Origin of the sequence: Marinilabilia salmonicolor JCM 21150 (assembly GCF_000259075.1) — a bacterium.
Lineage (GTDB): Bacteria > Bacteroidota > Bacteroidia > Bacteroidales > Marinilabiliaceae > Marinilabilia > Marinilabilia salmonicolor.
In genome coordinates this window covers 57,672-113,392 of record NZ_AJKI01000041.1, presented here as the reverse complement: position 1 = coordinate 113,392, position 55,721 = coordinate 57,672, and the positions used below count along the sequence as shown (strand labels likewise).

Sequence of the window (55,721 nt, the reverse complement as noted above, 5' to 3'; positions counted from 1 at the left end):
GACCCCTTGGTCTCTCTTGCAAAGCGGGTGCAAAGATAACGCATTGTTTCCCGCTTTTCCAAATAAAAAGAGCAATAAAAATCAAATAAAAAGATAACATTCAGTTAATCAGAATGTAAATTTTATCAATCCTTATTTTCTTCAGTGTTCTCTTCAGTGTTCTCCTCATCCTCACCTTTCTTATAGGCTTCAATGGCATCGGCCGAAATCACCTCTTTTTCTTTAAGCAGATTATACCAGGCAAACACTTTTTTGATGTCAGAAACATAAACTCTTTCATCATCATAATCAGGTAATGCTTCCCCAAAAGCATCCTTAAGCTCCTTTGAGGAGGCTTTCTTGGGATTTACATCCAGATTCTTCTCAAAAACATTCACAAACACATCAGCAAGTTTTGTGTCTCCATCGATTGTAAAGATAGAAATATCCTCAAGTGAGCTGATTTTGGAGGATGCATATGCGGGTGTTCTTTTCCCGTCGATAAGCGACTCCACAATAATGCTGTTTTTAGCATTCGTAATCATTTTGAAAAGCCCGGGCTTCCCTGAAATTGCAAGAATTCCTTTCAACATGTTCCTTCAGATTTAAATTAAGGCTGCAAAAATAATACAAACATTAATATGACAAAGCAGTGGATGTATCAATTCATCCCTCTCTCCTTTTTTATTTTGTTATAAGCTTCGTTAACCCTGGCAAATTTTTCATTGGCTGATTTCTGAAACTCCGGCCCCAAATGGCTTACCTTATCCGGATGAAAACGAACTGCCATTTTCCGGTAAGCCTTTTTTACCTCCTCATTTGTTGCAGAAGATGAGATTTCCAGAACTTTATAAGCTGCCTCAACATTATCATAAAACATATTAAGGACAGCCTGATAATCGGTGGAAGAAACTCCAAGCAATCCGGAAATTCTTTGAATCATCTGAACTTCAACTGCATTGAGTTGACCGTCAGCCTTTGCCAATCCAAACAAAAGATGCAGTAGTTGCACACGACTATCATATCCTACATTTACACGAACCTGGTGACACACCTCTGTTAAAGGAATATCTTTCTTCATAAGATCACGCAATACATTGAGTGCATCTTTGGTTTTATCCTCACCAAGCATGTTTCGCAAATATATCTTCACGAAATCCAGTTCGGAGCGCAACACTTTGCCATCGGCTTTCATAACTGCGGCCATCAGCACAAGAAGTGAAACCACAAATCCGTCACGGGCACTTCCACCACTCATCCCACGAGGACGCTGCCCCTCTGAGGTAGCAGCCTCGGCCTGACCTCCCAGAAACATTCCAATCAAAGCTCCAATGGGGCCAAAAACCCACCATCCTAATCCAAAACCTATTAAAGAACCTAAAAATCCCATTATTTAATCAATTCATTATGTATATTTAAAATCTGAGGGGTCACCAGATGAACATCGTCTGCTTTCACCTCAAAGTCACAATAGCGTCTTAACTGCTCCTCATTCCATTGGTTGTTAATTCGCTCTTCCACTTTTGCTCTGGAATTACCGTCACGTTCCATCACACGGTTAATTCTTCTTTTTTCAGGAGCAGTAACCAGAATCACTTTATCCATAAACCTGTACCCCCCACTCTCAATTAACACGGCAGCCTCTTCAATAACATACGAAGCAGACTGTTTATTGCACCATTCCTGAAAATCATGATGCACAACCGGATGAACAAGATCATTAACCTGTTGGAGAAGTTTCTGGTCGTTAAAGATTTTTTCGGCCACCAATCCCCTGTTCAACTGGCCGTTCCGGGTATAAACATCCACTCCAAACAATCGCTGGTAACCGGAACGCAGTTGTTCATTCTCAACAATCAGTAATTTGGCACGATCATCCGCATAATAAACCGGCACTCCGAAAGACTCAAATATCCGGCATACAGTGGTTTTGCCACTGCCTATTCCACCAGTAACACCAACCTTTATCAAACCTTATCGTTTTTTTTCCAACAAATATTCTACAAAGATGGGAGAAAAATTATACGATTCCACCTCATCAGGCACTCTTTCCATTCTGACTTTTAAACGATCCGGACGTTCTTCTTCAAAAACTTTTTCCAGATCCACTACTGCCCGAAACATATTCCTGTCAATTTTTTCATACTTACTGATTCCAACACGGTAAGAGATTTGAATTTCAGAAGGGAAGGTTTTTATTCTTAAACTGTCCGGAAGACCATTTATCCGTAATGGCACACTAACATTAAGTTCGGTAAAAGGCTCCACGGGAATCATGGCATTCACCCTTTTCACAGGAGATTTAATCTGAGGAGGAAGTTCAATATTTACCATGGTAGTAACCGTATCAGAGAGATTCTCAAAAAACAGAGGCCTTGTAGTTACCTGCTTCAAAGTATCGATCATTCTTTTAGGACCAAAAATCTCAACCGAGTCGGGATTTAAAACCACAGGTCCGCTTTGAAGAAATTGTTTTTCGAAGGTGAGTTGTGATTCAATAAACACAGGAACCTTGGCATTACCTCTTTCCATTAGAGGAACGAACAAGGTATCGGGTTCAATCTCCATCAACTCCATCCCTTGCGACAGTTGACCAACAATACGATTATGCCCCTCTTTCGTAATGGTATAAACTCCATGCTCATTACCGGAGGAAAACGATTTCATTTCGGAGACATCAAACGTAAGCGGAAGAAATGTATTGCTCAGTTGATACCGGAGAATCACAAATCCACCGGCCCGAACTTTGAGAAAAATCTTCTTTTTCAGGTCATCAGGAAGCATCTTATCCTCGGGAATATTCTCAAACTTTACCGGATAAACCAATGTGGCGGTATAATCTTTACGAAGCGCATTAAGGAACCAGAATCCGGTAGAAATAATAAGAAAAATAAGAAACACAATTACGTTTCGATCCTGACGAACCTTGTCAAACCAATCCCAAAGGTTGCCCCTGAGATTTTGCAGATAATCAAGAAAACCGCTCCAAGACATACAGATAATTTTTTATTAGTAAGCCTTTACTAGATATTGAGATAATTAACGAAAAACAACCTACAAAAAAAAATCCCCCGGCTCCGTTTTGTTTTTGTGAATCAACCCTAATAAAAAAGGCCAATGATTTACAAAAATAATCATTGACCTTCTTAAACCTGCTTAATTCACAAATAATTTATTCCGATGCACAACTATCTGCGAAATACAACCGTCCTCAACAAAATAGATTTGAAAATAATTTTTTATTTCCTGCACCCATTTTATTTGCGGTTGATTGTATTTCTTGATATTTGAACATCTCATTACAATAATTCATGAATAAAGCAGGCTAAAACAATAATTTAAAAAAATCAGCCTGCAGCTGTTATTTTTTTGCAGCATCGGACATATCCATGATAATGCCGGCTTTATCGACTTTAATATTCACATCGTTGGCAATTTCAATTACCACATGACTTTCTTTAACTTCAGTCACTTTTCCGTAAATTCCACCGGTAGTTACAACTTTGTCCCCTTTCTTGAGGCTTTCACGATATTTTCTCAATTCTTTTTGTCTTTTAACCTGAGGGCGAATCATGAAAAAATAAAACACCACAATAATTAAAAGAAAAGGCAATAGTTGCATCAACATGCCACCCTGGCTGCCTTCTCCTGCTGCTTGTAAAAACAAACTCATCATAATATCAATAAATTTTGGTTCTATACTATTTCTGAACTGTCAAACCTTATCAGCAAAAACAGTTCCGAAAAATAATTTTGCAATATAATTAATTTTTACCGACTTCAGCAAAAATAGATAACCGGACGGGCGTTTTATGGCCCCGAAAGAAAACCCGAGCCTCCTGAAACTGACTTCCTCTTTTGCCACGACTGTCAAAAATGACCTCCACAAAACCTGTTTCACCCGATTTCAGGGGTTTTTCGGAATATTCGGCCACTGTACATCCGCAACCGGTAACCACTCTTTCTATCATTAATAATCCTTCACCGGTGTTCTTGTACCCAAACCTGGCCCCCACCTCTTCGCCATAATCAAGCACTCCGAAGTTATGCTCCAATGTCTCAAACTCCGGATTACCTCCAAATATTTCTGCTTCTGCTTCACCACCGCCTTCTGCATCATTTTGTTTTTGTCTGCCGTTACAGGCCGATAACATCAGCAAAAAGGTAAGCATTGGAAGAAAGAGTTTACTCTTCAGTTTTGCTACCATTATCTCCAAGTTTAATCAGGTTTTCTTCTGATCTCAGATGAGTGATGATTTTATCAAGGATACCATTAATGAAGTTACCACTCTTAGGTGTGGAATAGTGCTTCGCTAATTCAATATATTCGTTAAGTGTAACCTTAACCGGGATTTCGGGAAACTCCATAACCTCTGCAATAGCTATTTGCATCAAGACAATATCAAGATAAGCGACCCGATCAAGCTCCCAGTTACGGGAAAACTTTTTAATTAAGGCCTGATAATCAACATTGTTCACAATTGCTTTCCGCAAAAGTGTTTTCACAAAAGCCCTGTCCTCATCGTCTTTAAATTCCCGTTGAAGAGGCTGATTATCGCCTTTCTCCTCTTCAAACTCCTTGAGTGTCTTCACCACGATACTCACTACAAACTCAGCTTCGTCGTTCCAAAAGATACTCTGTTCTTCAAATAAAGAATAAAGTGGGAGATACTGACCAATTACTTTTTCGAAAAGTTTGGATATGAACTTCCGATCAGTTTCATAATCATCGGAGTCACTTTCCATGTACTGTTTGTATTGTTCGGATTCCACAATGATTTTAAACACATCCTTGATGTATTGCTCATTGTTATTCCATGAAAGACCTGTTGCATCAATATAGTTGAGCAACTGTTTATTTTCTCTCAGCTGAAGAATCACCCGGTTGTTGATAAACTTTTTATTAGGATGAAGGTCTTCGTAAGCAGGTCTCTTCTTGTTCAGTCCGTTTTCGATGCGTTTTTCGGCAAAGTCGCGAACATCCAGAATCAACAATAAGAGTAAATGGTAAAGTTCATGAGATTTTGAAATACTGTGAAACAATTCTTTTTCGGTCTGTTGGATGGTGCTTTCACCTCCCCTGAAATGACCATAAACTGTTTGCATCACTTTCACTCGGAGCAGTCTTCTACTAAGCATTCGTTAAAGAACTTTTGTTACTTCTGATAATTTTTCAACCACAAAAGTAGGTCTTTTTTTATTTTGCACAAGGACGGAATAGTTTATTTAGCAAAAATGCACCCACAATCACCACAAAATACTGATTGTCAAAATTTTAATAAACCTCAAAATATCTTAAAATACCAACAACAAATAAAGAAAATAAGATAAGACGGACCAATCAAGAAAAAGTTTGAAAACTCCTTTTATATTCACGATTGTCTGGAGAAACTACTATTATAAAAAGAGATTGCTTCGTGTTTTTGCCAATGACGAGGTTTTACATGATTACGAATAGCCAACTATTTTCAAATCAAATTTGTGGAGAACGCTTGTATTTGGCTGACAGTTGAGTATATAAACAGACAATTTATAAATCAATCAGGGTACATTGTAATATTCGCTCACAGCTGTTTTAAAAACCTCTTATTAAGATTACAATTATCTCGAACCATCAACTAAATATGACAAAGATTCATTGCTAAAGCAGAATAAAAAACCTCAGGTATCGGGTCACATCAGGAGGAAACAACAAACTTGTAGTTAAAGAGTTTAAATTTTAGAATAATTTTGTAAACAATCTTTGGTTATTTTAAAAAATTATTGCCATTTTTGACCGGGAGAAACACAATGTTTTCTTACTCAAAAAAATTTATTTTAAGATGGAAGGATTTGACAAAAAAGATGACTTTGACAAAAAGAGAAATGACAGGGATGACATCTTTTCAAAAGCGGTAAGAGCCGGGAAACGCACTTATTTTTTTGATGTAAAGGCTACGCGGAAGAATGATTACTACCTGACCATTACCGAAAGCAAGAAGCGTTTTGAAGATGACGGACGTTTCCGATTCGAGAAACACAAATTGTTCCTTTACAAGGAAGACTTTGCAAAATTTGCTGATGGTCTGAAAGAGGTGATTGATTTCATCCAGGCCGAACAGGGTGTCTATACCGAAGAGGGGCCAAAAGAAGAAGAGCAGGAGACTGCAGACTCTCTTTCCGCCGCTGAATACACCAATGTTGACTTTGAAGATCTCAGTAAATAGAGTGTCATTTTATCGAACAAAAAACGAGATCCGAATAAATCAGATCTCGTTTTTTTTTATAGGTTTTCAAAATGGCTGTTCCCCGTTACTATTTCCCAGTTTTCCATTCTTTATTTTTTCCAGAATACCTCCTAATTCATTAAAGGTGAGTTTTTTCACATTGGTCAACACAAAATCTTTTCTCAGACCAGCCCCCAACAGGTTTGACTCATCAATTGCCGCCTGAACTTTTTCATTTAGCGAGACATCAATCGGAACCAATCCCCAAAAAGTTACAAACTGACCGGAAAAGGCTAAAAACTCAAGTTTTCCACCAAACTTACTAAACATATATTCGACTTCACCGGAAATGACTTTTTTCCTGGTATCTTCAAAAGGCTGACCATCTTCTGAGAAAAAAGCTCCGAAAAAGCGAAGTTGCTGGCCGCGGCCACCCAATCCGGTGGAAATAAACATTGGGGGATGGTCAAGCATAGACGCCTGAAATATCAATTTGCATTCCTGAAGGGCCAGATAAGTCCAGTCTTCCAGGCCTCTGTCGGGTGCGTCCTGATAACCCTGAAGTATTCTGATGGCATCCGGACTTCCCAAAGAAGCAATGGTTGTCAGGCGATATCTCTTGCTTTTCGCGGACGAATTCTCATCCCACAACTCATACTTTCCCGCCATTGCCTTAAGCGGTGAGAGAGTCTTCTTCACCTCCTTGGAAATGCGCATATAGGCCATCTGGGTATCAAGGCCGACCTCACGTTCCATAATCTGAATATCACCACCATTCTCCCTGATTACTTTCTGAAAATCTTCAAAAGTCCCTGAAAAGTCCATGCATCCTCCTTTTTTCTTCACTTCTTCAATAATCTTACCAAAAGTATAACTAAAAGGTTACTTAAATGTTTTACTCAATCTTTTCTGCCATCGCGTCAGAAATTCAAAAAGAAAGCTGCCATTTTGATCATTTATCCTTAGAAAAATCCCTAAAAGTTGGGATTGTCGGTGAAATGTCCTTTTGCTATTTTTGAAAACTTTAAAATAGATGAAAGATATGCGGGAAGTGGCAAGCACAATCGAAACCGATGTTACTTGTTGATGAATTACAAATACCAAATTAAAAAGAACGTTTTTACCATATATGAACTTATCAGAGTTAACGAACGGCCAGGAAGGGATAATAGTAAAGGTCAAGGGACATGGAGCCTTTCGAAAGCGCATCATAGAAATGGGTTTTGTGCGGGGGAAAAAAGTTACGGTTATCAAAAATGCCCCGTTGAAAGATCCAATTGAATACAGTATCATGGGCTACAAAGTTTCGCTTCGCAGAAGTGAAGCGACTTTGATTGAAGTGATATCCAGAAAAGAAGCAGAAGAGCTGGAAACCACCTCTTATCATGGAACCATTACCGACGATTTACTGACGCGAACCGCCACCAAAAAACGAAAAACCATCAATGTTGCCCTGGTGGGAAACCCAAACTGCGGAAAAACCACAATCTTCAACCAGGCCAGCGGTGCCAACGAACATGTGGGAAACTACAGTGGCGTTACCATTGACATCAAAAGCGGAAATTTTCACTACAAAGACTATACTTTAAGAGTCTCAGACTTACCGGGAACATATTCTCTGTCGGCTTATAGTCCGGAAGAAGTTTTCGTGCGGGAACACATCAGCCAGGAGTTGCCCGACATCATCATCAATGTGGTAGATGCATCCAATCTGGAGCGTAACCTCTATCTAACATCCCAGCTCATCGACATGGATGTCCGCACCGTCGTTGCGCTGAACATGTATGACGATTTTCAGAAAAAAGGGGATAAACTGGATTATCCCTTTCTGGGAAAGATGTTGGGTATCCCTTTTGTGCCCACAATTGGATCCAGAGGAACCGGAGTTGACGATTTGTTTAAAACAGTCGTTGAAGTTTATGAGGATAAAACAGAACAGGCACGGAGGGTAAAGATCAATTATGGGGAAAACATAGAGAAAGCGATTGGTTCCATTGAGCAGATTGCTGCAGGATACCCCGAGATATCCAGCAATGTATCCCCTCGTTTTCTGGCTATAAAACTACTGGAAAAAGACCGGGTTTTCAAGGACAAGGTGGCTGCCGGAGGTTTTTCCTCAATAATCAGTGAGGCAGAAAAACAAACAGGGAAACTGGAAAGCCTTTTTCAGGAAGATACTGAAACAGTAATTACCGATGCCCGCTACGGTTTTATTGCAGGAGCCATGAAGGAAACCTACAAAGAAAATCCGCAGCAAAGAAGGCGTAAAACAGATTTTATCGATTCCGTGCTGACCCATCGCCTCTTTGGATTCCCCTTTTTCTTCTTTTTTATCTGGCTGATGTTTCAGACAACTTTCCGTTTGGGAGAGTACCCGATGGGGTGGATAGAAGAAGGTGTAGCGATGCTTTCGCAGTGGGCCTCATCGGTACTGACACCAGGACCATTTACTGACCTCGTTGTTGACGGTATTATCGGGGGTGTGGGTGGAGTCATTGTATTTCTTCCCAACATCCTGATATTATTTTTCTTTATCTCGTTTATGGAAGACACCGGATATATGGCCCGGGCAGCTTTCATTATGGATAAAGTAATGCATAAAATAGGATTGCATGGAAAATCCTTCATCCCCCTGATAATGGGATTCGGGTGTAACGTTCCGGCCATCATGGCAACACGCACCATAGAGGATCGAAACAACAGGTTACTAACCATTTTAATCAATCCTTTTATGTCGTGCAGTGCACGTTTACCAGTTTATATTTTACTAATAGGAGCTTTCTTCCCGGAACACCCCGGAACTGTGTTGTTTCTGCTATACGGAACAGGAATCGCACTGGCTGTTATTGTAGCCAGAATTTTCAAGCGGTTTTTGTTTAAAAAATCAGACACTCCTTTCGTCATGGAGCTTCCTCCTTACCGGCTTCCAACATTGAAGAGTACCACCCGGCATATGTGGTTCAAAGGAAGCCAGTACCTAAAAAAAATGGGTGGAGTTATAATGGTAGCCTCCATCATCATCTGGTTTTTGGGATACTATCCCCGGTCGAACGAACAGACAGAAGCTATTGAAACCCAAAAGCAGGAACTGGTGCATAAATATTCTGCCCTAAAACAACATTCATCTGCTGATTTATCTGAAAAACTGGAAGCAGAAAAACAGGAAAAGCTGACAGAACTTAATCACATTCAGGAAAGAGTTCGCCATGAAAACAGTTACATCGGAAAAATTGGAAAAAGCATTGAACCGGCCATACAACCTCTGGGTTTTGACTGGAAGATGGGCGTCAGCCTGCTTAGCGGAGTGGCAGCCAAGGAAATTGTGGTAAGCACCATGGCTGTGCTTTACCAAACCGATGATGCAGAAGCAAGTGGAAACGCCCAGTTGATAGAACAAATTAAGAACGATAAATATCCCGATGGGACTCCGGTATTTACCACCCTGTCGGCCATTTCATTCCTGATATTTATTCTGATATACTTCCCCTGTGTGGCGGTAATTGCTGCCATCAAAAAAGAAGCAGGTTCTTGGAAATGGGCACTTTTCACTATTTTTTACACCACAGGACTGGCCTATTTTTTGTCACTGATAATTTATCAGGGGGGACAGTTGTTTTGAGTTCTGAGTTTTGAGTTTTGAATAGAAAGATTACAAAGAAAGGGTTATTATGATACAGGAAATTTTAACAGGATTAGCAGTTAGTGGAGCCTTTGCCTATACCATTTATTCATTCTGGAAAGCTATTTTTTCAGATAATGGAAGGGCATGTGGCGGAGGTTGTGCATCCTGTTCAGCCAAAGATTTACTGATAAAGGAGATGCATACAAAAGGTAAGAAGCCTGAATTCAAACAATTCAGGCCTCTTAGATAGTAGTTTTACGACTTTAAAATAAGCAACAAGTGATCCCAGAATTTGCGGACCGTTTCAATGTGCAATCGTTCGTCGGGAGAATGTGCTCCTTTAATTGTAGGCCCGATGGAAATCATGTCCGTATCGGGATACTTCTGAAGAAACAAGCCACATTCCAGTCCGGCATGTATGGCTTTCACCTCCGGTTTTTGGCCGAAAAGCTGTTCATAAGTATCAACAGCCACTTTTAAAACAGGTGAATTCATATCGGGCTCCCATCCGGGGTAGCCGTCGGAATGTTTCACCCGGGCCCCTGCCAGACCAAAAACACTCTCTACCATATTGGCAATATTGTCACGGGCACTTTCCACCGAACTGCGCTGACTGGTGGTAACCAGTATTTCGTTATCAATCATTTTTACAGAAGCAAGGTTGGTCGATGTCTCCACCATTCCGTCAATCTCTTTACTCCATTCCATCACCCCATGCGGGCAGGCATAAAGAGAATTCAATAATTGTTGCTGGAAGGCGGCAGAAAAAACTTTTTCGGGAAGATCGGTTGATCCCAGCCGCAACTTTACGCCCGGATCTGTATGCCTCAGCTCCTGCTCCACCTCATGGGTAAAAAGATTCAACACCACTCTGGCTTCCTCTTTACATTTAGAGGGTACCACTCCAAACGCAGATGCTTCCCGAGCAATAGCATTTCTCAGGTTCCCCCCCTCAATCCGGGCAACCTTGAAATCATAATCGCGGGCCATCATCCACAAATAACGAACTAGAATCTTATTTGCATTTCCGAGACCTTTATGAATATCATCTCCCGAATGCCCTCCTTTCAAGCCAGTCACTGAAATCTCAATGGCTGTGTGACCACCCGGTGTGTCATCAAATTCCGGGGTAAAACGGGCAAGCGTATCAATCCCCCCGGCACATCCGATAAAAAGTTCGCCTTCATCTTCCGAGTCCAGATTAATGAGAGTCCTCCCCTCAAAAAAACCTTCCTCAAGATTAAATGCACCGGTAAGACCTGTTTCCTCATCCACAGTAAAAAGACACTCAAGGGCCGGATGCGGAATATCTTTTGCTGTCAACAATGCGAGCTGTGCTGCCATCCCGATACCATCATCAGCCCCCAAAGTCGTTCCATCAGCCTTTATCCAATCTTCGGCACGCACAGGCACAATCGGATCTTTAAAGAAGTCATGTTTCTTATCGTTGTTCTTCTCTCCCACCATGTCCACATGCGACTGAAGCACAATAGCTTTTTTCTTTTCCATGCCGGGTGTGGATGGTTTGCAAATCAACACATTACCTATTTTGTCCCTTTTAGCATCCAGATTGTATTTTTTTGCAAAAGCAAGCAGCCACTCAACTATTTGCTCTTCGTGTTTCGATGGCCGTGGAATGCGGCAAATTTCACCAAAATATTCCCATACCTTTTCAGGATAGAGTCCTTCAAAAACATTGTTTGTCATCAGCAATATTTAATTTTAATAAGTTCAACATGAATTTCTAAACGTCCAAATTTAAAACAGACCATGAAAAAAAACGGTTATCCACTTCCATGGGAACTATCAGGGGTTGAAGAATTGACCTCAAAACGGTAGCGACGCAATCCCCTACTGAAAACCGGACAAAACCAATACATCATCAGCTTGCATGCTCATCCATAATAGCAATCAGTTCCCTTATCTCCTCAATTTTGACCAGCTGTCCTGTATGCTCATAGCCCAACACAAGGTTATTCAGTACCCGGCGGATGATGTCAAGATTAGAACATGGCTCGAAATAAGAATTTCTAGGTTCGAGTTTTTGTTGTTTAATAAAGTGCTCAATCTCTTTACGTCCCAGAATTGCCCCTTTATTTATTGGATTAATGTAAAAAAGGACAGATGATTCATTATCTGATTCCTGCTTCAACATGGAGTCGGGATGATCCATATAAGCCAGTATAAAATTTTTCGGCAGATTCACTCCGTAAACCGGTAGTCCAAGTCGGTTAGCGATAGAAGAATAAATAATGGACAACGAGATAGGATTCCCTTTCCGTGTGTCCAGAACATCACAGATAAATGAGTTCTGAGGCGAAAGAAAATTACTGTTGTTGCGCGAAAAACCATGCACATCAAATAAAATATGATTCAGAATACGCGCTTTTTCCAGGGCAGTAAGATGCTCATTCAGTTCAAGCCAAACATCCTTTCGAAGGTTGCTTATGACTTCATCAATCTCTTCAAATTTAAGTTCAGGATACTGATAACGCGCCACCAGCCAGGCACCCGCAAGAAGATCTTCACCGTTGAATGCCACCCATGCCCGAAAACGTTTTTTTACATCTCTGAATTGAAGAGAATGTATAATGTTCTCAATCCGGTGCTGGAATACGCCATCTGGGTGTTCTTCCCATGCCTTCTCCAACTCCGGTACAATCTCAACCTCGGCTTTCATCAATTCACTTTCCACGGAATCAAAGATTTCCTGATTGGGATCATCCAGCAAAGTAATTAACGCCTTTATCCTGTCTCTTTCCATAAATAAAACCCTTAATGCGCCAACCTGTCCAGCACATACTGGATCAGTGATTTTATAACTGGTTTATAGTCTTTACTGTATGCTCCAGCTTTCCGATTGGCAATTATTGCACAAACAGTAGCTGCATTATGCCCCATTAGTTTTGACAAACCATAAATTGCTGAACATTCCATCTCATAATTGGTAATGCGCTCGTCTTCATACCTGAAAGCAGACAATTTATCATTTATTTGAGCATCCTTCAACGGCAATCTCAAAACCCTTCCCTGAGGTCCGTAAAACCCGGGAGCAGAGATAGTCACCCCTTTATAAACGTTTGGAGCGTCCAAAAGGTTAAACAGCTTTTCGGAAGCCTCTACCACATAAGGCTTTGTCAGCCTGTCGGACCACCCGGTTTCTTCCATCAGCTTTTGTTCGAAACCAAGGTTGCAAATCCCTTCGCATCCGTCATAAAAATTAAGTAACCCATCAAAACCAATGGCTTTACGACTCAGCAACCAACTATCCACCGGTAAATCTTTTTGAAGAGAGCCGGAAGTCCCAATGCGGACAATATTAAGAGAAGTTTTTTCTTCTTTAATAGTGCGGCTTTCAAAATCAATATTCACCAACGCATCCAGTTCATTCAGTACAATATCAATATTATCCGTACCAATCCCTGTGGATAAAACCGTTACAGGCAATCCTTTATATGTCCCTGTTTGCGATACAAACTCTCTGTTAACACTATGGAAATCGGTTTTGTCAAAGAATGAAGCCACGGTTTCCACCCGTCCCGGATCTCCCACAAGAATTATATTATTTGCCAGTTCACCAGGCTTAATATGTAAATGAAAAACGGAGCCATCCGGATTTATGATTAATTCTGATTCTTCGATTCTGCTCATATATATTTCGTTTAACAAAGTACTTTTCTCTCTGTCAACAACTTAATCTGTGTCCCGATAATTCACGGTAAATAAAGTTATACAGAATTACATCAAAATAAGAAAAAATAATTGAAATATAAAACCGAAAAGTTTAATCCTCCTTTATTGACTTCGTCGATCTTCGATTCATGACTGATTGTGATGAGATGATTAAAGCCACAAAATATAAACCAACCGGAACGGCCATCGCCATTCCGGAACAAAAAGTGGTCATAACGGTTGCTACCCCGTAGGATACCCCCGCACCAAACCAGGCAATACCGGCATCAAAATCCCCCTGGTTAAAAGCATCAACGGCATCCCAAATACATATTCCGACGGTGGCAAAACCACCAATGGCACCAAAAGATCACCCCCGCCAGTACTTCTCCCGTTCGGCCTGCTGTTCAGGCGTGGTCTCCGGTGTAGGAATACGACTTTTATACAACGGTTTCGGGAATTTTTTCTTCTTGCGACGCTGAAAATCCTTTTCGCGGTATGGATCAAAATCTTTGTGCGGAGGCAAAGGACGATTTTTATCCATGTACCAGGTGATAATGGATAATTCCTGATAACAATCCATGGCTCCAAAAGGAAAAAACAAGATAGATCCTGCCTTATCGGGTCTTATCAATTGTAATTGACAGGCACCAATCATATTTGGGCCTTCTAAACCGTCCCCTGTTAATTTATGGCGTTAACAGAACACCCACTCTCTATCCTGGTCCATTAATATCGTATTCTATAACATTTTCAATTGGCGAATCCAGGGGTTGATATTCTATCATTATTAAACCATGTTTCGATATAGCTGTATAATTTCTTATCCCTGATATTGGCGGTTTTTATTAATTAAGATTTCTGATAGTTGAGTAATTTCTAATACAGCATATATTTCTCCATTCTTAACAACAAAAATATCCTCGCATAAAAATTCCAATTCTTCATTTTCTTGTAAAACAAAATAGCTGTGCATATTTAGGAAATGGGTATAGTGGTCTTTTCCAACATTTTTATCACAAACAAAAATGAGTTCTCTTCTAGGAATAGATACCAAAAGCTCATCAGCATTTAGTAGTTTATGCGCTTCGAGCATGTGTTTTTTACTCATAATTTTTTGCGAGGCGAAAAACGACATTTTACAAGACAGAACTTTATACTCTAAATTCTTATCGGTAGGATTCCAAAACTCAAAAGGCACCTCAAAATTATCGAAGTTTCGTTGTCCGATTTCAAGTAGCATATGATAATACACCTTGTCTTTATTTCTGGTTGAAATATGCAATAATTCAGACTCACCATTTTTATTAATACAATTCTTATCTAATAAAACATGAGCCATAACTACTTTGGCATAATTGCCTTCTCGTTCATGAAATAAAGAGGTAATCTCATTACCTAAATCAAATTCCTGCGTTTTGGATGAAATTAAAACCGGCAGTATGTCTTCATCTGTTAATGTCGGATTTAAGTCTTCAATAACTCTGATTTGGGGATTTTTTTTTCCTGGTCCTACATTTACCGGTTCCTTAGAACCTAAGCCAAGAATTTTTCTGATAAAATTCATTTCAATTTAGATTTAGTTTCACTATTGTACGGGAAAGATTTGTCGGATACTCAGACTCATTGTACTTTTTAAAGTTGTATGCATCCATCAAAGTTTTTTCAGTTTTATAGTCAATCCAACTCTTATTTCCTAAAAGTTTTTTACATAAATTAATGTTATGATCCCGGGTTTCTCTTGAATTATTTGCTGATCTTTGGTCACGTGTCATTATCACCTCTTTCAGTTCTGTTTTAATGAAAAAATACCGGGGATTACCGCTCATTTCATTGGGCCAGTAAACTTTTTGTTGTTCATTTAAAACCAGGCGAATATAAAAATAACCCTGCTCGTAAAATTTACTCGCTTCTATGGATCTTAAGTCGAATTCAATATTACATTTCAAAGTGCTACTATCAACCTCTAGACCATCAAAATGAATAAACTCTACCATTTTTTTCTCAGCTCCGTTTCTCTCCCCGGAGCATGAAAGCAGGCCGTATTCAACATTTTGCTGTGCACTTATTTGCAGCAGCTGACATTCAAAACTAATGGTGTTAATCCGGTGAAAGCATGTTTCTTTAAAAGCAGAATTCATGGAGAGAAATCCCGATACTTTCAGGACTTCCCAACTTCTTCGTAAATCGTCAGATTCAACCCTAACCCCAATCATTGGATAGAGGCTTTCAAATTCGAGAAGCAAGGTGTTGTAGTTGCGCCATCGCTTAAACTCTTTGTTGATAATGATGTCTTTATGTGTATGCAACAGCCGCATAATTTCACCATGCGTACTTTTTAAAAAGTTTACTTCGGCATATCGTTTTAGTTCAGCAATGCCTTTTTTATTAAAAAGGTAATTGGCATAAAATTTAACCAGGGGTGTAAATGCAAGTGAAGTAGCCCACCAGACAAAAAATATGGCTAATGCAGCCAAAATGAGCAATGGCCAGATTGCCTTTAGCACCACCAGACCGACACCTCCTGTACCGGTGCCAATAGCCGCACTTACCGTAATGGTTCCTTTTATTGTAAACACCAGGCTTGCAACCGATACTGCTGTAGCCCCCATGTAAGCATAGGCCTGCATATTATTTCTTACCAGAAAGGCCTGGCGGACATTCAAAACCGATTCAATGATGCACAATCCGTCGGCAATTACGCCCATTTTTTTCACCAAAGTCTTTGAAACAGTCCTCCCAATTAACTTTTTAGCAAGAGCATCGCGTGCTGCAAGGTATGCCATGATGCTCTGTGTGGCGGCAAAAGAGGCTGCACCTACCGATATGGCCTTCTGCATATTGCTCCGGCTGTCGTCGTCCTGAACACCACGCAACCCGGTAATTAAATTGAAGACGGATAATCCCATACCCAGCTCCTCCAATTTCATTCCTTTCAACCATTTCTGAGTTACCTTTACGGCATTATTGGCTCTTGGCCTAATACGGATATGGGGCATGGAACTGCCGGACTCTAAATGGTCGTAAACTGCACGGGTGATTTGGTTTCTACCTTTTAATTGGGTTCTTCCCCGCTCTTCCAAACTTATCTCTTCCGCATATTCCAGAATGTCACTAATTTTCGACACCTGCACATCAAAATCCAACTCACGAAAACTCACACTGTTTAAGTATTTTGTAAGGATTTTAATTTGCTTTTCGCCATCAAAATAGCCAACGTATGTATCAAGAATATTAAGCACCTGAATTGCGCCATCAGCTTTATTCAGCACCCCTTCCCCCACATTAACAGCTTTTGTCATTAATTTGGAATACTCAGAGTCTTCGGCCAGCTTATTTTCGTAAAACGAGCTTAAATCCAGCCGCTTCTCATAGTCGCTGATAATATCCACATCACGCGCTCCCGGTTCGCGTATTAGAAACTGGTCATGAGCAATAAGAATATTTTTACTCTCGCAAAGCTTATCGGCAAAACCATCCGGAACTTCTTTAAAGCTGTCGTTGTAATAATCAGATTCAATAAAAGCCATCAAACTTGTGCGCGTGTTGTTGGTATTTACACGCATGTTTTGACGTTCCTTAATATTCAATATGCGGTAAATAATTGACCAGTCAACTTTTTCCGATTGCTTCTTCAATTCTTCAATTACTCCTGCTGCTCCGCTTTGTTGTTTATTGAGTCGTGCCAATTCCAGTTCAATTGAGTTATAGGTACTGGCTGCCAGTAAATATTGTTTTTCAAAATCATCAAACGAAATATCCTCTCCGTTCTCCTGATATTTTTCTTTAGCATTAGCAACGCCTTTAATGGGGTCGTCAAGTAGCGCTTTTTGTAATACGTCAACAGCAATGCCTGTCTTAGAAGACTGGGTGATTGCCTCATGCAGTGTTTCCAATCTGGCAATGTCTTCGCAAATATCTGATGCAGCTCCCCAGCGGTCGTGCACACAAACAAAAGGGTGATTAACAGGGTCAACCGAATCAGCAAGCCTTTCCTTGTAAATATCCTCAAAGCCTACCGTATCGGTGTAGTTGGGGACATAATACTGCTGAATGTCATCGCGTGAAAACACACCTTGTTGATCTTGCCCCTGAGCCACCCAGTCTTCTACGCTAAACGACTGAAAGTTGCTAAGAATGTCCTTGTTATTCCCATTTACGATATCTTCTAAAAGGTTTTCATCCCATTGTGTTTCGCAAAAATTAAGTTGCAATTGTTTCATATCGCGGGCAACAGGTATTCCTTTGAACGATTTTTGAAAACGAGGAGCAGATTGCACGTTTTTTTCGCCATTTTTGTTAAATCTGTTCAATTTGCAATGAATTACACCATTGGCTGAAGATATTTCATATTCTTTAACCACTTTCTTTTCACTCTCGAATGTATATAACCATCCATCACGCAAAGGGAGTGCAGCAAATTCATAGCCATACCTGTCGGGCTTTAAGGGCTCTTCAACTTCCTCAGCCCAAACATCTTCTTGTTCAGGACTTTTAGTATGGCAGCTATAGGGAAGTTCCAGATTTGTTACCATGCGGGTTGTTGATTGCTTTGCTGTTCCCTGACTAACAGTCTCCTTTAGTAATTGCCTCTGAGTGGTCGATTTTTCGGAAATATGGGGTGCATTTTCCACATCTAAAACCTTGGCTTTACTATTGGATTCCGGCAACGGGAAAAACTTCTTTGCAAATCCTGTATAAATCGTTTTTCTTACCAACCCATACCTCAATGGATGAATAAATACACAATCTTCACAAAGAGCAACCTCGGGACGTTCAGTATCGTTAACAGCACGCTTTTTACTCATAACTCACAGTAAAATAATAGTTTCCAAAAAACAGTTCTTCAACATCGGTAGCGTTCTGTTCCGCTTCAGGCAGGTCTTCTTTCTTAAACTCCCACTCAGCACAAGCTTCACTATCCTTTACTTTGCCTTTAACCTCAGCGATAAAGACATCCTCTTTTTCATCTTTAAAAAACACTGAGAAGGAAAGTTCTTCACCATCGTCAATACCGGAAACCTCCGCTGTAAGCTTTAGCATGCTTTTGAACTGCGCATCGGTTGTTCCCGCTTCATCATAACACCATTTCAAATTGTAAATCCGTGGTTCTTTTTCCTGTTCCTCCATTTCCCGGGCCTGCTCCTTCAGCTTCTTTTGGTTTCTTTCGGCTTCTTTAAGGCTTGATCCGCGTCCTGTAACAGCTGCAGCAGCCCTTAAAACAGGTGAAATGTCAGGAAAGGGTATTCTTTTGACCGGTGAGATAGCCGCGGGGGCACTTACACCCGTACCGATCAAAACGGTGGGATCTCCAACCGTAACCGAGCCGCCGTGGGCTGTCATGCTCCCCACGGTAGCGGCAGGCTTTCCGCCGATCAAAACGGTTGATTCGCCCTGCACAATAGTGTCGGGGGGGCCGGCACATGTGCACGTGTCCCCCATTACTGCGGCTGGTTTTCCTCCGATTAAGACTGTTGGTACTCCCGGGCCCATGACAGGTCCACCCACATGCGGTGGCGGTGGAACTCCGGGATTTAACATGGGGCAGACATGCATGCTGCCAATTGTTGCTGCTGGTCCTGGCATGATGTCCTTTTTTAATTCAGTTTAACAATACTTCCGGAAAACTCAGCCATGGCACTTCCTGCCACCTTGATCTGGGCAGCGTTCAATTCGGCATTCGTCTCACCTTTAATTAAAGCTTTTAAACCACTCAGGGTTGCATCTGATGTTGCTTCCATTTCCAGATTTCCCTGACTGCTAACAGAAGTGTCACCATCGCTTTGGATAGCCATATCTCCTTTTGATAGGGCTTGCATATTCCCCTCTGCTGAAATACTTATATCCTTCTTGGCTCCGATGCTAATATTCTCCTCGGCTGCTATGTTTATATTTTTTGCACTCAGATTCAAGTCCTCATTTGAAGATATAAACAGCGATTTCTCCTTCGTATCGAAAGTAATCACCGAACCGCCATTGTCGCGAATGTGGATTTTCTCCTCCCCTTCGGTATCATCAAACTCGATGGTGTGGCCGCTGCGGGTGGTGATGGACTTGATGTTGTTATCGGTAGCGGCTCCACCGCCATTGTCGCGATGAAAAAGGCTGCCCGTAACGTATGGACGGTCGGGGTTGCCCTGTTCGAAAGCCACCATCACCTGGTCGTCTATTTCGGGAATGAACAACAGACCACGGTTCTTTTTTAACACATCGCTGCTGCCGGCACTTTGCCCTTGCAGGCGCATCCAGTTGGTACTCTCGCCTTCGTCCTGCCAGAAGTAACGCACCTTTACACGCCCCATGTTCAGCGGGTCGGCATTGTCGGTAACCGTAGCCGGTTCAGGAAAGGCAGTGGGGGTTTTAATATGATCATCGGGCAACATTTCGGTCCCTCCTGCCACCCCGCGGAAAGTATTGGAATAGATGCCTGCGCGATTCACCTCGTGCATTACTTCAACAATGCGGTATCGTCCCAGATCGGGGCCCACATCTTTCTGATGCGATTCGGGAAGTCGCACAGACACCAACTCTCCCAGACGAATGGCGCAGGTTTTGGCTTCTGCCTTAACATCAGAAAGTTTAGAAGCACTGCGGCTGTGATGCATTTTCATTTGCCGCATAATATCTTTCTCATCGAGAATGGCCCTGTTCATGGGCAGTTTACAAGTGGTTTTGTAGATTGATTTCGACTTTCCTTTAGCCACTTCCATATAACTGTTCACCCCTTCGATTGGCTGGGTGGGTGCATCCTCGAAATAATCATTCTCTACTGCATTGTAATCATAAATCTCGGTATTCAAATTGTTAATTCCGGCACTAATGTTTATGGATTTTATTTCCACATCGTAGGCCACGCGACTGGTCTCATCCTTTTTGGGATTTCCGGCAATCAATTTTTTTCCATCATAATAAAACCAGTCGCCACAGGAGGCTGCCAGGCGTGAAAGAAAAGCAAAGCCGGTTTCACGGTATCGTGCCACATAAGGAATCGTCGTTTCGAATTTAGGTTTATTCTCCAATTCAAAGTTAAGGCCATAGCCATCTATGGTTTCACTAATGATTCCTGCCAGTGTATTGTCAATAAAAACCGCCATGGAGGGGTCTCTGTCGAGCAAAAGAGTAGGACTTCCGCCTTTTAATACCACTTCGCCCTGATCGCCGTCCTGCCCCACCACCTCTATATCCGTTATGATACCGCGAAAATCGTTGGACTCGCCACTTTCACGGTGTTTCATCCGTATTCCGATATTTTTACCCAACTGGTCGTATATTGTTTCGGGGGTTTCTGTCCAAACGGCAGGTTTACCGGGGCGGTAATTAACCACAACGGTAAAAATATGATGTCCGCTCATGGTCTGATGAAGTTTCATTTCGGTGTAGTCACATTTTTGACCGTCCACGATTACATCCACCTGGACGTTGTTAAGTTCTGATGAATTCATTGAATTTGAGTTTAGAGTTATTGTTAAATCTGAAGAAACAAACAAAGGATTGATATTGCATTAGCAAGGGAGAATTTCAATTCTTTTCTTTTTGCAGGACATAAATTTAGGTAGGATCATATCCTTTGGTAAAAACTTTCAGTTTGCAAAACAGTTGAGGCCGGTCAATAAGTTGAGATTGCTTCACCACTTTACCAATGACGGCCCTTTGCAGGACATGAGTGTTTGTGAGGGTTGATTTTCGGCAAAGTCGAAAACAACTCCCATCAACCCTCATAAATAACTTCAAGACAGCCAATTGCGATCAACAAGAAAGAAGTGAAAACAATCTTCTTTCAAAATAATAGTCTTTCCGGACAACAGGATTTGCAAAAAGAAAATATGCAATGATGCTATTTTCCACAACTACGGAGAAGTAGAGGTACTGTAGTCCTTCTTTAAGATAAGATAAATGGAGAAAACCTCCGGATTATTGGAAATTTCTGACATAACGAAGAGTTGAGTTAGAATTTAAGGATTGCAGCCGGGGCCCTTTCCGGCTAACAGGGATGCAAATTATGAAGTTTGAATGAAAAAGTCAATAACTGTTTAAAGCAAAAGAGTGCCTGCTCAAAAAGAACAGACACTCCCGAGTCAAAACCTCCCCCGTTCGTTAACGGGCAAATAATAGCTCCCTGTATTTTGGCAGGGGCCATATAGCATTATCAACAGTCAATTCAAGCTTGTCAATATGGTATCGAATGTCATCCAGGTATGGAAATACTTTTTGTTCATACATCTCCGCCATTTCGGACATATCCTCGACCTTATTGGCAACTTTTCGTGCCTCTACCATATCATGAGTCTTGTTCTTAATGTTCTTAATGTGGAATGAAATCTTTTTAATCAGATCCAGACGGTCACCAGCAAGGTCCTGATAATCGGAGTTCTCGCCAAACACATCTTTCAGCCCCTGAACATTTTCAATCAGCGTATTCATGTACTGAACGGCCGTAGGTACAATATGATTCAGTGCAAGATCTCCCAACACACGTGATTCGATCTGAATCTTTTTTGTAAACTTTTCCATCTCCACCTCGGTACGGGCTTCAATCTCCACATCAGTAAACACTCCGTTCTCCACAAATAGTTTCTTTGATTTTGGAGACAAATAAGTTTTGATGGCTTTCGGAACACTTGAAATATTTGACAATCCGCGACGAGCCGCTTCTTCTACCCAGTCTTGGGAATAACCGTCACCGTCGAAACGGATATTTTTTGACTGCTTAATATATTCCTTAATCATCTGGAAAATAGCCTCATCTTTCTTCACTCCCTTGTCGATAAGGGCATCCACCTCTTTTTTAAACTGTTTCAACTGACAGGCCATAGCTGTGTTTAGTGAAATCATAGAAGAGGCACAATTGGCTGCAGAACCCACTGCCCGGAACTCGAAACGATTGCCGGTAAAGGCAAACGGAGAAGTACGGTTACGATCGGTGTTGTCCAGAAGAATTTCGGGAATCTTACCAATATCCAGCTTCAGTGCTGTCTTCTCATCAGGAGTCATTTTCTTATCAGGAACCCTGGTTTCCAACTCGTCAAGCATGGCCGAGATCTGACTTCCCAGAAAAATAGAAATAATTGAAGGTGGTGCCTCATTGGCTCCCAAACGATGAGCATTGCTGGCTGACATAATACTTCCAAGCAGGATATCCTGATTGTCATGAACAGCTTTCAAAACATTCACCAGGAATGTAAGAAACTGAAGGTTTCCTTTTGGGTTTTTACCAGGCGACAAAAGATTAACTCCGGTATTGGTACTCAGTGACCAGTTATTGTGTTTTCCTGAGCCGTTAACCCCCTTAAATGGCTTTTCATGAAAAAGAATTCTAAACTTATGCTGACGAGCCACCCGCTTCATCACATCCATAATCAACTGGTTGTGATCGTTGGCCAGGTTGGTTTCCTCGAAAATAGGAGCAACTTCAAATTGATTGGGAGCCACCTCGTTATGACGGGTTTTCACAGGAATACCAAGCCGGTAAGCTTCTTTCTCAAAATCTTCCATAAAGGCAATCACCCTGGTGGGAATGGATCCAAAATAATGGTCATCCAACTGCTGATCTTTGGCAGAAGAGTGCCCCATCAAAGTTCGCCCGGTAAGCATTAGATCCGGACGGGCATGATAAAGTGCCTCATCAATCAGAAAGTATTCCTGCTCCCAACCAAGATTACTATTTACCTTAGTCACATTTTTATCGAAATACTGACAAACCTCCACTGCTGCTTTATCAACCGCATGCAATGCTTTCAGCAAAGGGAATTTATAATCGAGTGCATGACCGGTGTAGGAGACAAAAATGGTAGGGATACACAATGTTGATCCGATAATAAAAGCCGGTGATGAAACATCCCAGGCTGTATAACCACGGGCCTCAAAAGTATTGCGGATACCTCCAGATGGGAAACTCGATGCATCGGGCTCCTGCTGTACCAACAAAGAGCCGGAGAAACTTTCCACCATGGTACCGAATTCACCAAATGTCAGAAAAGCATCATGTTTTTCGGCAGTTCCGTCTGTGAGTGGATGAAACCAGTGCGTATAATGGCTTGCTCCGTTTTCCATCGCCCAGGCTTTCATACCCAAAGCAATCTGATCAGCCATTTTGCGATCTATACGGCTTCCTTTTTCAATGGCCTCCATCACATGGACAAAGGCTTCGGGAGAAAGGTACTTCTTCATTTTTGGACGATCGAATACCATCTCACCATAATAATCAGACGAAGGCATCTTTGTACCCTCACTCTTTCTAGGCTCCCTGTTCAGAAGCTCCTCCAATGCAATAAATCTCAATTTTGCCATAACTAATATTTTCGAGTTAACTACTGCAAATATATTACATTTTTTAATTACACATGCATTTTTTTGGGGTTATTGTTGTTTTTTTATCAAATTATCTGGCAAAACCCCTTCTTTTTGATGCCGAACAAGTGTTTTTTGTAAAAAACCAGATTCTAAACAGACAACACTCCTTTTTGTGAAAAGAGAATGCTCCGCTTTGCTACCAATGACTCTGTTTTACAAGCTTTACTTATGTTGGAGGGTGCGGTTTTTCAGCAAAGCCGAAAACCAATCCCTTCCAACACAAGTCCCTGTAAAGTCGCTTACATCAGGAGCACCCCAAAAAAAAGAGGGCATCTGAAAAAACAGATGCCCTCCGCAAGCGGATATTCCAAAAAATCACTTCGTTTCCGAAGAAAAGTATTTATAAAAATAAGGAATGGTCTCAATGCCCTTAAAAAATTGCCCCAACGGGTAATTTTCGTTTGGACTATGAATCGCATCACTTTCCAATCCGAACCCCATTAGCACCGATTTAATTCCTAAGATTTGCTCAAAAGTTGAAATAATCGGAATAGAACCACCACTTCGAACAGGAACAGGTCTTTTACCATAGGTTTCGTGATAAGCCTTTTCAGCAGCGCGGTAAGCCGGAATATCTATCGGACAAACATACGCTTGCCCACCATGCAACACAGAAACCTCCACTTTCACTGAATCGGGGGCAATAGATTCAAAATACGCTTTAAACTGAGCAGCTATTTTATGATGATCCTGATTGGGAACCAGTCGCGATGATATTTTTGCATGAACCTCCGAGGGCAGAACGGTCTTAGCTCCTTCTCCTGTGTAGCCTCCCCAGATTCCACACACATCAAAAGACGGACGAATCCCGGTTCGCTCGGGAGTGGTAAAACCACCCTCTCCCTGAAGTGCATCAACACCAATAGCTTTTTTATAATTCTCTTCATCGTAAGGTGCCTTTCCCATAAGTTCTCTTTCTTCCGCACTCACCTCTAATACATCATCATAAAACCCCGGAACAGTTACTTTTCCATTTTCATCTAACAAACCTCCAATCATCTGGGACAATACATTAATTGGATTGGCAACAGCTCCTCCAAAAATTCCCGAATGCAGATCCCTGTTGGATCCGGTCACATCAACCTGCCAATAAGCAAGCCCCCTGAGTCCGGTAGTAATGGAAGGGGTGTCAGGAGCCAGCATAGAGGTATCCGAAACCAAAATCACATCTGCTTTCAATAAATCTTTATTATTTTCGCAAAATTCCGGCAGGTTCTCAGAACCAATCTCCTCTTCACCTTCAATCAGAAATTTCACATTGCACTCCAATTGGTTTGTTGTCACCAAATACTCAAAAGCCTTAGCGTGCATAAAAGCCTGTCCCTTATCATCGTCGGCACCTCTGGCCCATATTTTTCCATCTTTAATTACCGGCTCAAACGGGTCTGTATTCCAAAGCTCAACAGGATCAACAGGCATCACGTCAGTATGTCCGTAAACTAAAACGGTGGGTGCATCTTTATCCACCATCTTTTCGCCAAAAACAACAGGATGTCCTTTGGTTTCCATCACCTCTGCCCTGTCCGCCCCGGCATCCAGCAAGATCTGCCTCCATTTATCTGAAGCTTTACGCATATCTTCCCTTCGCGAAGAATCACTACTTATAGATGGTATTCGGATAAGCTCAAACAACTCCTCCAGAAAACGATCTTTATTATCCTCAATGTATTGTTTAATGTCTTGCATATTATTAATATTTTGTTTGTTATCATCAAATATCCATAAAAAGCATAACCCGGAAGAATAAAAATAGTTCGGGACATCTTTCCAGCATCGAAATTAAGGAAAATACAATCAAATAGGAATGAGGGATATCAAGTTTATCATTTCCTGACATATAATTTAATTCTCCAGAACTGACGAACAGAGAACAAAATTTTTCGCCTACCTTATACACAAGACAGGTAAGATGGAAACAGGCTGAAAGCCTGATAGAAATAGCCTGGAGCGACGCCCCAGGCTATTGCTTAAAGACCTTCGACCTTAAAAGAACACAACAACTTATGTATTCCTTTAAAAGGAAAAAGCCTGGCTTTTTGGAAGACTGGATTATTGACTTCGTCGAACTTCGTTTCATAAATTATCTATTACGAAAGCTATTGAATAAACCAGGCTAGCGTTTGAGCTTAATTCAACAAGCCCCATCAAGGCAAATCACTTTAAGGATTGAACATTCCGAAACATCTAAATGTTTCAATGTAAATTATTAACCCCAAAGAATGATATCATGAAAAAACTACTTTTTTTACTCCTGCTTTTTGCCATAACCATAAGCACAAGCATGGCTCAAAAGGCAGTATTTGAGAAAGAGAGCAAAATGAACTTTCAGGAAACGGTGAATGCATTGAAAGAGAAAGCTGCAGAAAAAGGATGGGCCATTCCTGCAGAACACGATATGCAGGCCATCCTGAAAAAGAAAGACAAAAATGTATTGCCCTCCACTATTCTGGTTCTTTGCAATGCAGAATTTGCTTATGCCTTACTGAAAGATGACGAATCCCGCAAATCACAAACATTACTCCCATGCAGGGTGGCTGTATATGAAAAGGAAGATGGGAAAACGTATGTTGCCTGGAGCAATTATAAAGAGGCCGGTGCGAAAGTGACTCCAAAGGCAGAAGAAATTTTTAACGGAATCTCGGAAGGGTTAAAAGAAATCACCTCGACGGTAACTAAATAGTGCTTGTCTATAAAGTCCAACTTCTGCGTTGTTGCTCAAAATCTAAATCCTCAAATACTTTAGTATTCTGCGGTTTAGATTTTTCACACGCCTTGAATTTGAACTTTCTATTTCAAACACGTCAAAAACGCTTAGTTTATGGACAGAGACTAAGTAAAAAAAAGACCGGTTGCAATTGCTTCCGGTCTTTTTTTTTAATTCATATCTGTATAGAAAAATCTATCCCATATTATGAAAAACATTGGTCACATCATCATCTTCCTCAAAACGGGCCAGTAATTTTTCGATGTCTGCACTTTGTTCTTCACTTAATGGCCGTGTTTCCTGCGGAATTCGCTCGAACTCTGCATTTTCTATATCAAAACCGTTCTCTTCCAAACACTTCTGAAGTGGTCCAAAAGCCTCAAAATCGCCATAAATCATAATAAATTCATCTTCTGCAAAAATCTCCTGAACACCTGAATCAATCAACTCCAGTTCCAGTTCTTCCAGATCAATCTCCTCTTTCATTTTTACTTTGAAACTACACTTATGCTCAAACATATAATCCACGCTTCCTGAAGTACCCAGAGAGCCTCCGGCCTTGTTAAAGTAGCTGCGCACATTGGCGACTGTACGTGTGGGATTATCAGTAGCGGTCTCTACCAGCACTGCGATGCCATGAGGAGCATAGCCTTCATAGACCACCTCCTTATAATCGGCCTGATCTTTTCCGGAGGCTTTTTTTATGGCACGTTCAACATTGTCCTTGGGCATATTGGCAGCCTTCGCATTTTGAATAAGCACACGTAGCCGTGGATTGGATGCAGGATCAGGGCCTCCGCTTTTAACTGCAATGGCTATTTCCCGGCCAATTTTAGTAAAAGTCTTGGCCATATTACCCCATCTCTTAAGTTTTCTGGCTTTACGGTATTCAAATGCGCGTCCCATTCTATCTTTTTTTATAAAACAAAAATTAAACTGAATTTTAGCGAGACAAATTTAATTCTGTTTTTTATAAAATGTCCTTTCTCCCCCGATAATTTTTAAAGATGACCTAACTTGAATAATTCAGCTCAAAAATTGAGATTGCTTTACTACATCACCAATGACAGGCCTTTTCAGGATATGTAGGAACGAAGCGGAATGCAATCTTCTTCAAATTCAATAGTGTAAAGAGTTTTAATAGAACGAACTAAAACTTTTTATGAAGTTTTTCTTTTTTCAAGACAATCTTTACAACCATAGCCACACCTACGGCGAAAAAGATTAACGAAGAAAAAATGAAAACAGCCCAAAAATCAGTTCGGGATATTAAGATTCTTTACACCAGATGCATTGCGCAAAACAAAAGTTCATTTCAGCGTGTTTAATATCTGGACAGTACAAGTCCATTAGTTATTCACCTCCGGATCAAAAACCATGAATACTAAAATAAACACTTTTATCATCATGGGCCTGCTGTTTACTCTGGCGTCCTTCAGTCAGGAGATCAACAGAAATGAACCTTTAAGATTTTTGGCACTGGGAGATTCCTACACCATTGGCCAAAGCGTTCCTGAGAGTGAAAGATGGCCCGTTCAATTGGCCAATTTATTGCAATCACATGGCATTGCAACAGAGGAAGTCAGGATTATTGCCCAAACCGGATGGAGAACTGATAATTTGAAAAACGCTATTGTCAATGCAAATCTACAATCAGACTACAACCTTGTATCTTTATTAATAGGAGTGAACAATCAATATCAGGGGGGAAGCATTTCTACCTATTCCACAGAATTTGAAGAGCTTTTGCAAACAGCAATCGAACTTGCAGGTAATAATAAATCCAATGTAATGGTTGTCTCTATACCGGATTATGCATACACTCCATTTGGAAACGGATCGGCTACCATCAGCAGGCAGATTGATCAATTTAATGCCGTCAATAAAAATATTACAGACCGTTACGGAGTTACTTACCACAACATCACACCCATTTCGCGCCGGGGACTGGCAGAACCTAACCTGGTAGCCAGCGATGGGCTCCATCCAAGCAGCGGGCAGTATGCTCTATGGGTTAATCAGATTGCAGCAGAACTCAATATCAGGGATGACACCTCTCTGAAAGAACTGCATAATCTATACAACATCTGTATTTCAAACAATTATTTGGTTTTTAACTCCCCGACAAACCTGAACATGAAGATCTTTGAGATATCCGGGAAACTGATATTTTATAAAAACAATCTGGCCCCATCTATGAACCATGAGATAAACCTGACCGGGTTCAGAACCGGGGTTTACATCCTAAAACTCGAGACCAGCAATATGGCAGGCATCTCCCAAAAATTCATTATCTCAGAGCAATAAAAAAGGTCACTGCATCAGAGGGAAAAAAATTCCTCTCCTGCAACGACCTCTCTGATATATCCTGTTCGAATCTATTCTGACTGTTCTGTTTTTGCGGCCTCCATCTTTTCCAGCTCTTCAGCTACATCTTCCATCTCTTCATAGAACCGTTTCCCGTATTTTCGGATAATAGGATCTTTAAGAAAGCGAAAAACCGGCAGGCCAACCTGCTTTCCTAATTCACGAGCAGGATTGCAAACCGGCCATACATGATAATTCAGTGCTTCGTAATTGGGGTATTTATCCACCCGAATGGGATATAAATGACAGGAAACAGGTTTCTTAAAGTCCACCGTTCCTTCATCATAAGCTTTTTCAATGGCACACTTACATACCCCTTCCCCGTCAAAATAAGTATAAACGCACTCCCGGCCGTGGATTATGGGGGTCACCTTATCTCCGTCGGAATCTGTTTCCCAGGTACCGTTTTTCTCAATGATTTCAACGGCTTCAGGAGAAAGCAATGTTTTGATTTTGGGATATATTTCATCCAACACCTTTGTCTCCTCCTCTTCGAGGGGAGCACCAGACTCTCCTTCCACACAACAACTGCCAAGACATTTAGGTAAGTCGCACAAAAAATGCTCCTTAAAAACGTCCAGACTAATAATTTTATCGTCTATTTGAACCATTTATCTATTACGCTAAACATTAATTGCTTTAAGGCTGCAAAGTTAAATATTTATCAATACCCTCCTACTTTATCAGACTAAATTACAATCAATCAAGACATAAAATCACCTCTGCCATTCACCCGGAGCATTTTTCATTAATCGTTGTAAACGCGGTTTTCCTGTTCAGCTACACGAATAAAAGTAGTCCGCTTGGTCAACTCTTTCAGGCGTGCAGCACCAACATAAGTGCAGGTACTCCGCACCCCACCCAGGATATCCTGAACAGTTTGCTCCACTGGCCCCCGATAATCAACCTCCACTGTTTTTCCTTCACTGGCCCTGTATTCTGCAACCCCGCCTGCATGCTTTTCCATTGCGGTGGATGAACTCATTCCATAAAACTGCCGGAATTTTTTCCCATCTCTTTCGACCAATTCGCCTCCGCTCTCGTCGTGGCCGGCAAGCATTCCTCCCAGCATCACAAAGTCAGCTCCTGCACCAAATGCTTTGGACACATCACCGGGAGTGGAACATCCCCCGTCACTAATAATTTGACCACCTATACCATGAGCTGCATCTGCACACTCAATAATTGCAGACAACTGTGGGTAGCCCACACCTGTTTTAACACGGGTTGTACAAACAGACCCGGGCCCGATACCTACCTTTACAATATCCGCCCCTGCCAGTAATAACTCTTCCACCATTTCACCGGTAACTACATTTCCGGCCATAATCACTTTGTCCGGGAATTTTTTCCGGGCTTTCTTAACAAAAGCAACAAAATGTTCCGAATAACCATTGGCCACATCAATGCAAATAAATTTCAGATGTGGATGATTGTTGATGATCTCCTCCACCGTGACAAGATCCTTACTGCCAGTTCCCGTACTTACTGCAATGAAATTTTCAATTCCATCGGGAGCTCCGTCAAGAAAATGTTTCCATTCCGCCGTAGAGTAGTGCTTGTGAATGGCAGTAAACATCTTTTTCCCGGCGAGTACCTTTGCCATCTCAAAAGTGCCTACGGTATCCATATTGGCAGCCATCACGGGCACTCCGGTCCATTCGATATCTGTGTGCAGGAACTTAAAGGTACGTTCCACATCCACCTGGGCTCTGCTCGATAAAGTAGATCTTTTCGGACGAAACATAACGTCCTTAAATCCCAGCTTCACATCGTTTTCTATTCTCATACTTTTTGCTTTTGCTGATTATCAACAATAATTTTTACATCTGTGATATTTTCCCAAAAAAAGGACAGCACCCAGGGGATACCGTCCTTGTAATATCAAATCCGGTAATCAATGCCACCGGAATGTTAATTGCAAACTAAATTATTCTACCGAAATAAGACTATGGCCGGTCATATCTTCAGGCTGTTCTACCCCCATCAGGCTGAGCAATGACGGAGCCACATCGGCCAGGATCCCATCTTCTACTTCCCCCTTTCGGTCGGTTACCCAGATAAAAGGAACAGGGTTCAGAGAGTGGGCAGTGTTAGGAGATCCATCAGGATTCACCGCATTATCGGCATTTCCGTGATCGGCAATAATGATGGCCTCATATCCATTCTTTTTGGCTGCTTCAACCACATCTTCCAGACATGAATCAACAGCTTTCACTGCTTTTTCAATGGCGTCATAAACTCCGGTATGCCCAACCATGTCACCATTGGCAAAGTTCAAACAAACAAAGTCATATTTCTTTTTATTTAATTCTCCCACAATAGCATCTTTCACTTCGTATGCGCTCATTTCGGGCTGAAGGTCGTAGGTGGCCACTTTAGGCGAATTAATCAGGATACGGTCTTCTCCCTCAAACACCTCTTCACGACCACCGGAGAAGAAGAAAGTTACGTGAGCATATTTCTCCGTTTCTGCAATACGCAGTTGCTTCAGTCCGTTTTTGGCAACCACCTCACCCATGGTATTTTTCACATTGTCTTTATCAAAAAGGATATGCATTCCTTTAAATGTAGTATCATAAGGAGTCAATGTGCAATAGTGAAGCGGAATGGTTTTCATCTCATACTCGGGCATATCCTGCTGTGTAAGTACCTGAGTGATTTCGCGGGCACGGTCGTTCCGGAAGTTGAAGAATACAACCACATCATCCTCCTGAATGGTTCCAACAGGCTTGCCGTTTTCATCAACATTGACAATGGGCTTAATAAATTCATCCGTAACATCATTGTCATACGACTCCTGAATAGCTGAAAGCAAGTCACTGGTGCCTTTTCCGGTTCCGTTGACCATCAGGTCATAAGCATCTTTGATGCGTTCCCACCGCTTGTCACGATCCATGGCGTAATAACGACCAATTACAGAAGCCACTTTACCTGCGGATGTTTTGAGATGATCGAGCAATTCGCTCATATATCCTTTTCCACTCTTGGGGTCGGTATCACGACCATCCATAAAAGCGTGAACAAAAACCTTTTCAAGGCCAAAATCTTTTGCCACATCAGTCAGTTTGTAAAGATGTTCCTGGCTGCTATGTACCCCACCTTTGGAAACCAACCCGAGAAAATGCACCTGTTTATTGTTCTCCTTTGCATAGTTAAAAGCTTTCACCAGCTCGGGATTTTCGGCAATGCTATTGTCTTTTATGGCAAGATTGATTTTAACAAGATCCTGATAAACCACACGGCCTGCACCAATATTGAGGTGTCCCACCTCTGAATTCCCCATTTGTCCGTCAGGCAAACCAACATTTTCACCTGAAGCCTGAAGCTGTGCATTGGGATATTTCTTCACGAGGCTTTCGAAATAAGGAGCCCCGGCAGTATGAATCACATCCGATTTATCTTTTTTTCCGTATCCCCACCCATCGAGGATAATAAGTATGGTCTTCTTGTCCATGATTATATTTATTTTATTGAATTAGCTTTTGTTCAATGAAGAAACAAACAACTCTCCATTGAGTTTACAATGAGGGCCAAAAGTACCTAATTTGCTCTCAAAAAAAAAGCGTATGATGTTAAGGATGTTAAAATTCTATGACAGACAAGCCTTGCTGACTGGCTGTTCATGATTATCTGGAAAAATAATCATTACGCGGGTCGGTTTCGGGAATAGAAAGCCTGATTAAATGGCAGAAAAAGCGGCAGATTATCCAAAAATAACCACCTGCATTTCAAAACATTGATAATTCCTCCCCCTACTTCGAACAACCTGTATCTCTTTTTTCTTTTAATTTTACGTACACAATTTTGAAATCTTTATTGATATGACCACAAAGAACAATATGCTCCGACAAAAAAACAAAAAGATACTTTTAATCGCACTGGTGTTGTCTTTTATCTCCTGTGGAATCACCAGCGGGCAGAACCATAAATTCAGTGAAGCACCCCGTAACATTGCTCCGGTGGATGCTCCCTTTGAGATGCCGGTTTTTGAGCGCCCGGTCTTTCCCGATCAAACATTTGACATAAGAGATTTTGGAGCCCGTCAAAAAAACAACAATAACCATAAAAGCACCGACGCCATTCACCGTGCCATTGATGCAGCAACAACAGCCGGCGGCGGGAAAGTACTGATTCCCAGAGGAAATTGGCTTACCGGTCCGATTCACCTGAAAAGCAACATCAACCTCCATCTCGAAGAAGGGGCTTCTCTATATTTCAGCGAAGACAAAGAAGATTATCTGCCCGTAGTAAAACATAGATACGAGGGGGTTGAAACATATAATTACTCCTCCCTTATTTATGCAAAAAACATTGAGAATGTGGCCATTACCGGCAAAGGGATACTGGAGGGACAGGGAGAGCACTGGCTAAAATGGGGAACAGTACAGCCTCGTGCAACAGCAACCAAGGTTCCTCTGTCACGCCGCAAGAATTTCGGCAAAGGAGCGGGCAAAGAAGGGATGCGGCCCAGTTTTGTGGTGTTCTGGAAATCCAAAAACATTTTCATTGAAGGCATAACCCTGCGTGAAAGCCCGATGTGGAACATACACCTGATCTATTCCAGCCACATCGTGGTGCGTGACATCACCATAAACAGTGTAGAATCGCACAACGGAGATGGCATTGTGCTGGATTCCTCTAGTGATGCTCTCCTTGAATACAATCATCTGAGTACCGGGGACGATGCCATTGTATTGAAATCAGGATTCAATGAAGAAGGTCTGGAAATAAACATCCCTACTGAAAATGTGGTCATCCGCAACTACTACGCTTATGATGTACGCACAGGAAGCGGTGGGGTGGTCTTTGGAAGCGAAACATCCGGAGGAATTCGTAACATTTACGTACATGATGCTCTTTTTGAAAAGTGTGACCGGGGAATCCGCTTTAAGACGGCTCGTGGTCGCGGGAACATTACTGAAAATATCATCATCAGCGATGTTCAAATGAAAAACATCAGATACGAAGCCATCAACTTCAACACTGCCTACACAGGAGCAGGAGTTGGCCCATCCCCTCTGGTCCGGAATATCGAGATTCGCAATGTAAAAATTGACGGAGTTCCAAATGCAATTGTCCTCAACGGTCTGCCCGAGAAATGGATTGAGAACATTTATATGGAAAACATTTCTGCCATAAATGCAAAAGAAGGAATTCGGTTGGGCAGAGTAAAAAACCTGGTAATGAAAGACATTTATGTTGAATCTGAGGCCAGAGCAATGATTGCAGATGACGTTTATGAAGTGACATTTGAAAACGTCGAACTTAAAGATCGGGCAGCCGGAAAACCTTTTTTGCTAATGGGAAGATATTCAGGGGCTATAGTCGCACCTGATTTCTCTGACGAAAATGTTGATTTTGAAAAAGGTGCCGAAAAAAACATGCTAGTAAAGGATTTGCCTTCTGCTGACTGGTAATCAACCATAACTCAGGATAGAGGGTACTGAAAGCAAACTTAAGGCATAGATTTTTTCTGATAAAGCCTCCACCAGGGAGTCCCAGGTGATTGATGATGTTCGTAGTGATAACCAAAAAACCAACAGGAGAGAAAAGCCAGCAAATGATTGCGTTGAAGTGTGCGGGAACGATAAGGCATCATCTCTTCACGATGAGGCTGCCGATGTGGCGCATACACACCGAAATAAAACATTTGGAAGGTTGAGATAAACGCAGGAATAATCCACAAGACGACCAGACGGATTTCGGAAAACCATAATAAAAGCACATTAAACATCACGGCCATAATTAAAATTTGCCAGATGGTCACGTAACGCCACATAAAAGTAAAATACCAAATAAAAAAGTTCTGCGACTTCTCACAATAATCAGGATCTTCAGCAGTTCCCGGATGATCGTGATGTTTCTGATGATTCTTTTTCAAACGCCTGAAAGAAAGTCCTGCATACAAAAAACTGGCAAAAGTACCAATCATCTTATTGGTAACGCTATCATAAGGTTTGATAGAACCATGCATCCCATCATGCCCGGTAATAAACAATCCGGTAAAAAGATGCGCCTGAATCAAAACATGCACATACAACCAGGGATTGAATGCACTTAACTCAACAAACAGGAAACTGTAGGCCAAGTGCCCGATCCAGGCAAGAATAACCAATATCGCTATAAAAACTCCCATCCTTCATCAGTATAAAATAAATGTAAGTTATTGGACTGGTGGAACTCGCGATTCTTTTATACATACTCTTTTGTGGCAGGTTTGAGAAATCAAAGTTCCATGCTCGTTTCATTACACCAAATCACAGGCATCCGCCGGCATCCAATGAGCGTCTTTCCCATCCCACTTCACGTTACATCCGATGGGGTTGGTGGCCTGAAAAGGCGAAGACTGTCCCGTTGTCAATGCACCCAGCACTTTATCCAGTGTATTTTCTGTAATTCTTCGTGCATCGCGTGGAGAATCAACTCCCCGCCCGGTATACACAAGCTTTCGCTCCTTATCAAACACATAAAAATGAGGTGTGCGCAAAGCCCCGTAGGCTCTGGCGACATCCTGGCTTTCATCGCGAAGATACACCCAGGGGAAACGATTTTCCTCCATACGCGTCACCATATGGTCAAAATCGTCCTCAGGATAGGTGTTTTCACTATTGGAGTTGATGGCAACAAAACGCACCCCATGACTTTTATACATTTCAGCAGTTTCCCGGGTGATTTCGTCAGAACCAAGCACATAAGGACAATGATTGCAGGTAAAGAAGACCACAAGCCAGGGAGAATCAGAAAAATCTTTTAATGAATAATCCTTCCCATCAGTGGCTGGAAGCCGAAAGTCGGGTGCATGATTTCCAATCTCCAGTGTAAATGCCATAATAAAACTATTTAAAACGTTAGAAACTTCGTTGGTTTGAAAAGAAACAACTAACAAAGCATTCGGTTTAAGAAGCAGGCAAACAACTAAAAGATTTAACCGCAAAATTGCCAACCGGCAGGGGTCACGCTAGTTTTTCATCTGATGTTTGATGGTTGCAAAGTGACCTTAATACGGAAACAATTTCATTTCCCACACTAATAGGAAAACCAGTAAAATCGTATATACCGACAGATTGATCAGCCTTAACAAACTCTGCTTTCTGTCCATCGATAATTATGTCGGAGAGATGTTTTAAACGAATGGTTTTCGGTTTTCGTCGTGAGTTTTTGTATTTCACTCTTTCTGTAGACACCCTTATATAATTTCGCTCTTTCAATAAACGACGATCAAATAAGGCAAAAACAAGGTTCCCTGTACCTCCTGCCAGCAATGCGAGCGACAACAAAAAAAGTCCGGAAGAGGGATCCTGGTTAAATAACCCAAACAATCCTACTGAAATCAACATTACCCCGCATACAATATACAGACGTTTACGGAGCCCACCCAACCTACGGTGCCCGTAGAATTCCACCTTAAAATCTTTTGACATTTTTCTTGAATTTCTTCAAAGATAAGAAAAATAAACCGTTAGATTTATTTCAACCTCTCGGTATTGACAAAGGGATATTCCTTAAATGTACTCCTATCGTCAAACATAAGTCGCTCTGTTACTGCAATATTCACCGGAGTGAAGACAACAGACTTCAATCCACTTGAGGGCAGGGAAATCCGTTCACCATTTTTAAAATAAAAACCTCGAACAAATTCTCCTTCCGAATACTTTTCCTGAATTATTTTATCACCATTAGCCTCCAGAACCCAGTTTTTATCACGTTGTCCATTTTCAAAAGCTCCTTTTAATGCAATAAACTTACTCAACTTCAAGTCAAAAGCCTGTTTTTGAGCCTCCAAAACATCATTCCCCTGTTCATCATTCAACAACTCAAATTTAAAATAATCACCGGTAAAGTTGACGACATACCTGAGAGATCCGTCTTCAGAATAAAAACTCCATTTCCCTTGCATTATGTTGTCAACAAATGCTCCCTCGGCTCGTTTTTGTCCATCAGGATAATAAGAAACATAGGGCCCTGACTTTTTCAGTCCCGGTCCATACACGACATTTGAAACCATCGTGCTATCAATTATCAAATGGTCTGAAACTGAACCAACAAAGAAATTTTTATTTTTATTCCATACCCCTTTCCGGAAATATACAGCCTCCTCCCGTTTAGTAATGTGCCACTCTTTATTGTAAAAAACGGTTACGGAATCTTCCGGAAGGATAAGCAATTCGGGCTTTACCTCATTTATTTTATCTGGCTGATATCGGAATTCCATTACAGACAACTCCTTAAACAACTTCTGATCAGCAGCAACCTGAGATGTATTACCCAATCTGGAGTTCAAAGCAATACGCATCCTGAGAATATCAATATCGAAAGGATGAATTTCCAAAATCTGGCTGCAGTATTGTAATGCAGATGCATCATCACGGTTAAGAACAGCTTCATCAACTAATTTTTTGAGCCTCCCCGCTTCATTTCTTTGAACGGAGGTAAAAAAAGCAAGCGGTCCAACAAATCTAAAATCAGCTGGTATGCCGTTTACTGTCCCCCCAGTCCACTTACCTTCTCCTTTCAGGGCCGTTTTTTTAAAAGCATTGTCAAGTAACTCTGATCCGGAGTATCGTTCTTCTATTTCCCCCAAAGAGCCATCATGCAGTACAGGCACCATATAGGATGAATAAACAGATTTCCCTCTGCTGAGCAATGAAGTCGGGAAATCAACCTCTGTCGCAATATACTTGTGAAATTCGTTAAAACTCACATTGTCAAAAACCGGCTTCTGAAAAGATTCAAGATCCGTTAGTTCTTTAACATCAAACCAACTACCTGTGTTTTTAAGCGAACAAACATTTCCATATTGAGCGGCCTTCAACTCAGGGTCCAAATTTTCAGCAACTTCCCAGTCAACACAAGCAGCTCTGTCATTTCGCAGCATATGGTATGATTGCCCACGATGAAAGTAAGATCCCGCATGTTGAGGATTAAGTTTTACTGCCACATGAAAATCCCCTATGGCAGCATCAAAATCACCCGTTTTCATGTAAGCAATGCCCCGGTGTAAATAATACTCATGACCTTGAGGTGACAATTCTATTGCTTTGCTGTAGTATTCAATGGCTTTTTGGTTATCGTCCTTTTTTCTCCGGATCAGCCCCAAGTAATAATAAAACTCAGGCTTTTCACCTTCCAGCGACAAACATTGAAGAAAATCTGATTCTGCTTTTTGATATTGCTCATCATAAAAATAGCAATAAGCACGATTCCGAAAAAAGAGACTGTTCAGGGAATCCTCCTCAATCGCCATTGAAAAAGACTCAATGGCTAATGAAAAATCCTGTTTATCCATCTGCTTTACTCCGTTATTATTGTAAATCAGACTGTGGTCAACCTGGGAATAGCAGTAACTACTGCAAAAAAGACCGAGGATTAGAAAAAATACTTTCATATCGGGCAAGGGTTTAGAATTCATAAGATTCTCAAAAATAAAAAAATAATTTGAAAATGACCCGAAAATCAAAAGCATGTCCGATAACGAACACCCACTTGTCACGTTAACGAACATGAAAAACAAGTATTCCCTCAACACCATCAACTTCAATGCCTTTTCAATCAGCTACTTACATTTATTGGCACATCCCTTGTTTACACAACAACAACTAACCAAAAAAATAAAAACACAAATAAACAGGAGGAACCAGATATGAAAACTTCAGCTATTTTTTCACTTATTGCTTTGACACTGACCATCAACTTAAATGCTTCAAATCCATCACAGGAGTTCATTGCTTCATTAGAGAATACCTACGAAGAAAACATTGAAGTTGCCGATTGGATGCTTGACATAAATGGATTTGCTGCAGATGCAGATATGATTGAAATAGAAGAATGGATGACTGACTTTGACCAAACATTAGGATCGTTCATTCCCATTGAAAACTGGATGTTGGACGAAACTTTATTTACCGACAACGAAGAGCTTGTAAATTTAGAGGAGTGGATGTTTAACGAGTCACTTTTTACAGATTATGAAGAAAACCTGGCCATTAAAGAATGGATGTTCAACGTTCAGGCATTCACAGGAGACACAAACAACGGTAATGAGACAATAAAAATTGAAGACTGGATGATTAACTTCGACACCTTTTATGCCAGCTTCTGATTGCAAAACCACCCAACCAAAATAAACTTGATTAAACAAAAAAGGCCGGCGAAAAAATCGTCGGCCTTTTTTGTGGTACCACCTGGAATCGAACCAGGGACACACGGATTTTCAGTCCGTTGCTCTACCGACTGAGCTATGGTACCCTTTGTTATTTTTGCTTCTTTCAATTGGTGCAAAAATAACCAAAAACCCAATCAATCAATAACCCTTTTTGTATTTTGGAAACAATCCAAACAATAATTGAATATTTCCTTTTTACTATGAAGGTCAGCCCAATCAAAACCAACCTGTGGTACCACCTGGAATCGAACCAGGGACACACGGATTTTCAGTCCGTTGCTCTACCGACTGAGCTATGGTACCCTCTCAAAAGCGGTTGCAAATATACTGAAAGATTTGTTTTGACAAAACCCCATGGCTGAAATTAATTGTCTCTTTTCACATTTTTAAGATGATATTCCCTGATGTTTAGTTATTTTTGCGGTCAAATTTTTTCAAAAAAAAGCAAAAAAAATAATTGTGGTGCACAAAAAAAACCCATAAAACAACATGATTTGCAAAGAATCCCCTTAATGCATCACACAAATATTGAACATGGATTTATTTACACATACACTTCCCAATGGCATCCGACTGGTCCACCACAGAGTGGCCTCTCCGGTAGGTCACTGCGGACTTATCATCAATACGGGCTCGAGAGATGAAAATGAAAACGAACATGGGATGGCCCACTTTATAGAGCATGTTATTTTCAAAGGCACGCAAAAAAGAAAAACCTGGCACATCCTGAGCCGGCTGGATGATGTTGGAGGAGAACTGAATGCCTACACATCCAAAGAAGAAACCGCCATTTATGCTTCTTTCCTGATTCAGGATTTTGACCGGGCGGTGGAACTTCTTCACGACATTACTTTTCACTCGGTATTCCCTGAAAAAGAGCTCAACAAGGAAAAGGAAGTAATCATTGATGAGATCAACTCCTACAAAGACAATCCCGCAGAACTGATTATTGACGACTTTGAGGAACTGGTATTTGACGATGGCCCGATGGGACACAACATCCTGGGAACTGCCGACTCCATCAAGAATTTTTCGCGGGAAGACATTCTGAATTTCATAGCCAACAATTATCACACAGACCAGATGGTTTTGTGCATGGTTGGAGATATGGATCCCGACAGGTTTTTGAAAACTGCAGATAAATATTTTGGTGCTGAAAGCTCCAATCTGCGAACACAAAAACGTCCTGCTCCACCAAATTACCAACCTTCTGAGTTGCGAAAAGAACTGGACACATTCCAGAGTCATATCAGCATCGGAAACATCGCTTATGACCTTGAGAATCCCAAAAGACTTGGGCTTTCATTGCTCAACAACCTGTTGGGAGGTCCCGGAATGAACAGTCGTCTGAACATGGCTCTGAGAGAAAAAAACGGCATAGCCTATAACATCGAGTCCATCTACTCACCCTATTACGGCACCGGGGTATTCAGCATTTACTATGGCACCGACAGCCAGAACATTGACCGAAGTCTTAAAATTGCCCGCAAGGAACTGGCCCGTTTAAGAAAAAACAAACTGGGGCAGATGCAGCTGCACAAAGCACGGAGACAACTCAAGGGGCAGATCACCATTTCATCCGAAAACAGGGAAAACCTGATGCTGAACATTGGAAAAAGTTTCCTCCTTTACAACAAAGTAGATTCTCTGGCCGACATATATAACAAAATTGACAGCCTTACAGCAATTGATTTGCTGGAGATTGCCAACGAAATTTTTGACGAACAACAACTATCTTACCTTATTTATGAGCAATCATAAAAACCATACCGGAAACATGGATGCTCTAATGGACAGTTACATTGAGAACCATACTACGCCTGAAGATGATTTGCTCTACAACCTGCGTCGGCAAACTCATCTAAAGCTACTGCGCCCCCGAATGGTTTCCGGGCCGGTGCAAGGACAACTTCTGACCATGCTCTGTCGGATGATTCAACCCCAAAGAGTTCTGGAAATAGGCACATTTACAGGATATTCGGCCATCTGCATGGCACGGGGACTTGGACAAAACGGACACATAGACACTATTGAACGTGACGACGAACTGGAAGGATTTATCAGACCCTGGTTTCAAAAAGCGAAACTTGAGGACAAAATCACCCTGCACATTGGAGATGCCTTACATGTAGTCCGAACCATTAATGAAAAGTTTGATCTTGTATTTATGGATGGTGACAAGCGGGAATATCCGGAATATTATGAAGCCATCATAAAAAAGATGAATGCAGGTGGTTTTATTCTGGCTGATAACATTTTGTGGAATGGGAAAGTTGTGGAAGATGCCGACCAGGCAGATGATTACACAAAAGGAATCCTGCGATTCAACACAATGGTAAAAGAGGATGCACGGGTGGAACAGGTAATTCTGCCCATTCGTGACGGCCTTATGATGATTCGGGTTAAGCCCTGAACCTTTCGGCAGGTTTTTTGTTTGAATCTACAAAACTAAATAGTGTTTGTCTATAAAGTCCAACTTCTGCGTTGTTGCTCAAAATCTAAATCCTCAAATACATGAGTATTCTGTGGTATTTATTTTTCACACGCCTTGAATTTGAACTTTCTATTTCAAGCACGTGAGAAACGCTTAGTTTATGGACAGGTACTAAATATCAAAATCATGCAAAAAACAGCCATCATATACGGATCATCAGTAGGCAACACCCGCTTTGTAGCCGAAAAAGTACATGCGGTATTCCCTGAAGCAGACCTCATTCCCGCCGAAACCGCGAATGTGGAAGAATTAAAAAGCTACGATTTTTTTATCATGGGGACTTCCACCTGGGGGGTAGGTCAGATCCAGGACGACTTTGAAACATTTGTGGAAAAATTTCTGACACTGGACCTTTCTAATAAGACATTTGCTCTCTTCGGTCTGGGAGATCAACAAACATATCCGGACACCTTCTGTGATGGCATGGGTAAGCTTTATGAAATCCTTGAAGACAAAAAACCGAGGTTTATTGGCCAGTGGCCGGGAGATGATTATGACTTCAGTGAGTCGAAGGCTTTTCGTAACGACATGTTTGTGGGGTTACCGCTGGATGAAGACAATGAGCCTGATTTAACAGATGGACGCATTGCCATATGGAGTGAAGATCTCAAAGAAGCTCTATAAATTTAATGGCGCGGTAAAAGCTTAATCATTCCCACGATCTTCAACACGAAGCCGATCCAGGTCTTTCTTTTCGAAAAGCGTGGGATAATCATCCATAAACTGATCCATCACGACGCGCATTACCGACTCCCGGATAAAGCGGGCCTTATTTTTGACTTTGTATCTTTTGCAGTAAACCTCAAAGGCTTCAAGCTCCTTATCATTAAGTAAAATGGTAGCTTTGTGCTTACGCCTGAACGCCTCCTCACGCTTTATATATGTATTTTCAGACTCTTTGGCTTTTTTGGCCATATCAATATCCTTTTCTTTTCTGAGCCACAAAAATAAATAAAAATAAGGTATTTACACAGTAACCACAGAGGGTATTTACGAGTCAATCCCCGGCCATAACGGTTATCAAATTATTGATTCCAACTCCCGTCCAACGACCTATACCACCCTCAATATTGGATTCAACGCGATTCCCGTTAAAAACAAACGGATTTTCCTGGTTGTAACGGTCCTTGAACAAACTACTCAAAACCATGTAGGAGACAGAGTCCACTGCACCTGCAAGAACCTCCACCGTATCGCGGAGGTCATATTCATACCTGCCATAACCATTGTAAAAATTTTCTTTGGCATTCAGAGAATACAATCCGAATTCTGAAGCTCTCATAACCTGCAACCTATATAAGCCCTGGTCTGATGATTTCATCACATCAACCGGATTGTAGGATGGATGAAATGATTCCTGTTCAAGACGACTTCTCACCCTTGTAAATAAATAAATATCCTCATTCTGCCCATGCTCAACCTCCATCACCAGATTCCCTGTTGTGTCAGAAACCGCATCAAAAAAAGCATTACTGACCACAGGAGCTGCAGGAATTGAAGTAACTGAACTTAATGTATCTCCGCTTACCTCAATTTTTAAATGGTACTCCACTCCTGTCCTGCCACGAATAGAAACACTTTTATACACAAAGGGCGGAAAGAACCTGTTCTCCCGATATAACGTCAGCACCTCTTCATCTCCTTCAGACGAAGAGATGGTTATTTTAGCATGATTCAAAAATGTATGTCGAATAGATGCAGAATCATAATGGGTCAGATAAGGAGAACTCATTGTTAGAGAGACACTTGCAGCCTTCCCTGATTCGATATATCCATCCACCACAATTTTAGGTTTATAGGCAGGTTGCTCCAACTCCACCTCTTTTGTGCAACCCGCGACTAATAACAAAATTCCAATGCAAATAGCAAACCTCATCTCTTAAAATTTAAACTTCCAACTAACCGAAGGCATCACCGGAAATAATGAAACCTGGGCCACTCTGATGTCAATATCATAATTACTATCGCCTTGATATACTTTGTAATAAACAAAATATGGATTTGCCCGATTGTAAACATTTATGATCGAAAAATCAAGTACCGACTCACTGAAGAAGTCACTGTCCAATCTCAGACTTGCTGAAATATCAAGTCGATGATAAGCTGGCATTCGAAAATTATTGTATCCGACGTAGTCGTTCATTACAGAGCCCATCATCCACATCCTGCCCTCAGGGAGGGTCATATTGTTTCCTGTAGCGTAAATCCATCCGGCATTAAAGGTCAATTTATCACTAACCTTAAAAGAGGTTGACAAAGATAAATCGTGGGTCCGGTCAAATTTATCAGGGAACCATTCTCCGGAGAAGATATCCGGAAAGGAACGTTCTGAGCGGGACAAGGTATAATTCAAGCTTCCCTGAAGTCTTCCTTTATTTTTACGGGCAGACAACTCAATACCATAAGACCGGCCTTCCCCATGAAAAAAATGGTCCTCAAAGTTCATCTTTTCCTCTTCGGTATTCACATTAAACACCAACTGATTATTCAATTGCCTGGCAAATACCCCGGACACCAACTCATATTCATTGATAAGTCTTGAATATTCCAAAGACCATAAATGACCGGTTTGAGGATCAAGGCTTGGAGATGACATCATCCATATATCATTGGGTAAAGGCATGGTACTTAGTGATGCCAGGTGCATCAACTGAACATTTCTTGTCCAGGCAACCCGCACCTCACCTCCTGTCGGCAACTGAAATAACACTGAAAGTGAAGGAATTCCATAAAACTCACTATCCACAACTTCATTTGAAGAAACCGGGTCCGGATTATTTTCGCCCTCATATTGGTATGGCCCGAGATTGAAGTACCATATCCCCCGAAAACCGGCACTAACACTTAGCTTCGGGGAAATATCCCAGGTATCCTCAATAAACCCGCTTAAATCAGCACTTCTAAATTCATCGTTGGCTGTCCTGGTTTCGTTCATCAATTCCATCTCCATATCCTGAGGAATGGTCTGATGCCATGCCCCATCTATTCCTGCACGAATCATGTGAGCCGACTGCTCACTGGTCATCATCAACCCCACAGAATACTTGTCATAACTGCTCTGAAAACGCAAATCTTTGTCAAATATCTCACCATCGAAATCCGACCAGGTTTCCGACCAGGAAGCTTTGGCTGACAAAACAGAATTCGCCCCAGTACGTTGCCTCCACTCCAGGGCAAAAGCCTTATTGCCATAATTAGTTCCTGCATCATATCCAATGTCATTATCATCCATCATAAAATCATCTTCCCCCAGGTACCAACTTAAATAAAAGGTAGTCATATCGAACGGTTGGAAAGCAATTCTGCCATTCAGGTCATAAAAACGGTAGAAACTTCGTTCAAAATAATTATTCTCCTCATTTACAACAAGTCCGGCGATACCTCTGTAAAGCTCCAGATAGCTTCTTCTGAATCCTGCAGTAATGCCAATCTTACCACCCTTACTTCTTTGAGCCACAGCCAGATTAGCAGCAATATTCCCCACAGAGCCACTCACAAAACTTTTTTCTCTCAATGGATCAACAGAAGAAACCAATATGGAAGATGACAGTCCTCCTCTCAAAAAAACAGGATTATGTCCTTTAAAAAGATCTACTTTACTGGTCGTAATTGGGTTAAAAACAGAAAACAACCCCATTAAATGAACCGGATTCATCAACTCCATCCCATCAAGAAAAACTCCGTTTTGCCCAGGCCCTCCACCCCGTACATAAATACCCCCGATCCCTTCACTTACCGACTGAACACCCGTATTCTGCTGGAGAGTTCTCACCACATCAGCTTCTCCCAGTAAAGTGGGCATCCGTGCAATATCTGTCCCGCTAATACGATTCTGCCCCGGAAGTACCTCATTTATTACGGAATTTCTTTTCCCCACAACCTGAACTTCCGATTGCATTAGATCCTTCCGATTAAGTTCAACCACAAAGAACTCCACCGAAAAATCTCTTGCAATAATCCGTTCAGTTTTAAATGACGCGTGACTGACTGTCAATATTGCCTGCTCTATTTCATCCGAAAAACAAATCCTGAAATTTCCTGATGAATCGGTTACTGCCCCACGAGAAAATACATTTTCCCATACATGAGCATCACTTACGGCAATACCTGTTTGTCGGTCAAGAATTCGACCGGATAGACATTTGTTTTGAGCTTTCACCAAATTCCACCCAGGCAGAAACAGCAAAAGAAAAACAATCAATATACTTAAATCGCGGTTCAAATTGTTTTTTATCAAAAAAATAGTGCCCGTCTATAAAGTCGGGAAAATTTATAAAAAGTCATGTATCTGGTCAGAAAGTGCCAGTTGCAAAGCCTGCCCCGATTTTTTTCGGGGGCTTTCGAAGCCGCCAAAAACGGAGTTTACTTGGGTAAATGAGTATTTTGGCGGCAAGCATAACGACACAAATGGTACTTTATGGACAGACACTAAATAGATATAAGAAAGGAGACCGCATGATTGCGGTCTCCTCTTCCTGTATTACATTAATTTTAATTTCGTCTTGATTATTCGATGGTCACATCGTAATTCTCCTCAGCATCCTCTATCATATCCTCAAAACTCTTAATCAGATCAATAAAATCATCCTCTCCAAAGTAGGAGTCATCCATATAAGAACCATCAGAGAATTTCATCCGGAAATCCAAAGATAAGCTCTCCGTACCATAGTAATCTGTTTCTGTCTTAACATAAGCTTCTCCCGTGGCTATCACCTCATTGCTGTCGTTATACTTCAGCTTCAGGCTCATATTCTTATTTAAAATCTCAGCTTCTTTTTCAAAAGCCTGCTGCTCATTTTCAACACTTTTAATTGAGGTCATATCATCCATCATCCCTTTCCAGTTGGCATTTCCTTCCAGCTTCAGGTTGTCGATGGCAAACCATATATTGGAGGATTTAACGACATCCTGGCCGTACAAATCACCGCTCTCACCGTCTTCTTTCATGTTTCCATATGAAAAGCTCCCATCGCTGGAAAAATGTGACGATAAAATATTGTCACCATTGAAAGTAAATGATTGATCAACTGACACGGTTGAAGAAGAACGTGCAACAGAGGTAGTAAAGTTATACTCTTCCACTGTCCAGCTTTCAGATACAGATGTTGGAATACCATCGGCATCGTAAGCAGCATTGAAACTAAAAGTAATCAATGAAACATCATTCACGGTCAATTCAACATCAAAAGAAGTAGGAAGTTCCTCACTAACCTCAACCAAATCAGCATTATCAGTGGTAATAAAATTAAAGTTGGTAACAGAAATCGTAGCATTATTAACTTCATTCTCAAAGGTGGGAAAATGATAAGTTATCTCATCATCGCTGGAAGTTTTGCCCCATACGTTGAATTCGGCATTATAGGTATAAATACCTGCTTCGTCTTCAAACAACAGGCTCAGGCTGGATTCGTCAATGGTTGAGTTTTTAAGATTAAAAGCAACTGATTGTCCTTCACTCAACGCCAACACTGGTTTTATAACGCCGGAAACACCACCAGTGTATTCTGTTGATTCAAGCAGGTCATTGAAATCCAACATCGCCGTAACAGCGTCCAGGTTACTCATATTCTCAAGCTGGTCGACTACATTCAAGCCGCTCTGTTCCATGTTTTCTTTGTGTGTTTCGGGTGAAAGGTTACTCATTTTATCCCCATCGTCATCATCCTTACAACCGGAAATGACACTCAACAGCGCCAATGCAAAAAGAAAGCTTTTGATTTTCATAGAAGTTAAAGTTTAAAATTTAATAGTTTGAATAAATGCATTATTCAAATTTAAGGGTTTTTTAAACATATCACATGCATTACAATCAATTTGTTTATTCATAAAATAATAGATCCAAAATGAATCCGGTCTAATTAATCAATTATTAAATTATCATTTTAAATACACCCCCTTAGTTTTATTTTTTTTTAATTATCCATCAATAATTTATTACATTTACAAAAAATGTATATTTTACCCTTATCAAGGAATTTATTTTTACAAAGATTTAATACATAATAATTCACCACCATGTGGCTCAATAACGTTCTTTCTGAATCCGAGGAAGTTAGCAATAAAAGCAGACAAGCAAAACAAAAAAGAAAAATTATTCGCGCATTGTCCAAGTCCAATGTGCCTTTAACCATTCCGGAATTACAGAAACAGGTTAGAATAAGCACCCCAACAACCATCAAATTAATAAATGAATTAATCACGGACCTCTTGGTTCTGGAGGAAGGCAAAAAAGAAACCGAAAACGGAAGACGTCCAACGCTTTACACCCTAAACATAGACAAATTTCATGCTATCGGTGTGGAGATTCTTTTTAAAAGAATAAGCATCGCAGTCGTCAGGCTGGACCAAAAAGTTATTCTGGAAAAACAGGACATAAATTTCAGACTCGAAAACACACCAGAGTGTCTTGAGACCGTCATTTCATTTATCCAGGAAACATTAAAGGAATGCCAAATTGGGAAAGAACATATTCTGGGCATTGGCATTGGTCTCACCGGCAGGGTTAACACATTGACAGGAGAATCATACAATTTCTTTAATTTCCGGGAAGAACCACTTGCCCAATATCTGACAAAACGGCTCAAAAAACAGATTTTTATTGACAACGACACCCATGTCATGGGACTTTCCGAACAAGTATTGGGTCAGGCCAAAGAAGCCAAAAATGCATTGGTTTTAAATGTCAGTCGAGGTCTTGGGATGACCATCATTGCTCACAAAAAAATTGTTACCGGGGGCATGGGATTTGCCGGAGAGTTTGGCCACATGCAAATGAGCAACTCGGAGAAATTATGCATTTGCGGCAAAAGAGGGTGCCTGGGAATGGAGGTATCCGGGTATGCGCTGGAAGAAAACTTCAAAAGTGACATATCCGGGGGCGGCATATCTCTTGCAAGTAATAACAAAGAACTGGAAGGCATACGTTACGACGATATTATTGAGGCGGCCAATGAAGGAGATGGCTTAAGCATTAACCTCCTTCAACAAATGGGTGAAAAATTGGGAATGGCACTGGGTAATATCGTAAATCTCCTTAATCCTGAACTGATCATTATAGGCGGAAAGTTTGCCCAGGCCGGCTATATGTTTACCGATTCCATCAAAACCGGAATGAATAAAACCGCATTAACCATTCCTCTCAGATATTTGACCATAAAAACTTCTCAACTTGGAAGGGAAACGGGTTACATTGGTGCTTCAGCTATGGTCTTTAAGCAACATGATTTGATTTAATTAACAAAAATGGCGGATTAGAATCCTCCATACCTGTGAATATTATACTTTGACACAATACATGTCGTAGATTAGGAACAACCTATTGCCATCCCATCACAGTTGAAATAACGGGAATTATATGATCGGCCATCTTTTGCTGACCACTATACGAGGGGTGTGCATCGGCTCCAAAATCGGTATCAGCATCAAGCAAAGTCGGTGGAATTCCGATGAAATAGACATTCTCATCAGCGTTTAGCAAACCATTGTTTTGAACCACTTCCTTCACATAGGTATGACACGGCTCATTTGTCAAGGGGCCCACCACGCAAAACACAGGGACAGCTCCATAAGCTAACCGTACCTGTTTGATTAATTTCTCGTAAGCTCTTTGAAAAACCACCCTATCTGGATGAGGCTCAGTTGAAAAATCATTGGTACCAAGATTTATGATTACAGCATTAGCCTGCCAGTTCGAGAAGTCCCATTCAATAGAATCATCCATATCCAAAGAACGGCCAAAGCGCTGAGGCATTGTGGCAAGTAGGGTGGAAACTTTCTGAGAATCACCGTAGTTTCGAACCACTCCAAGCCCTGAATGGGCAATCACATGATAATCTGCTTTCAGTGCTTCTGCAATTATTGTGGCATATGACTTACCTACATTCTCGGTGCGCGGATCGAAATCATCCTCCCTGCTTTCTGATTCAGCACCATATCCGCAGGTAATTGAGTTTCCAACAAACTCAATGCAGCGGTCAACCTCCTTCTCCCATGGTAGCAACCTCCCTTTATGGGACAATTCAATCCCGTAAAAATGAGTCTCCCCCATCTCCCCCTCGGTACGTTTAAAAAACCTTGCCTCGTGGGGTCCATTACCAATTATCCCTTTTATCACAGCTATTGTATCTTCTTTGGCATGCAAAATTTCGAACGGTTCACCATCTACAAACAAATCAAAATAGTTTCGCTCCCCACCTTTAAAATGAAGCTTCAACTCGTTGCCGGTAAACTGAAAACGAACTGTTACGCCCGGCCAATCGTAACGGGCAATCTGTTTATCTGAAAAATCCACCCGCCCCATATAATTGAAGTACTCATGACTGGCAGAAAAAAAGTTTTCTTTATTTTGAGAAATAATACTTACAGACATTAAAAAGAAAAATACTGTTATTAAAAGACCTGACTTCATTTGCTTAATTTATTACTGTTTAACTTTTATACCCCACCAAAACCACATAGATGGTCGACAATCAACTGCATATACAGCAGGACAATTGAACAGTATCACACCTCACAATAAATGCTCTGCATCATTGTATCTTAGGGGTTAGGCTTTTGGGGGAAACTATTAATACTTTCACACTCTCATAAAAAGCCTCTTATTTGCTGCTAAAGCACTCACCAAACCAACGCCCAAAGTAATCAGAATTGCTTTAATGACCATCAGCAAAACCGGATAATAGGGATTGACAAATAACACATCCAGACTGGTCAATGCAAAAACGGGCATAATCAAATTACTCCCGGCTACGTAGGCCATCATGGCATTCTTTCCGGAACCGGTTAGGATAAACAGATATTTTTTCAGATTCAGCACCTCCGTCAAAACCACAAGTCCTGTCAAACTAATTATAGAAAGCCCTGCTGTTAGCATCAAATAACTTAATGTGGCAGGATCTTTCTTTATTCCTCCGTGCAATGGTTCAAGAAGCCAACCTGCAAGGATCAGAACAATACTCAACGGCATTACATTCAGAAAAACCGAACGCCAAACCACTTCCCATTTTCTGATTAGTAACCAAAGTAAAATCAGCATCCCAAAAACAATAAAAAAAGTCACTGCCATTTCACGGACATATAAACCGGTAAGCGATGCAGCAATAATAACTCCGGATAAAATAAGAATGGACAGTGATCGCAGCAAATCTTTATTCTGTTCTGATTTACTATCCCCCGATCTTAAGGCCTCCCTCACTACAATGCCAGTATAAATACCCGGGATAAGTACAATCAAATATTTCAGGTAGTTCCATGATATAAGCCACGTCATAGGCGACCAGTCATACAATTGACTTACCCAGTTATCTCCATCACGCGCCCCTAAAAAGAAAGCAGTTATCAGTCCAAAGGCAATCCATAACGAATTATTCCATCTGCGATAAACCATATACAGAATTCCGCCACCCAGGGCTGTGTTAGCCAGAACCATTATGATAATATCAAAATACTGAACAGAGAACTCACGAATACCATTGATGTGCAATATTACGAACAGAATTATCAACAATGCCCATCCGGTTCCGGACATCCATCGTTTATTTTTATGCCACCATCCTGAAGAAGGAGAGGCAAAAACCAAAAGCATCCCAGCCATCGCTGTCAGAGCCAGCACCCATCTTATATTTGCTGACGACTCCAATCCCCATGGTCTTGCATGTTGAGATATAACTGCAAACAATGCCAAACCTAAAAACCGCCATACCAAATGGCCGGTAATTTTGAATGTTGATTCTCCGCTGTCGATGCGTCCGCCAAACGAAAAAGGAATGGCTGTGCCCATCGAAAAAAGAAACATAGGAAAAACCAGATCGACCCAAGTTATTCCTGGAATAGCCGGATTGAAAACATGATCAGGCGGTGGCAATTGTGCATGATACATCCATCCAGGAAGAGCTCCGTCAAAAGGAACGGCAGCCGATAAAACCATCATTAAAATTGCAAGCCCCCTGAGAGCATCCAAAGCTTCGAAACGAACCTTTTTACTTGTCATCACTAATTGAACTTTTTCTTAAAAAACTCAGGAAAATCAGTCGTCACTCCTTTTATTTCTTTATACTTCTGAGTGATTATTTTAGCATTTTTTGTATTTGGCCTTTCAAATCGTGCAAATTCGCTCCTACGAATCGTGCAAATTTAACAATTTAAAGGATTTTACTTTTAGGTGGTCATAACCTAAGTTTACATGTTATATTGGGTAGTATTGCCTTTTTTGGGGCATATTATAAGGAGGGGGCAAAACTGGGGGGCTTGGCTACTTTCTTCGAGAGGACTTCACGATAGGTTCGGCAGCAACATCATAGCCAGGAGGTTCGTTAGCCTTTTTTTCTCGCTTTAAATCCTCTAACTCCTTCTTTAACTCGTGGTTCTCAATAGCGAGTTCTTTCACACTCTCTATCAAATACAATGGCTCTGTGGACTTATCCTGGGAGGCTCTCTCCCTTGATAAAATGGCCTTATTCAACCTCTCCTCCGCTTTCATCATTCCACCTTTGCCTGTTAAAAGCCATTCTGCAGAATATTTCGGAAATTCTTCGATAATTTTCGACAGCCAACCACTGGATATGTCGGAATTTTTCTGAATACAGCGAGCTATAACACCGTTAGAAGTTCCGATTTTCTTTTCAAAACCTCTTGTGCTCATCCCCTCATTTTCAATGATTTTTATAATCCTTTGGGATATATCGCTCTCCATGTCGAAAAATATCTACATTTTTGTTGTGTGTCGAATATTATCTATATATATTTGTAGCAAATAAGTACAACAAATGTAGTGAAAAATGAAACTAAGTGACAAGTTATTGAAAAAACATTTCGAACAAACGCCTTATCAAAGGGTGGCTAAAGAGTTCGATGTCAGCGCAAAGTTTGTTGGAATGATTGCTCGAGGCGAACGGAAACCGGTGAGAGGTAAAGGCCTTCTCATTAAAGAACGGCTCGAAGAAATTATTCGACACGAAGAAAGTAACCATTTAACTACTATTTAAACACCTCCATGATGAAAGAACTAACTACTCTTGAATGGATTATTACCGTCTTATCCTTCGCAATTGCAATCGCCTCCATTATCCTCAATTTCATTTGGCTTTTCAGAGGATACTCATTTAGAGAATTTCTGGTGAACTGGAGAGAGCTATTCAGATAGCACGTAACCGGGTGGCCTTTGGTGTCCGGTTACGGCCGTGGTGGGTTCGAATCCCGCGCCACCCTCTATTTATTGTTTTATGCCAATATATCACAACAACATACTAAGCGTAACGACAAAGGAACTGCAGGAATGCGGTTTGTCAGCCGGTTATTTGAAAAGAGCACTGGCGGGCCAGCGACGTGGCGAAGTGTATTGTTGGGAGCATCACAAAGAAGGCAAACGGGTGTACATACACTATGACTCCCTGAAAGAGAAATACCAGGAACTTATTAAGAAACTTCTTTGTGATGACATGGAGCCTGAAGTTTACCTCAAAAAAAAGGATGAAGATCAGGCCCAGGCAACAATAGACAATCTGACTGACCAGGTAACCTCAATGGTCAGAACGGATCCCGATGAACTCCGGGAGTTGATTGATTCACAAATCTACACACCAACAGAAGCCCACCAATTGGCAAGGGCTGCCGGGTGGCTTAGAATCATCAATGAGTTTGATGTGAAAAAGGTGCGCAAGATGGGTTTTGAAAGTATTGCTACTTTCAGAAACGAGGTGTTTAAACGCTGCTTAAACGAACAGCGAACAGGGCCCGGAAAGGCTCCATTGATCAAGTTCAAAAAAGGCATGATTACCAGTGAGCGTGTGTTGTACCGCAACGCAGCCCAATACAAGAAGAGTGGCATTAAAGCACTCATGCATGCGGGCACAGGCAATGTAAACCGTGAGAAAGGTGATCAGATAGCCCACGCAAAACTAATAGACCTGGCATCGAATCAAGTTAAATACTCCTGGGAAGATGTGGCAATGATGTTCAATGACTGGGCCATTGAAAATGGCAAAGAACAGCTCACCACATCAACAATTAAAAAGTATTTAAACACCCCAAAAATAAAGAAAGTCTGGTTCTATAACAGGCATGGCAAGCATGCAGCAGACAATGAATTGCAACCCTTAATCAACAGGGAAAAACCAAGCTTCCCGGACGCCCTGTGGTCACTGGATGGTACAACCATGCAGCTCTATTACAGAGTAGAAGAGGAAGTATATAACAAGAAGACTGGCAGGAAAGAAAAGAAAATAAGTGTCCGGAGTGACCTATACGTCTATTTCGTGACAGATGCCAACACCGGTTCAATACTCGGCTACGCTGTAGCCTTTGCCGAAACGGCCGGTCTTGTTGAAGCCGCGTTGAGAGATGCGATCCACAAATACAGCTACAAGCCTTATCAACTTCAGTACGATAACAGCTCTGCCAATCAGGCAAGGGTCATCCAGCAGCTATATAAAAACATGAGCCGGGTACACTTCCCGTGCGAACCTTACAAGGGCCGCTCAAAGTATGTAGAGGGCATAATTGGACACTTTCAGCAACGGGTACTGCGCAAACGGGAAAATTTCAAAGGTGGTAACATTACAAGCGGCAGCCTTAATTCAAAGGCCAATCCCGAGTTATTGGCTCAACTAAGAAAGAATCCGGAGCTGCTTCCGGAAATGAATGAGGTTCTGGTGGAGTTTAAAAACGGTGTTGAGGAGTGGAACAGCAGAGGGGAAAGCCGTGACAATTACGGCCGCTTTGTAGGCGAAAGCAAGATAAAGCGCTACACATCTATACAGCATGAAAAGCGCTGTGAACTCAACTACTTCGACAAAATCAGCCTGTTTTTTATTGAACAGCCAGAGCTATACACCTACGGAACCAACGGAATTGAAATTGAACGGAAAGGGGTTAAGAGACACTATATAGTCCCCGACAACGATGGAACGGTAGGTGATTTTATGTTTGCCAATGAGCACATGGGAGAAAAATTCACAGTGCGGATGGATAGCGAAAAACCTGAGATGATTGTGCTTTACCAAAATGACAAGGTTGTTGCTGAAGCTTACGAAAAAGAACGATACGCATCCGCTGTGGCAGACATGAAAGAGGGTGAAAAAGGCAAACAGGTGCAGTTCAAGCAAAAACAGGAACAATATGGCTACGAATACGCCGTGCGCGAACTGGAAAAACAGCGGGATTTGCTTGATGAAATAAAAGCAACCGGTACTGAAGGTTTTGGATGGTGGGATACCTCAAAAGCAAATGAAAATGCAAGGGAATCCGCACTGGAGGATGTATCGAATGGCATGAGCGATGGACTGACCGAAAGGCAGCGCAGAATACTACAAATAGGGAAATAACAAAGCGCGCCGCTGCAACGGCACGCCTTATATACAATTCTAATCATTTAAACCATAAATGTATGAAAGTTTACTCAACAGAGCAAAAAAAGGAGATGCGCGACCGCATCGTTGCACTGCAGGAAAACAGCGGATTATCAGGAAACGAGTTTGCTGTAAAGCGTTTGGGGTTCTCCAACGGATCTAAATTCAGCCACGTCCGGAACAACTTTGACAAACCGGGAATGGTTGGGCAGGAAACCTGGGAGATTATCGACAAGTACATCCAGAAGGCAGAAAGCTACAAGGGCGTTCCAACGCAAAACCTGCGAAAAGTATGGGAAACCTGCGAGCGGGCTTATGCTCTAAAAAAGCCAATGGCTGTAGTTGGTGAAGGTGGCCTGGGAAAAACATTTGCCCTGGAGAAGTACAAAGAATACATCGAAAGTCAGCGAAAATTTAGAGTGGTTTACTTCGATGCCTCTATGGTAAAGACCAACAAACAGTTTGTGGCCGGCCTGATGAGAGCGTTGGACTGCTATAAGCCCGGAACCATGTCCGCACAAATTCTTGAGATGCGAGAATTTGCGAAGAAACAGGACATGCTTGTATGTATTGACGAGGTGAGCAGCATGAAAGGCCCCAATGTCACAATCACCAAGGATATAATGACCGCTTTCCGGGATATTTGCGGCATTGTAATGGCGGGGGCACCCTACTTTATCAATAACCTCAACAAGGGGGCCATAAGGGACAGCCACCTGTTTAGCGAGACGCGCGACCGCCTGTTTATGCTTCCCGAAAAACTAAGCAGACCTACTCCGGAGGAAGCTGAGGCAATATTCAGGGCCAATGGCATCAACA

The 55,721-nt window shown here is 41.4% G+C and carries 47 protein-coding genes and 2 tRNA genes (1 of these 49 only partly in view); 14 read left to right on the top strand and 35 right to left on the bottom strand.

Annotated elements, in window-relative coordinates; all coding sequences use genetic code 11:
- Positions 1-125: 125 nt before the first annotated feature.
- The 7 genes from W7W_RS0117760 to nusB all read right to left on the bottom strand — a co-directional run bounded on the left by W7W_RS0117760 (position 126) and on the right by nusB (position 5,118).
- On the bottom strand, positions 126-572 hold the full coding sequence (locus W7W_RS0117760) for a DUF5606 family protein (protein ID WP_010665010.1): 447 nt from the start codon (positions 570-572) through the stop codon (positions 126-128).
- 68 nt (positions 573-640) lie between these two features.
- Positions 641-1,369 carry a TerB family tellurite resistance protein gene (locus W7W_RS0117755; protein WP_010665009.1) on the bottom strand — a complete coding sequence of 243 codons (729 nt, stop codon included), beginning with the start codon at positions 1,367-1,369 and terminating at the stop codon, positions 641-643.
- Entirely contained in the window at positions 1,369-1,950 is a 582-nt protein-coding gene (gene coaE, locus W7W_RS0117750; protein WP_010665008.1) for a dephospho-CoA kinase, read from the bottom strand. Before coaE ends, W7W_RS0117755 begins: the two co-directional genes overlap by 1 nt.
- 3 nt (positions 1,951-1,953) lie before the next feature.
- Positions 1,954-2,973 carry a YbbR-like domain-containing protein gene (locus W7W_RS0117745; RefSeq protein WP_010665007.1) on the bottom strand — a complete coding sequence of 340 codons (1,020 nt, stop codon included), beginning with the start codon at positions 2,971-2,973 and terminating at the stop codon, positions 1,954-1,956.
- A gap of 367 nt (positions 2,974-3,340) precedes the next feature.
- Complete coding sequence (yajC, locus tag W7W_RS0117730; protein WP_010665006.1) at positions 3,341-3,655, bottom strand: preprotein translocase subunit YajC; 315 nt, start codon at positions 3,653-3,655, stop codon at positions 3,341-3,343.
- An 88-nt stretch (positions 3,656-3,743) separates the two neighbouring features.
- Positions 3,744-4,187 (bottom strand): DUF1573 domain-containing protein, encoded by a 444-nt coding sequence (locus W7W_RS0117725; RefSeq protein ID WP_010665005.1) that lies wholly within the window; start codon positions 4,185-4,187, stop codon positions 3,744-3,746.
- On the bottom strand, positions 4,165-5,118 hold the full coding sequence (gene nusB, locus W7W_RS0117720; protein WP_010665004.1) for a transcription antitermination factor NusB: 954 nt from the start codon (positions 5,116-5,118) through the stop codon (positions 4,165-4,167). Before nusB ends, W7W_RS0117725 begins: the two co-directional genes overlap by 23 nt.
- 683 nt (positions 5,119-5,801) lie before the next feature.
- Here nusB and W7W_RS0117715 point away from each other — a divergent pair.
- Positions 5,802-6,185: a DUF3276 family protein gene (locus tag W7W_RS0117715; RefSeq protein ID WP_010665003.1), complete on the top strand. Its 384-nt coding sequence runs from the start codon at positions 5,802-5,804 to the stop codon at positions 6,183-6,185.
- Between the two features lie 66 nt (positions 6,186-6,251).
- On the opposite strand, the gene W7W_RS0117710 is transcribed toward W7W_RS0117715, so the two are convergent.
- Entirely contained in the window at positions 6,252-7,010 is a 759-nt protein-coding gene (locus tag W7W_RS0117710) for a hypothetical protein (protein ID WP_010665002.1), read from the bottom strand.
- Positions 7,011-7,314: 304 nt separating this feature from the next.
- Between W7W_RS0117710 and feoB the strand changes: the two genes are divergently transcribed.
- Both feoB and W7W_RS0117700 read left to right on the top strand, forming a co-directional pair.
- Positions 7,315-9,804: a ferrous iron transport protein B gene (gene feoB / locus W7W_RS0117705; RefSeq protein WP_029510662.1), complete on the top strand. Its 2,490-nt coding sequence runs from the start codon at positions 7,315-7,317 to the stop codon at positions 9,802-9,804.
- 49 nt (positions 9,805-9,853) lie between these two features.
- A complete protein-coding gene (locus W7W_RS0117700) occupies positions 9,854-10,057 on the top strand; it encodes a FeoB-associated Cys-rich membrane protein (RefSeq protein ID WP_010664999.1) in 204 nt (67 codons plus the stop codon).
- A 5-nt stretch (positions 10,058-10,062) separates the two neighbouring features.
- On the opposite strand, the gene W7W_RS0117695 is transcribed toward W7W_RS0117700, so the two are convergent.
- The 10 genes from W7W_RS0117695 to W7W_RS0117640 all read right to left on the bottom strand — a co-directional run bounded on the left by W7W_RS0117695 (position 10,063) and on the right by W7W_RS0117640 (position 25,515).
- Positions 10,063-11,514: an aminoacyl-histidine dipeptidase gene (locus W7W_RS0117695; RefSeq protein WP_010664998.1), complete on the bottom strand. Its 1,452-nt coding sequence runs from the start codon at positions 11,512-11,514 to the stop codon at positions 10,063-10,065.
- 175 nt (positions 11,515-11,689) lie between these two features.
- On the bottom strand, positions 11,690-12,571 hold the full coding sequence (locus tag W7W_RS0117690) for a transglutaminase-like domain-containing protein (protein WP_010664997.1): 882 nt from the start codon (positions 12,569-12,571) through the stop codon (positions 11,690-11,692).
- An 11-nt stretch (positions 12,572-12,582) separates the two neighbouring features.
- Positions 12,583-13,458, bottom strand: coding sequence for a nucleoside phosphorylase (locus W7W_RS0117685; RefSeq protein WP_010664996.1), 876 nt, complete (start codon positions 13,456-13,458; stop codon positions 12,583-12,585).
- Positions 13,459-13,849: 391 nt separating this feature from the next.
- Entirely contained in the window at positions 13,850-14,137 is a 288-nt protein-coding gene (locus tag W7W_RS0117675) for a hypothetical protein (protein ID WP_010664995.1), read from the bottom strand.
- A 165-nt stretch (positions 14,138-14,302) separates the two neighbouring features.
- Complete coding sequence (locus W7W_RS0117670; RefSeq protein ID WP_010664994.1) at positions 14,303-15,046, bottom strand: hypothetical protein; 744 nt, start codon at positions 15,044-15,046, stop codon at positions 14,303-14,305.
- Between the two features lies 1 nt (position 15,047).
- Positions 15,048-18,287, bottom strand: coding sequence for a toxin VasX (locus tag W7W_RS0117665; protein ID WP_010664993.1), 3,240 nt, complete (start codon positions 18,285-18,287; stop codon positions 15,048-15,050).
- Positions 18,280-19,065: a PAAR domain-containing protein gene (locus tag W7W_RS23300; protein ID WP_010664992.1), complete on the bottom strand. Its 786-nt coding sequence runs from the start codon at positions 19,063-19,065 to the stop codon at positions 18,280-18,282. The genes W7W_RS0117665 and W7W_RS23300 overlap by 8 nt, the downstream gene beginning before the upstream one ends.
- Positions 19,066-19,076: 11 nt before the next feature.
- Positions 19,077-20,921: a type VI secretion system Vgr family protein gene (locus W7W_RS0117655; RefSeq protein ID WP_010664991.1), complete on the bottom strand. Its 1,845-nt coding sequence runs from the start codon at positions 20,919-20,921 to the stop codon at positions 19,077-19,079.
- A gap of 652 nt (positions 20,922-21,573) precedes the next feature.
- Positions 21,574-23,766, bottom strand: coding sequence for a glutamine synthetase III family protein (locus W7W_RS0117650; protein WP_010664990.1), 2,193 nt, complete (start codon positions 23,764-23,766; stop codon positions 21,574-21,576).
- A gap of 378 nt (positions 23,767-24,144) precedes the next feature.
- Positions 24,145-25,515 carry a dipeptidase gene (locus W7W_RS0117640; protein WP_010664989.1) on the bottom strand — a complete coding sequence of 457 codons (1,371 nt, stop codon included), beginning with the start codon at positions 25,513-25,515 and terminating at the stop codon, positions 24,145-24,147.
- A gap of 541 nt (positions 25,516-26,056) precedes the next feature.
- Here W7W_RS0117640 and W7W_RS0117635 point away from each other — a divergent pair.
- Entirely contained in the window at positions 26,057-26,509 is a 453-nt protein-coding gene (locus W7W_RS0117635; protein WP_010664988.1) for a DUF302 domain-containing protein, read from the top strand.
- 219 nt (positions 26,510-26,728) lie between these two features.
- Here W7W_RS0117635 and W7W_RS0117630 read toward each other — a convergent pair whose 3' ends face one another.
- Entirely contained in the window at positions 26,729-27,439 is a 711-nt protein-coding gene (locus W7W_RS0117630) for a YebC/PmpR family DNA-binding transcriptional regulator (protein WP_010664987.1), read from the bottom strand.
- Positions 27,440-27,910: 471 nt separating this feature from the next.
- Here W7W_RS0117630 and W7W_RS22465 point away from each other — a divergent pair, with 471 nt between their 5' ends.
- Positions 27,911-28,840: a GDSL-type esterase/lipase family protein gene (locus W7W_RS22465; RefSeq protein ID WP_010664986.1), complete on the top strand. Its 930-nt coding sequence runs from the start codon at positions 27,911-27,913 to the stop codon at positions 28,838-28,840.
- Positions 28,841-28,911: 71 nt separating this feature from the next.
- Here the strand turns inward: W7W_RS22465 and W7W_RS0117620 are convergent, their stop codons facing one another.
- The 3 genes from W7W_RS0117620 to gpmI all read right to left on the bottom strand — a co-directional run bounded on the left by W7W_RS0117620 (position 28,912) and on the right by gpmI (position 32,357).
- The gene (locus W7W_RS0117620) at positions 28,912-29,511 is read right to left on the bottom strand and encodes a DUF3109 family protein (protein ID WP_029510661.1); all 600 of its coding nucleotides are present in this window, start codon (positions 29,509-29,511) and stop codon (positions 28,912-28,914) included.
- A 137-nt stretch (positions 29,512-29,648) separates the two neighbouring features.
- Entirely contained in the window at positions 29,649-30,689 is a 1,041-nt protein-coding gene (locus W7W_RS0117615; RefSeq protein ID WP_010664984.1) for a GMP reductase, read from the bottom strand.
- Positions 30,690-30,830: 141 nt separating this feature from the next.
- Entirely contained in the window at positions 30,831-32,357 is a 1,527-nt protein-coding gene (gene gpmI, locus W7W_RS0117605; RefSeq protein ID WP_010664983.1) for a 2,3-bisphosphoglycerate-independent phosphoglycerate mutase, read from the bottom strand.
- Between the two features lie 367 nt (positions 32,358-32,724).
- On the opposite strand from gpmI, the gene W7W_RS0117600 reads away from it, so the two are divergent.
- The gene (locus W7W_RS0117600) at positions 32,725-34,320 is read left to right on the top strand and encodes a glycoside hydrolase family 28 protein (RefSeq protein WP_010664982.1); all 1,596 of its coding nucleotides are present in this window, start codon (positions 32,725-32,727) and stop codon (positions 34,318-34,320) included.
- 38 nt (positions 34,321-34,358) lie between these two features.
- On the opposite strand, the gene W7W_RS0117595 is transcribed toward W7W_RS0117600, so the two are convergent.
- From W7W_RS0117595 to W7W_RS0117580, 4 genes are all read right to left on the bottom strand, one after another.
- Positions 34,359-35,039: a fatty acid desaturase gene (locus W7W_RS0117595; protein ID WP_010664981.1), complete on the bottom strand. Its 681-nt coding sequence runs from the start codon at positions 35,037-35,039 to the stop codon at positions 34,359-34,361.
- 111 nt (positions 35,040-35,150) lie between these two features.
- Positions 35,151-35,732 carry a thioredoxin family protein gene (locus tag W7W_RS0117590; protein WP_025007162.1) on the bottom strand — a complete coding sequence of 194 codons (582 nt, stop codon included), beginning with the start codon at positions 35,730-35,732 and terminating at the stop codon, positions 35,151-35,153.
- Between the two features lie 124 nt (positions 35,733-35,856).
- Positions 35,857-36,324 (bottom strand): hypothetical protein, encoded by a 468-nt coding sequence (locus W7W_RS0117585; RefSeq protein ID WP_010664979.1) that lies wholly within the window; start codon positions 36,322-36,324, stop codon positions 35,857-35,859.
- Positions 36,325-36,368: 44 nt separating this feature from the next.
- The gene (locus W7W_RS0117580) at positions 36,369-38,288 is read right to left on the bottom strand and encodes a tetratricopeptide repeat protein (protein WP_157202505.1); all 1,920 of its coding nucleotides are present in this window, start codon (positions 38,286-38,288) and stop codon (positions 36,369-36,371) included.
- A 255-nt stretch (positions 38,289-38,543) separates the two neighbouring features.
- On the opposite strand from W7W_RS0117580, the gene W7W_RS0117570 reads away from it, so the two are divergent.
- On the top strand, positions 38,544-39,002 hold the full coding sequence (locus W7W_RS0117570; RefSeq protein WP_010664976.1) for a hypothetical protein: 459 nt from the start codon (positions 38,544-38,546) through the stop codon (positions 39,000-39,002).
- A 73-nt stretch (positions 39,003-39,075) separates the two neighbouring features.
- Here W7W_RS0117570 and W7W_RS0117565 read toward each other — a convergent pair.
- A tRNA-Phe gene (locus tag W7W_RS0117565) sits at positions 39,076-39,148 on the bottom strand.
- A 147-nt stretch (positions 39,149-39,295) separates the two neighbouring features.
- Positions 39,296-39,368, bottom strand: a tRNA-Phe gene (locus W7W_RS0117560).
- A 231-nt stretch (positions 39,369-39,599) separates the two neighbouring features.
- Between W7W_RS0117560 and W7W_RS0117555 the strand changes: the two genes are divergently transcribed.
- The 3 genes from W7W_RS0117555 to W7W_RS0117545 all read left to right on the top strand — a co-directional run bounded on the left by W7W_RS0117555 (position 39,600) and on the right by W7W_RS0117545 (position 42,183).
- Positions 39,600-40,826, top strand: a complete 1,227-nt coding sequence (locus tag W7W_RS0117555; protein ID WP_010664975.1) for a M16 family metallopeptidase — start codon at positions 39,600-39,602, stop codon at positions 40,824-40,826.
- Positions 40,813-41,478 (top strand): O-methyltransferase, encoded by a 666-nt coding sequence (locus tag W7W_RS0117550; protein ID WP_010664974.1) that lies wholly within the window; start codon positions 40,813-40,815, stop codon positions 41,476-41,478. Before W7W_RS0117555 ends, W7W_RS0117550 begins: the two co-directional genes overlap by 14 nt.
- A 207-nt stretch (positions 41,479-41,685) precedes the next feature.
- The gene (locus tag W7W_RS0117545; protein ID WP_010664973.1) at positions 41,686-42,183 is read left to right on the top strand and encodes a flavodoxin; all 498 of its coding nucleotides are present in this window, start codon (positions 41,686-41,688) and stop codon (positions 42,181-42,183) included.
- A 21-nt stretch (positions 42,184-42,204) separates the two neighbouring features.
- On the opposite strand, the gene W7W_RS0117540 is transcribed toward W7W_RS0117545, so the two are convergent.
- The 4 genes from W7W_RS0117540 to W7W_RS0117520 all read right to left on the bottom strand — a co-directional run bounded on the left by W7W_RS0117540 (position 42,205) and on the right by W7W_RS0117520 (position 47,283).
- Positions 42,205-42,474: a hypothetical protein gene (locus W7W_RS0117540; RefSeq protein ID WP_025007161.1), complete on the bottom strand. Its 270-nt coding sequence runs from the start codon at positions 42,472-42,474 to the stop codon at positions 42,205-42,207.
- Positions 42,475-42,556: 82 nt separating this feature from the next.
- Positions 42,557-43,435, bottom strand: a complete 879-nt coding sequence (locus W7W_RS0117535; protein WP_029510659.1) for a DUF4249 family protein — start codon at positions 43,433-43,435, stop codon at positions 42,557-42,559.
- Positions 43,436-43,438: 3 nt separating this feature from the next.
- The gene (locus tag W7W_RS0117530) at positions 43,439-45,781 is read right to left on the bottom strand and encodes a TonB-dependent receptor (protein ID WP_010664970.1); all 2,343 of its coding nucleotides are present in this window, start codon (positions 45,779-45,781) and stop codon (positions 43,439-43,441) included.
- 284 nt (positions 45,782-46,065) lie between these two features.
- Positions 46,066-47,283 (bottom strand): hypothetical protein, encoded by a 1,218-nt coding sequence (locus W7W_RS0117520; protein WP_010664969.1) that lies wholly within the window; start codon positions 47,281-47,283, stop codon positions 46,066-46,068.
- 291 nt (positions 47,284-47,574) lie between these two features.
- On the opposite strand from W7W_RS0117520, the gene W7W_RS0117515 reads away from it, so the two are divergent.
- A complete protein-coding gene (locus W7W_RS0117515; RefSeq protein ID WP_010664968.1) occupies positions 47,575-48,792 on the top strand; it encodes an ROK family protein in 1,218 nt (405 codons plus the stop codon).
- An 82-nt stretch (positions 48,793-48,874) separates the two neighbouring features.
- Here the strand turns inward: W7W_RS0117515 and W7W_RS0117510 are convergent, their stop codons facing one another.
- The 3 genes from W7W_RS0117510 to W7W_RS22985 form a co-directional block, all read right to left on the bottom strand.
- Positions 48,875-49,966 carry an SGNH/GDSL hydrolase family protein gene (locus W7W_RS0117510; RefSeq protein WP_010664967.1) on the bottom strand — a complete coding sequence of 364 codons (1,092 nt, stop codon included), beginning with the start codon at positions 49,964-49,966 and terminating at the stop codon, positions 48,875-48,877.
- 168 nt (positions 49,967-50,134) lie between these two features.
- Positions 50,135-51,547, bottom strand: coding sequence for a DUF5009 domain-containing protein (locus tag W7W_RS0117505; RefSeq protein ID WP_010664966.1), 1,413 nt, complete (start codon positions 51,545-51,547; stop codon positions 50,135-50,137).
- Between the two features lie 261 nt (positions 51,548-51,808).
- A complete protein-coding gene (locus tag W7W_RS22985; protein WP_010664965.1) occupies positions 51,809-52,249 on the bottom strand; it encodes a helix-turn-helix domain-containing protein in 441 nt (146 codons plus the stop codon).
- A gap of 85 nt (positions 52,250-52,334) precedes the next feature.
- Here W7W_RS22985 and W7W_RS0117495 point away from each other — a divergent pair, with 85 nt between their 5' ends.
- The 3 genes from W7W_RS0117495 to W7W_RS0117480 all read left to right on the top strand — a co-directional run.
- A complete protein-coding gene (locus W7W_RS0117495; protein WP_010664964.1) occupies positions 52,335-52,541 on the top strand; it encodes a hypothetical protein in 207 nt (68 codons plus the stop codon).
- Between the two features lie 237 nt (positions 52,542-52,778).
- Entirely contained in the window at positions 52,779-54,878 is a 2,100-nt protein-coding gene (locus W7W_RS0117485; protein ID WP_081485201.1) for a DDE-type integrase/transposase/recombinase, read from the top strand.
- A gap of 62 nt (positions 54,879-54,940) precedes the next feature.
- Positions 54,941-55,721, top strand: the 5' portion of a protein-coding gene (locus W7W_RS0117480) for an ATP-binding protein (RefSeq protein WP_010664962.1). Its footprint extends 155 nt past the window's final position; the window shows 781 of its 936 coding nt (coding positions 1-781); its start codon is at positions 54,941-54,943; the stop codon falls past the right edge of the window.

Coding starts and splice junctions, on each gene's coding strand:
- W7W_RS0117745 (WP_010665007.1), bottom strand. CDS start 2,973: ATGTCTTGGAGCGGTTTTCTTGATTATCTGCAAAATCTCAGGGGCAAC.
- W7W_RS0117670 (WP_010664994.1), bottom strand. CDS start 15,046: ATGAATTTTATCAGAAAAATTCTTGGCTTAGGTTCTAAGGAACCGGTA.
- W7W_RS0117665 (WP_010664993.1), bottom strand. CDS start 18,287: ATGAGTAAAAAGCGTGCTGTTAACGATACTGAACGTCCCGAGGTTGCT.
- W7W_RS0117505 (WP_010664966.1), bottom strand. CDS start 51,547: ATGACAAGTAAAAAGGTTCGTTTCGAAGCTTTGGATGCTCTCAGGGGG.
- W7W_RS0117695 (WP_010664998.1), bottom strand. CDS start 11,514: ATGACAAACAATGTTTTTGAAGGACTCTATCCTGAAAAGGTATGGGAA.
- W7W_RS0117700 (WP_010664999.1), top strand. CDS start 9,854: ATGATACAGGAAATTTTAACAGGATTAGCAGTTAGTGGAGCCTTTGCC.
- W7W_RS0117655 (WP_010664991.1), bottom strand. CDS start 20,921: ATGAATTCATCAGAACTTAACAACGTCCAGGTGGATGTAATCGTGGAC.
- W7W_RS0117760 (WP_010665010.1), bottom strand. CDS start 572: ATGTTGAAAGGAATTCTTGCAATTTCAGGGAAGCCCGGGCTTTTCAAA.
- W7W_RS0117570 (WP_010664976.1), top strand. CDS start 38,544: ATGAAAACTTCAGCTATTTTTTCACTTATTGCTTTGACACTGACCATC.
- W7W_RS0117650 (WP_010664990.1), bottom strand. CDS start 23,766: ATGGCAAAATTGAGATTTATTGCATTGGAGGAGCTTCTGAACAGGGAG.
- W7W_RS0117675 (WP_010664995.1), bottom strand. CDS start 14,137: ATGATTGGTGCCTGTCAATTACAATTGATAAGACCCGATAAGGCAGGA.
- feoB (WP_029510662.1), top strand. CDS start 7,315: ATGAACTTATCAGAGTTAACGAACGGCCAGGAAGGGATAATAGTAAAG.
- nusB (WP_010665004.1), bottom strand. CDS start 5,118: ATGCTTAGTAGAAGACTGCTCCGAGTGAAAGTGATGCAAACAGTTTAT.
- W7W_RS0117555 (WP_010664975.1), top strand. CDS start 39,600: ATGGATTTATTTACACATACACTTCCCAATGGCATCCGACTGGTCCAC.
- yajC (WP_010665006.1), bottom strand. CDS start 3,655: ATGATGAGTTTGTTTTTACAAGCAGCAGGAGAAGGCAGCCAGGGTGGC.
- W7W_RS0117545 (WP_010664973.1), top strand. CDS start 41,686: ATGCAAAAAACAGCCATCATATACGGATCATCAGTAGGCAACACCCGC.
- W7W_RS0117540 (WP_025007161.1), bottom strand. CDS start 42,474: ATGGCCAAAAAAGCCAAAGAGTCTGAAAATACATATATAAAGCGTGAG.
- W7W_RS0117725 (WP_010665005.1), bottom strand. CDS start 4,187: ATGGTAGCAAAACTGAAGAGTAAACTCTTTCTTCCAATGCTTACCTTT.
- W7W_RS0117510 (WP_010664967.1), bottom strand. CDS start 49,966: ATGAAGTCAGGTCTTTTAATAACAGTATTTTTCTTTTTAATGTCTGTA.
- W7W_RS0117515 (WP_010664968.1), top strand. CDS start 47,575: ATGTGGCTCAATAACGTTCTTTCTGAATCCGAGGAAGTTAGCAATAAA.
- W7W_RS22465 (WP_010664986.1), top strand. CDS start 27,911: ATGAATACTAAAATAAACACTTTTATCATCATGGGCCTGCTGTTTACT.
- W7W_RS0117615 (WP_010664984.1), bottom strand. CDS start 30,689: ATGAGAATAGAAAACGATGTGAAGCTGGGATTTAAGGACGTTATGTTT.
- W7W_RS0117520 (WP_010664969.1), bottom strand. CDS start 47,283: ATGAAAATCAAAAGCTTTCTTTTTGCATTGGCGCTGTTGAGTGTCATT.
- W7W_RS23300 (WP_010664992.1), bottom strand. CDS start 19,065: ATGCCAGGACCAGCAGCAACAATTGGCAGCATGCATGTCTGCCCCATG.
- W7W_RS0117640 (WP_010664989.1), bottom strand. CDS start 25,515: ATGCAAGACATTAAACAATACATTGAGGATAATAAAGATCGTTTTCTG.
- W7W_RS0117630 (WP_010664987.1), bottom strand. CDS start 27,439: ATGGGACGCGCATTTGAATACCGTAAAGCCAGAAAACTTAAGAGATGG.
- gpmI (WP_010664983.1), bottom strand. CDS start 32,357: ATGGACAAGAAGACCATACTTATTATCCTCGATGGGTGGGGATACGGA.
- W7W_RS0117595 (WP_010664981.1), bottom strand. CDS start 35,039: ATGGGAGTTTTTATAGCGATATTGGTTATTCTTGCCTGGATCGGGCAC.
- W7W_RS0117585 (WP_010664979.1), bottom strand. CDS start 36,324: ATGTCAAAAGATTTTAAGGTGGAATTCTACGGGCACCGTAGGTTGGGT.
- W7W_RS0117715 (WP_010665003.1), top strand. CDS start 5,802: ATGGAAGGATTTGACAAAAAAGATGACTTTGACAAAAAGAGAAATGAC.
- W7W_RS0117690 (WP_010664997.1), bottom strand. CDS start 12,571: ATGGAAAGAGACAGGATAAAGGCGTTAATTACTTTGCTGGATGATCCC.
- W7W_RS0117600 (WP_010664982.1), top strand. CDS start 32,725: ATGACCACAAAGAACAATATGCTCCGACAAAAAAACAAAAAGATACTT.
- W7W_RS0117755 (WP_010665009.1), bottom strand. CDS start 1,369: ATGGGATTTTTAGGTTCTTTAATAGGTTTTGGATTAGGATGGTGGGTT.
- W7W_RS0117590 (WP_025007162.1), bottom strand. CDS start 35,732: ATGGCATTTACACTGGAGATTGGAAATCATGCACCCGACTTTCGGCTT.
- W7W_RS0117550 (WP_010664974.1), top strand. CDS start 40,813: ATGAGCAATCATAAAAACCATACCGGAAACATGGATGCTCTAATGGAC.
- W7W_RS0117580 (WP_157202505.1), bottom strand. CDS start 38,288: ATGAAAGTATTTTTTCTAATCCTCGGTCTTTTTTGCAGTAGTTACTGC.
- W7W_RS0117710 (WP_010665002.1), bottom strand. CDS start 7,010: ATGGACTTTTCAGGGACTTTTGAAGATTTTCAGAAAGTAATCAGGGAG.
- W7W_RS0117620 (WP_029510661.1), bottom strand. CDS start 29,511: ATGGTTCAAATAGACGATAAAATTATTAGTCTGGACGTTTTTAAGGAG.
- W7W_RS0117685 (WP_010664996.1), bottom strand. CDS start 13,458: ATGAGCAGAATCGAAGAATCAGAATTAATCATAAATCCGGATGGCTCC.
- W7W_RS0117495 (WP_010664964.1), top strand. CDS start 52,335: ATGAAACTAAGTGACAAGTTATTGAAAAAACATTTCGAACAAACGCCT.
- W7W_RS22985 (WP_010664965.1), bottom strand. CDS start 52,249: ATGGAGAGCGATATATCCCAAAGGATTATAAAAATCATTGAAAATGAG.
- W7W_RS0117535 (WP_029510659.1), bottom strand. CDS start 43,435: ATGAGGTTTGCTATTTGCATTGGAATTTTGTTATTAGTCGCGGGTTGC.
- W7W_RS0117485 (WP_081485201.1), top strand. CDS start 52,779: ATGCCAATATATCACAACAACATACTAAGCGTAACGACAAAGGAACTG.
- W7W_RS0117635 (WP_010664988.1), top strand. CDS start 26,057: ATGAAAAAACTACTTTTTTTACTCCTGCTTTTTGCCATAACCATAAGC.